30 protein-coding genes (1 of these 30 only partly in view) are annotated in these 40,728 nt (G+C 50.5%); 19 read left to right on the plus strand and 11 right to left on the minus strand.

Features of this window, described 5'->3' with window-relative positions; translation table 11 throughout:
• The 5 genes from BM231_RS16785 to BM231_RS16805 form a co-directional block, all read right to left on the minus strand.
• A protein-coding gene (locus tag BM231_RS16785) for a molybdopterin molybdotransferase MoeA (protein WP_093521116.1) crosses the window boundary here: on the minus strand, positions 1-572 show its 5' portion. It extends 643 nt beyond the left edge of the window; 572 of the gene's 1,215 nt are visible here — the first part of the coding sequence; the start codon lies at positions 570-572; its stop codon lies off the left edge, out of view.
• A complete protein-coding gene (gene moaC / locus BM231_RS16790) occupies positions 569-1,072 on the minus strand; it encodes a cyclic pyranopterin monophosphate synthase MoaC (protein ID WP_057465509.1) in 504 nt (167 codons plus the stop codon). The genes BM231_RS16785 and moaC overlap by 4 nt, the downstream gene beginning before the upstream one ends.
• Positions 1,073-1,129: 57 nt before the next feature.
• A complete protein-coding gene (gene trpC / locus BM231_RS16795; protein WP_093521118.1) occupies positions 1,130-1,921 on the minus strand; it encodes an indole-3-glycerol phosphate synthase TrpC in 792 nt (263 codons plus the stop codon).
• Between the two features lie 13 nt (positions 1,922-1,934).
• Positions 1,935-2,972 carry an anthranilate phosphoribosyltransferase gene (trpD, locus tag BM231_RS16800; RefSeq protein WP_093521120.1) on the minus strand — a complete coding sequence of 346 codons (1,038 nt, stop codon included), beginning with the start codon at positions 2,970-2,972 and terminating at the stop codon, positions 1,935-1,937.
• A gap of 145 nt (positions 2,973-3,117) precedes the next feature.
• Positions 3,118-5,004, minus strand: a complete 1,887-nt coding sequence (locus tag BM231_RS16805; RefSeq protein WP_093521122.1) for a SurA N-terminal domain-containing protein — start codon at positions 5,002-5,004, stop codon at positions 3,118-3,120.
• 245 nt (positions 5,005-5,249) lie between these two features.
• On the opposite strand from BM231_RS16805, the gene tpiA reads away from it, so the two are divergent.
• From tpiA to BM231_RS16825, 4 genes are all read left to right on the plus strand, one after another.
• Positions 5,250-5,999, plus strand: coding sequence for a triose-phosphate isomerase (tpiA, locus tag BM231_RS16810; protein WP_063311454.1), 750 nt, complete (start codon positions 5,250-5,252; stop codon positions 5,997-5,999).
• Positions 6,000-6,121: 122 nt separating this feature from the next.
• Positions 6,122-6,487, plus strand: a complete 366-nt coding sequence (gene secG, locus BM231_RS16815; protein WP_063297349.1) for a preprotein translocase subunit SecG — start codon at positions 6,122-6,124, stop codon at positions 6,485-6,487.
• 178 nt (positions 6,488-6,665) lie between these two features.
• A complete protein-coding gene (locus BM231_RS16820) occupies positions 6,666-8,294 on the plus strand; it encodes a CTP synthase (protein ID WP_063311453.1) in 1,629 nt (542 codons plus the stop codon).
• Positions 8,295-8,317: 23 nt separating this feature from the next.
• The gene (locus tag BM231_RS16825) at positions 8,318-9,172 is read left to right on the plus strand and encodes a VOC family protein (RefSeq protein ID WP_208860441.1); all 855 of its coding nucleotides are present in this window, start codon (positions 8,318-8,320) and stop codon (positions 9,170-9,172) included.
• Between the two features lie 60 nt (positions 9,173-9,232).
• On the opposite strand, the gene BM231_RS16830 is transcribed toward BM231_RS16825, so the two are convergent.
• Positions 9,233-13,660, minus strand: coding sequence for a type I secretion protein (locus tag BM231_RS16830; protein ID WP_159437971.1), 4,428 nt, complete (start codon positions 13,658-13,660; stop codon positions 9,233-9,235).
• Positions 13,661-13,965: 305 nt separating this feature from the next.
• Here BM231_RS16830 and BM231_RS16835 point away from each other — a divergent pair, with 305 nt between their 5' ends.
• A complete protein-coding gene (locus BM231_RS16835; RefSeq protein WP_063311452.1) occupies positions 13,966-15,393 on the plus strand; it encodes a TolC family outer membrane protein in 1,428 nt (475 codons plus the stop codon).
• A gap of 11 nt (positions 15,394-15,404) precedes the next feature.
• Entirely contained in the window at positions 15,405-15,803 is a 399-nt protein-coding gene (locus tag BM231_RS16840; RefSeq protein ID WP_093521124.1) for a hypothetical protein, read from the plus strand.
• A 9-nt stretch (positions 15,804-15,812) separates the two neighbouring features.
• On the opposite strand, the gene BM231_RS16845 is transcribed toward BM231_RS16840, so the two are convergent.
• Positions 15,813-18,152, minus strand: a complete 2,340-nt coding sequence (locus tag BM231_RS16845; protein WP_093521126.1) for a type I secretion system permease/ATPase — start codon at positions 18,150-18,152, stop codon at positions 15,813-15,815.
• Between the two features lie 132 nt (positions 18,153-18,284).
• On the opposite strand from BM231_RS16845, the gene BM231_RS16850 reads away from it, so the two are divergent.
• Positions 18,285-19,667, plus strand: coding sequence for an HlyD family type I secretion periplasmic adaptor subunit (locus BM231_RS16850; protein ID WP_208860442.1), 1,383 nt, complete (start codon positions 18,285-18,287; stop codon positions 19,665-19,667).
• A 51-nt stretch (positions 19,668-19,718) separates the two neighbouring features.
• The gene (locus BM231_RS16855) at positions 19,719-20,510 is read left to right on the plus strand and encodes a transglutaminase-like cysteine peptidase (protein ID WP_208860443.1); all 792 of its coding nucleotides are present in this window, start codon (positions 19,719-19,721) and stop codon (positions 20,508-20,510) included.
• 21 nt (positions 20,511-20,531) lie between these two features.
• On the opposite strand, the gene lhpI is transcribed toward BM231_RS16855, so the two are convergent.
• Complete coding sequence (lhpI, locus tag BM231_RS16860) at positions 20,532-21,488, minus strand: bifunctional Delta(1)-pyrroline-2-carboxylate/Delta(1)-piperideine-2-carboxylate reductase (RefSeq protein WP_093521132.1); 957 nt, start codon at positions 21,486-21,488, stop codon at positions 20,532-20,534.
• A 156-nt stretch (positions 21,489-21,644) separates the two neighbouring features.
• The gene (locus BM231_RS16865; protein ID WP_093521134.1) at positions 21,645-22,793 is read right to left on the minus strand and encodes an iron-containing alcohol dehydrogenase; all 1,149 of its coding nucleotides are present in this window, start codon (positions 22,791-22,793) and stop codon (positions 21,645-21,647) included.
• A gap of 495 nt (positions 22,794-23,288) precedes the next feature.
• Between BM231_RS16865 and BM231_RS16870 the strand changes: the two genes are divergently transcribed.
• The 6 genes from BM231_RS16870 to BM231_RS16895 all read left to right on the plus strand — a co-directional run bounded on the left by BM231_RS16870 (position 23,289) and on the right by BM231_RS16895 (position 32,948).
• Positions 23,289-25,322: a hypothetical protein gene (locus BM231_RS16870; RefSeq protein ID WP_093521136.1), complete on the plus strand. Its 2,034-nt coding sequence runs from the start codon at positions 23,289-23,291 to the stop codon at positions 25,320-25,322.
• A gap of 142 nt (positions 25,323-25,464) precedes the next feature.
• Positions 25,465-28,875: a multiheme c-type cytochrome gene (locus BM231_RS16875; RefSeq protein ID WP_093521138.1), complete on the plus strand. Its 3,411-nt coding sequence runs from the start codon at positions 25,465-25,467 to the stop codon at positions 28,873-28,875.
• A complete protein-coding gene (locus BM231_RS16880) occupies positions 28,875-29,693 on the plus strand; it encodes an FTR1 family iron permease (RefSeq protein WP_093521140.1) in 819 nt (272 codons plus the stop codon). The genes BM231_RS16875 and BM231_RS16880 overlap by 1 nt, the downstream gene beginning before the upstream one ends.
• A complete protein-coding gene (locus BM231_RS16885; protein WP_093521142.1) occupies positions 29,677-31,068 on the plus strand; it encodes an FAD-dependent oxidoreductase in 1,392 nt (463 codons plus the stop codon). Before BM231_RS16880 ends, BM231_RS16885 begins: the two co-directional genes overlap by 17 nt.
• Positions 31,069-31,078: 10 nt before the next feature.
• Complete coding sequence (locus BM231_RS16890) at positions 31,079-31,636, plus strand: hypothetical protein (protein ID WP_093521144.1); 558 nt, start codon at positions 31,079-31,081, stop codon at positions 31,634-31,636.
• 1 nt (position 31,637) lies between these two features.
• Positions 31,638-32,948: a hypothetical protein gene (locus tag BM231_RS16895; RefSeq protein WP_093521146.1), complete on the plus strand. Its 1,311-nt coding sequence runs from the start codon at positions 31,638-31,640 to the stop codon at positions 32,946-32,948.
• A gap of 393 nt (positions 32,949-33,341) precedes the next feature.
• Here the strand turns inward: BM231_RS16895 and BM231_RS16900 are convergent, their stop codons facing one another.
• On the minus strand, positions 33,342-33,548 hold the full coding sequence (locus BM231_RS16900) for a hypothetical protein (protein ID WP_093521148.1): 207 nt from the start codon (positions 33,546-33,548) through the stop codon (positions 33,342-33,344).
• Between BM231_RS16900 and BM231_RS16905 the strand changes: the two genes are divergently transcribed.
• The 5 genes from BM231_RS16905 to BM231_RS16925 all read left to right on the plus strand — a co-directional run bounded on the left by BM231_RS16905 (position 33,547) and on the right by BM231_RS16925 (position 39,592).
• On the plus strand, positions 33,547-33,807 hold the full coding sequence (locus tag BM231_RS16905; RefSeq protein WP_057462081.1) for a DUF4212 domain-containing protein: 261 nt from the start codon (positions 33,547-33,549) through the stop codon (positions 33,805-33,807). The two genes, BM231_RS16900 and BM231_RS16905, sit on opposite strands and share 2 nt — an antisense overlap.
• 14 nt (positions 33,808-33,821) lie before the next feature.
• The gene (locus BM231_RS16910; protein WP_093521150.1) at positions 33,822-35,609 is read left to right on the plus strand and encodes a sodium:solute symporter family protein; all 1,788 of its coding nucleotides are present in this window, start codon (positions 33,822-33,824) and stop codon (positions 35,607-35,609) included.
• A 105-nt stretch (positions 35,610-35,714) separates the two neighbouring features.
• Positions 35,715-37,544, plus strand: a complete 1,830-nt coding sequence (locus tag BM231_RS16915) for a DUF294 nucleotidyltransferase-like domain-containing protein (RefSeq protein WP_093521152.1) — start codon at positions 35,715-35,717, stop codon at positions 37,542-37,544.
• Between the two features lie 114 nt (positions 37,545-37,658).
• Positions 37,659-38,180 carry a hypothetical protein gene (locus BM231_RS16920; protein ID WP_093521154.1) on the plus strand — a complete coding sequence of 174 codons (522 nt, stop codon included), beginning with the start codon at positions 37,659-37,661 and terminating at the stop codon, positions 38,178-38,180.
• A complete protein-coding gene (locus tag BM231_RS16925) occupies positions 38,180-39,592 on the plus strand; it encodes a 3'-5' exonuclease (RefSeq protein WP_093521156.1) in 1,413 nt (470 codons plus the stop codon). Before BM231_RS16920 ends, BM231_RS16925 begins: the two co-directional genes overlap by 1 nt.
• 809 nt (positions 39,593-40,401) lie before the next feature.
• On the opposite strand, the gene BM231_RS16930 is transcribed toward BM231_RS16925, so the two are convergent.
• Positions 40,402-40,728 (minus strand): IS3 family transposase (locus BM231_RS16930; protein WP_139226360.1); only part of this gene is annotated, 327 nt, incomplete at its 5' end.

Raw genomic sequence — 40,728 nt, forward strand, 5'->3', positions numbered from 1 at the left:
ACCTGACCCGGCTCGACGAGTTCGTCACCATTTGCGAGGATCGCAACAACTGGCTTTTTGCGTACCGGGAGGGATGCGTGGTTCATGGCGCCTGCAAGAGACAGTTCGCGGAAGCCGAGTGGGGCGCCTGCCTTCAGGAGGACCTGACCTTCTTTGAAGTCGAGGCCAGCCGGACGAATGAACTTACCAACAGAAACAGCTTCTTCGCAAAACAGGTTATCCCCGTCACGGCGGGCGTTTTCCTGCATCAAGATCGCGTCAGCGCCATCAGGGACAGGTGCTCCTGTAAAAATACGCAGCGCTTCTCCGGCTTGCAGCGTGCCATCAAAGTTATGCCCGGCAGCGACTTCGCCTATGACACTCAGAGCTGCCTCTGGCTCGACCGTATCAGCGGCTTTGACAGCATATCCATCCATTGCTGAGGCGGAAAATGGAGGCTGCGTTCGTGTTGCGGCAACGTCTTCTGCGAGAATGCGTTCTCCGGTCTCAAGTAATGGAAGCTGCTCAGTTCCGGTCGGTTTCACATCTTTCAGGAGGCGATCCAGCGCGTCTTCAATGCTGATCAAACTCATTGGGAGTTATCCTCCTCAGCCAGATAGTGTCCGGACTTGCCACCTTTCTTCTCCAACAGGCGGATTTCACCGATCTCCATAGAACGGTCAACGGCTTTTGCCATGTCGTAAATTGTTAGGCAGGCAACAGAGGCAGCAGTGAGTGCTTCCATCTCGATACCGGTCTGGCCGGATACTTTTGCGAAGACTTCGATCTCAATTCCTGGAAGTTCAGGATTGGGTGTGAAGTCCACTTGAACCTTGGAAAGGGCCAGAGGGTGGCACAGAGGGATCAGCTCGTGAGTCCTCTTAGCCGCCATGATGCCGGCAATGCGCGCAGTCGCGAGCACGTCGCCTTTCTTGGCGTTGCCTGAAAGGATCATGTCCAGAGTTTCTGGCTGCATTTTTACCTGACCGCCTGCGCGGGCAATGCGTGAGGTAACCTCTTTCTCCGAAATGTCGACCATATGAGCCGCACCGCTGTCATCGAGGTGAGTGAGTTTTGGAGAAAGTTCTGACATTTTCTTGCCTCTGGACACAGTTTGTTCAGGTGTCTGCTTTTGCCAAGCAGTTGATTTTTAGCGTTTAAGTAAAGCTTTGGTCGCGGTTTCTACATCGTCCTGACGCATCAGGCTTTCACCGATGAGGAAGGTGGAGATACCGGATTTTTCCATTCGGGTGAGGTCCTGCGGAGTGAACAAGCCGCTCTCGCCAACGATGATCCGATCTTGTGGGATCAGTGGTGCGAGGCGTTCACTGGTTTCCAGAGAAGTCTCGAATGTTTTTAGATTACGGTTGTTGATGCCGACTAGCGGAGAAGAGAGCTTCAGCGCGCGTTCCAGCTCCGCTTCGTCGTGCACCTCAATAAGTGCATCCATGCCCAGTTCAAACGCGGTGTCTTCCAGCTCTTTGGCCAGTTGGTCGTCAACAGCTGCCATAATGATCAGAATGCAGTCGGCTCCCCATGCTCGTGCTTCATGAACCTGATAGGTGTCATAGAGGAAGTCCTTGCGTAGAACAGGCAGGGAGACTTCAGCGCGGGCTGCTACAAGGTACTCTGGTTTACCTTGAAAAGATGGAGTGTCCGTCAATACGGACAAGCATGCCGCGCCACCATTTTCGTACGCTTTGGCGAGTGCGGGCGGGTTAAAGTCAGCGCGGATCAGTCCTTTGGATGGACTTGCCTTTTTAACCTCAGCAATCAGAGCGTACTCGCCGTTTGCGTGTTTGGCTTTTAAGGCAGCAGCAAAGCCGCGTGTCGGTGTTGCTGCTTTAATCGCCTCATTCAGATCAGCCAATGAAGTCTGCGCTTTGGCAGCGGCAATTTCTTCACGTTTGTAAGCTTCGATTTTCTTAAGGATATCTGACATGGGATCCGTGGTTTTAGAGTTTCATATTGGCAGCTGTCGCAGCGTCGGAGGCTTCAACGAGTTTGTCCAGTCGGGAAAGGGCCGTGCCTTGGTCAATCGCCTGCGCCGCCATCTGGACACCCTCTGTCAGGGTGGAGACCTTATCTGCGACGATAAGGGAGGCAGCTGAGTTGAACAGGACGATATCTCTGTAAGCGTTTTTTGCCCCTTGCAGCACTTCGCGTAGTGCTTGAGCGTTTTCTTTCGGATCGCCACCTTTCAGATCTTCTGTCTTTGCAAGCGGCAAGCCTGCATCTTCAGGAGACACTGTGAAGGTGTTGATGTTTCCGTTCTTCAGTTCGGCAACAAAACTGGTTCCGGTGGTGGTGATTTCGTCCATTCCATCGGAGCCGTTGACGATCCAGGCTTTTTCGGTGCCCAGCTCGTTTAGTGTGTTCGCAAGTGGTTCGACCCACTGTTGTGCGAATACGCCGGTCATCTGGCGTTTAGCGCCTGCCGGGTTGGCGAGAGGTCCGAGCAGGTTGAAAATTGTTCGGGTGCCTAGCTCAATGCGCGCAGGGCCGACATGGCGCATGGCCTTGTGGTGGTTTGGCGCAAACATGAAGCCGATACCGGCTTCGTGGATGCAATGGCTGATGCCGTTTGCATCCAGATCCAGATTGACGCCAAGCTCAGCAAGTGCTTCTGCAGAGCCGGATTTAGAGGAGAGAGAGCGATTGCCGTGTTTTGCGATGGTCACGCCGCAGCCTGCCACAACAATAGCTGTGCAGGTTGAGATGTTATAGGAGCCGGATGCGTCGCCACCAGTGCCGACAATGTCGATGGCATGATCTGGTGCATTCACCGGGATCATTTTGGCGCGCATGGTTTCTACAGCTGCGGAGATTTCGTCGATGGTTTCGCCGCGCAAGCGCAGGGCCATGAGGAAGCCGCCGATCTGCGCGGGAGTTGCAGCACCTGACATAATGATCTCGAAGGCCTCACGGGCCTGAGATCGGTCCAACGTGTTTCCGTCAGCGACAATTCCAATGAGATTTTTCAAATTGCTCACGGCGAAAACCCCTTCAATCTCTCAGGTAATTCCTTAGCATACACAAAGGCTAACTATTAGATAGCTTTAGGAGAGCTGTCTAGGAGATAAACAAAAGCCCGCCACACTTATAGGTGTGGCGGGCTTGTTTTCGACAAGGATTTGTCTACTGGCGATCCAGTCCGGTCAATTGGTTGAAGACTGCCTGATTTACTCGGACACCTTCTGTTTGCTCCAGCTGAGAGATGAACTGGTTGAGCAAGGAGCTTTCCAGTGCGCCTGTCAACTGAGTGTCAATGCGCTGCACGTTTTCAGATTCTGTCATGAAGGCCGGTGTCGTCGTGTCGGTGAGGACAAGAAGAATGCGGTCTTCGTTGTTGCCAGGAACCTGAGAGGCGGTGCCTTTTGGTCCGGAAAATGCTGCAGTCACGGCCGAGCCGGAGAGTTCTGCGATGCCGCCGTTGCGGGTGAACGGTGCAGATGTGGCTGTTGCCAGACCTTCGGCAGCTGCGACTTCGGAAAGTGTCTTTCCTGCTTCGACTTCTGCGATCAGAGCTTGGGCTTTTTCTTCCAGCAGTTCTGCTGTGCGGTTGGCGGTCCAGTCAGCCGTCACGGCTTCTTTTACTTCAGAGAGTTCTCTGTCGCGGGAAGGGGTGACCTTGCTCACTTCGTACCACAGATGGCCGGTGCGGCCGATTTCCAGCGGATCATTTTCAACGCCAACGTCGGTAGAGAACGCCGCAGTTGTCAGTGCGCTTGCTTGTGGAAGGTCAACAGTTTCACCTGCTTCGTTTTTGCCGGAAGCGTCAAATGAAGGTGTGTTGATCAAAGCCAGATCGAAACGCTCAGCGATTTCCTCAAAGGTGCTGCCGCCTGCGCGTGCGTCTTCGACTTCGTTGAAGAGGTCTTCTACTTCATCGGCTGCGTTTGCCTGAGCAACGATACCGCGTAGTTCGTCTTTAACGTCTTCCAGTGGCTGTACCGCAGCTGCTTTGACTTCTTTGGCAAAGAGAACTGCGTTGGTGAACTGGCCTTCAACGACGTTGCTTGCCTGGCCTTCTTTGAGAGCAAAGGCTGCATCTGCAATTTTTTGGTCAAGGAAGCCGGATTTGTTCATGAGACCGAGATCGACGTCTTTTTCTGTCAGATCACGTTCATTCATCAGGTCTTCAAAGGTTTTGCCGGACTCCATCTCAACAACAGCAGCTTCTGCTTCTTGCTTGGTTGGGAAGGAGATCTGGAAGATGCGGCGTTGTTCCTGAGACTGATAACGGTTCTTGGTGCGCTCATATTCCTGAGCGAGTTCCGCTTCTGTCACATTTTCCGGTTTCGCGATCTTGTCTGCTGTCAGCTCGATCAAGGTAGCACTGCGGTATTCAGGCGCTTTGTAATTGCCTTTGTTTTCTTCAAAGAACGTCGCGAGCTCTTCGTCGGTTGGGGCAGGAACGTTTGTCAGCGAGCTTTGCGGCAGGACGAGATACTCAACAGTGCGCTCTTCCATTGCGTATTTGTCGAAGGCTTCGAGCATTGTCTTTGGGACAACGATGCCGCCAATGACTGCTTCTGCAAGCTGTTGACGCTCTGCGACGAACTGCTGCTGCATCACGAATTCGTCTTCGCTTATGCCCAGATTATAAAGTACCTGGCTCAGGCGGTTACGATCGTAGCCGTTTACACCCTGAAATGCAGGTGTTTCCTGAATGGTTTTGACAATAGCTTCATCAGATACACCGATGCGCAGCTGAGATGCTTCATAATCAAGCGCAGCTTCGGCGATGAGGCGGCCCAGAACCTGAGCGGGTACGCCAAATGCAGCGGCCTGTTCCTGAGTGACAGGCTGGCCGACGCGGCGTGACAGCTGGTCGAGCTCGCGTGAATAAGCTCGTTGGAAATCCTGAGCCGAAATTTCTTTGTCGCCAACTGAGGCAACTGGTGTGGAGCCGATTCCAGTAAAGACGTCAGCGATCCCCCAAACTGCAAAGCTGAGGACCAGAAGGCCGATCAGCAGTTTTGCAAACCAGGAACCTACGCTATTACGCAGCGCGTCGAGCATAATTTTATCCGTTCTCTTGTTGAAGGCGAGGGACAGTCTCCCCGCGCACACATGCAAGGCCGCCGGATAATAGTGTTCCTTTCGCTCTGGGGCAAGTTTACACGCCATAAAGGCTGTGAGATTCGACAGGAGATACGAAGTTCATCGTACTAGCGGTAATCCGCTATGGGACTTAAGTGTTTTTTCTGCTAGTGAGCACACATTCCATTTGGGAATTTGGAATTCATATTTGGGGAACGGATCATATGACTAATCGGCCACTTGTTGCTGGTAACTGGAAAATGAATGGTACCAAGGCTTCAGCTGCAGAGCTGGAAGCTATGGGCGCGGGATACGACTCAGCACTTGCCGAAAATGTAGAGCTTCTGATTTGTCCACCTGCATTGCTGGTTGCGCAGCTGGCTTCCCAAGACAAAATCGCAATTGGTGCACAAAACTGCCACGCTAAAGAAAGCGGTGCACATACCGGCGACATTTCTGCAGAAATGATCCGCGATGCTGGCGGCAAGTTTGTGATTGTTGGTCATTCTGAGCGCCGTGAAGATCATGGCGAATCTGATGCAGACGTTTGTGAAAAGGCTGAAGCTGCTTACCGCGCTGACCTTATTGCTATTGTTTGTGTTGGTGAAGTTGAGAGCGAGCGCCGCGCGGGTACAACGCTTGACGTGGTTACTAAGCAGGTTCTGGGTTCTGTACCAGCAGGCGCAACTGCCGAGAATACTGTAATTGCTTATGAGCCTGTTTGGGCGATTGGCACTGGATTGACACCGACTCCAGCAGACGTTGCTGAGGTTCACGCTTCTATTCGTGCGACTCTCATCAAGCAATTTGGTGGTGATGTTGGCGGCAAAATGCGCGTGCTTTATGGTGGCTCTGTTAAGCCTACTAATGCGAAAGAGCTGCTTGCGGTTGAAAACGTTGATGGTGCTCTGGTTGGCGGTGCAAGCCTGAAAGCCACAGATTTCCTTGGAATTGCCGAGGCTTATCGCGGCTAATAATAGCCGGTTTTTTATAATATTCTTAGCAGTCCACCAATTTGCTGCGCCTTTAGGGTAGAAAGGCGCAGCAAATTCGGTTAGAAGGCCGACTAACGAATTCATTAAACCTACGGATACCTATGGAAACCGTTCTGATTGTTATCCACCTGATGGTCGTCGTGGCGCTGGTAGCACTGGTTCTACTGCAGCGCTCTGAAGGCGGCGCATTGGGTATTGGCGGCGGTGGCGGCGGTGGTGTGATGAGCAGCCGCGGCACAGCGAATGTGCTGACTCGCGGGACTGCGATTCTAGCTGTCTGCTTCTTTGCAACTTCACTCGCTCTTTCTCTGTTGGCACGCTATGACGAGCGTCCTGGCTCTTTGCTTGATCAGGTTCCTGCCGGATCAGCAACACAGGGTACAGAAGAGGGCGCTGGCAATGGTCTTCTTGACCAGCTTCAGCAGCAAAGTCAGCCATCTGGCCCGCAGGTCCCACCTGCTCAGTAATCTGCTGTAAAGCAGAAACAGTTGAAATATACGTCTGACGGCACCGCACACTTGTGCAGTGTCCGTCATTCGTGCGTTCAGACATAACTCAATTATCCAGGGTATTGGATTATCAGGCACCCACCTCGGCGTGCTTCCCTTCTGATAAGTTCCGCCCTTTCAAACGTGGTAGCGATCCATGGCACGGTACATATTCATCACCGGTGGTGTTGTTTCTTCTCTTGGGAAGGGACTTGCCTCCGCAGCTCTTGGTGCGGCTTTACAGGCGCGCGGATATAAGGTTCGACTTCGTAAGCTTGATCCTTATTTGAACGTTGATCCGGGTACCATGAGCCCTTACCAGCATGGTGAGTGTTATGTGACCGATGATGGCGCAGAGACCGATCTGGATCTTGGCCACTACGAGCGTTTCACAGGTCGTCCAGCCAACAAGCAGGACAACATTACCACTGGTCGCATTTATCAGGATATTATCGCGAAGGAGCGCCGTGGTGATTACCTTGGCGGTACCGTGCAGGTGATTCCTCATGTGACTGATGCGATCAAGAACTTCGTGTTGGATGGCAACGAAGGCTACGACTTCGTGCTTTGTGAGATTGGCGGTACCGTTGGTGATATTGAAGGTCTGCCGTTTTTCGAAGCTATTCGTCAGCTGGGCAATGATTTGCCACGCGGACAGGCTGTTTACATCCACCTGACACTGCTGCCTTACATTGCAAGTGCTGGTGAAATGAAAACCAAGCCGACACAGCACTCTGTTAAAGAGCTGCGTTCTATCGGTATTCAGCCAGACATTCTTATGGTGCGTTGTGATCGTCAGATCCCAGAGAATGAACGCCGTAAGCTTTCCCAGTTCTGTAATGTGCGCGAAGAAGCTGTTATTCCGGCATATGATGCAAAGAGCATTTATGAAGTACCGCTTGCCTACCACAAGGAAGGTCTTGATGAGCAGGTTCTGGATGCATTTGGCATCACGGGTGCTCCGGCTCCAGATCTTTCCCGTTGGGAAAGCATTGTAAACTCTCTGTTCAATCCAGAGGGTGAAGTCACCATTGCGATCGTTGGCAAGTACACCGTTCTCAAAGACGCTTATAAGTCTTTGATTGAGGCGCTTGTGCATGGCGGAATCTCAAATGGCGTGAAGGTCAATCTTGAGTGGATTGAATCTGAAACATTTGAGAAGGAAGACCCAAGCGAGTTCCTTGCTAATGTGAACGGTATTCTTGTTCCTGGTGGTTTTGGTGAGCGCGGCTCTGAAGGCAAGATTGCTGCAGCACACTATGCGCGTGTGAACAACATTCCTTACTTCGGTATTTGTTTTGGTATGCAGATGGCTGTTGTTGAAGCTGCGCGTAACCTTGCAGGTATTGCTGATGCGAGCTCTACCGAGTTTGGTCCAGCTAAAGAGCCAGTTGTTGGTTTGATGACTGAATGGACACGCGGTAACGAGAAAGAACAGCGTCAGGCAGAAGGTGATCTGGGCGGTACCATGCGTCTTGGTGCTTATGATGCAGTTCTGAAAGCTGACAGTAAGATTGCTGCGATCTACGATTCCACAGAGATCTCCGAGCGTCACCGTCACCGTTATGAAGTGAACATTGGCTACCGTGAGAAGCTTGAAGAAGCTGGTCTGATTTTCGCCGGTACGTCTCCAGATGGTGTTCTGCCTGAAACGGTAGAGATCGATGACCATCCTTGGTTCATTGGTGTTCAGTACCATCCAGAACTAAAATCACGCCCGTTTGAACCGCATCCGCTGTTCTCCTCCTTTGTAGGTGCTGCGCGCGATAATAGCCGTCTGGTTTAATCGGACGTTTTGGGGGAAACACTTTGACCAAGGGAATTGACCACATTGTTCTTGCTGTAAACTCTTTGCGGGATGCAGCAGGGCTCTGGGAACAGCTCGGATTTAAGGTGACGCCAACTGCGCGTCATTCTTGGGGTACTGAGAACCGCCTCGTTCAGCTGAATGGCAGTTTTCTTGAGGTTTTGGCGATTGGCGAAAATGCTGAACTGACAGAACCAAGTGAAGGTGTTTTCTCTTTTGGCGCGTTCAATCGTGATTTCCTGCTGAAGGGAGAAGGTGCTTCCATGTTCGTGATGGACAGCACGAGCGCGGCGGACGACCGTGAAGCATACACTGCTGCCGGACTTCCCGAGTATGCGCCATTCTCCTTTGAGCGGATCGCTGTTTCTCCTGAGGGCGAAGAACGTCAGGTTGCTTTTGATTTGACGTTCACGGCAGATCCCCTCAGTGGAGAGCTTGGCTTTTTTACTTGCCATAACAAGTTTCCAGAAAACTTCTGGAAGGCAGAGTATCAATCCCACCCGAACACTGTGCGCGATCTGAGCGAGGTCATCTTTGTTGCTGACGACCCTGCTGATCATCATGAATTCCTGAAGGCGTTTATTGGTGAGCGTACTGCACGGCTCTCCAGCCTTGGTGTTGAAATTGAAACGTCGCGCGGGACAGTCAAAGTTCTTTCTCCAAGCGCCTATGAGAGCCTTTATGGGGTTAAAGCCCCAACCCGTCGGGAAGGCCTTAAACTAGCAGCCCTTGGTTTTTCTGCTGAAAACCTGGAGAGCTTTGGAGCGTATGCTGAAGCGCTTGGTGGTCGCAAAAACGGCGATTTCTGGGTGATTGAGCCAGAACGAATGGCCGGTGTTGCCGTGATCTGCAGCTGATCCTGTTTAAACCCCGAGGCTATCGCTTTCGGGGTTTTTCTTTGTGCTGAGCCTGATTAATTAGGCTGTGACAATGAGTGGTGCCTGATTTTCATCCATGATGAGCTCCAATTGAGCTGGAGGCGACGAAAACTCCATGACCTGTACCATGTGGTGGTTCGTTCCAGCTCCATCCTGATCAAAACTCAGAACGCCTCCTGATAGTTGGAAGTAGTCTCCCACATTTTGCTGTGTGACTTGCTCGGATCCAATCAACTCTGTCACATCCAGCCGATCGGCGTCATCTCCAGATGAATCGTAGTCAGTGATGAGATCTGCAATTGTGAGATTGGAGAGATCGAGCACAAATGTATCGCTGTCGGCTCCACCTTCAAGTGTGTCCCTGCCGCCCATTCCTGCAATCTTGTCTCGCCCTTCCATGCCGGAGATGTGATCGTCACCGTCTAGGCCTTTGATCAGCTCGCTGGTTTGCGTCCCCGTCAACACATCATCCCCGGATGTGCCAAGTATAGGCGGTGCTGCCTGCTTGATGGAAATGAGATGGCTATCCGTATCTGTATCGCCATCCTCATCTTCAACTGAAATGAAAAACTGCAGTGTCTGGTTTTGGGGAAAGTCCAGCCCCGTGTTGGCTGTGAACTCCCATGTGCCATCTGAATGGATGGTAAGTTCACCTTGCTGCGTGTACAACGTGGTTTGTGTGTTAGGAGCCAGATTGACGATGTGTTGGTCGTTTACGTCCGTGTAGACAGTCACTTGCGCGTAACCATCAGCACCAGAGTTGAGTGAGAAGGTATCGCTGATTGTCTCTCCCTCAGTTACGACGTTCTGTGTGTCTGAGATGTCGATGTCTGGATTGTCATCTTTGATTGAGATGTTAGTGATGCCCAGAGCAGTGCTGCCATCTGTATCCGTTGCGACAATCGGGACACCTAATATTGTGAAATCGCTGGTTCCGTTGGTCACATGCGGAAAATCTGCAAGCAGTGTGGCATTTACTTGAACTGAACCCGTGAATCCAGCTGCAATGGATGAGCCTGTCAGGGCCAACTGAATTGTGTTTTGGCCATTAATTGAGCCTGTGAGTGTCTGTTTATCGGCTGAAAGTGCCCAGTTGATGGAGGTAACAACAGCGCCGCTGTCATCACGGACCTCGATACTGGATGTGTCCCCAATCGTGAAGCTTATGATATTATCAGAACCAGCTGTGAAACTCAGCGTATCGCTTTGTGTTTCTGCTGTGCTTGCTGGGTTTGATCCAATTACATCTCCTGTCGGCTCATTGTTACCGACCTGATCTCCCAAAGCACTCTCATCAAGACTTAAGGCGATAATGTCGCCACCGAACGGATTTGTCCCATCGGTGATCTTGATAGTCTGTGTGTCTGACGTGGTGTCTCCATCAGCATCCGTTGCGGTGATGGTGAAGCTTTGTTCTTGTGGATCGTCGTTGTCCAGATTGGTAGCAGCTTCAAAGGAGTAAGTGCCGTCTGGATTGACGGTGAGCGTACCCTTAGGCATGTCAAAGATGGCAGGGGCGTTACCAGATAAAGAGACGGTCTGGTTGATCTCACCAGAAACGGAAACGGTGACGTCTGTAACTCCATCAGCACCGGGATTGAGTGACCATGTGCCGTTGAGTGTGTCGCCTTCTGCGACTGAGGCTGGTGTTTCTGCAATGTCCAGCTGTGGTGCGTCGTCGATGATGTTGATCTGAATGTCGGCGGTGACTGTGTCTCCGTCATGGTCTGAGGCGTTTATGGTGATGCCGTTGATCTTGACGGGATTATCGCTCGCATCATGGGGAAATGCATCTGTCAGCGTTGCTGTGACCTGTACTGAGCCTTGTTGACCTGCCGGGATATCTGAAGCATCCAGCTCCAATATGATTGCAGGCGTGCCGTTGATTGAGCCGATAAGCTGGCCATTTGAGACTGTCCAGCTGACATTGAGGGTTGCGTCTCCATTGGTGATCGTGATGCCAGAAGGATCTCCAAAAGCAAACGTAGACAAATCATCAGAACCCGCCGTGAAGGTGAGTGTACTGGAGACATCAGTCTCGGCAGAGCTGGTTGGATCAGAGCCGGTGATGTTGCCTGCTGCCAGATCAGTTTGATCCTGCGTTGTATCGAGTGCTGCTTCGTTGACGGTGAGGATCAGATCTACTGCTTCACCGGGCAGATTGTCTGGTGGTGTTGGTGAGGCTCCATCGGTGATTGTGATGGTCTGGGTGTCAGTTGTGGTATCGCCGTCAAAATCCGTAGCGGTGATGGTGAAGGTTTGCTCCTGTGGATTGTCGTTGTCCAGATTGGTTGCAGCTTCAATGGAGTAAGTGCCGTCTGGATTGACGGTGAGTGTCCCCTTGGGCAGCGTGAACGTGGCAGGGGTGTTACCGGAAAGGGAGATGGTCTGGTCGACTTCACCAGAAACGGAAACTGTAACGTGTGTGACACCATCAGCCCCAGAGGTGAGCGTCCACGTACCGTTGAGTGTGTTGCCTTCTGCGACTGAGGTTGGCGTGTCTGCGATGTCTAGTTGTGGTGCGTCGTCGATGATGTTGATCTGAATGTCAGCGGTGATCGTGTCTCCGTCATGATCTGAGGCGTCTATGGTGATGCCGTTGATGTTGATAGGATCTCCGCTCACATCATGAGGAAAGGCATTTGTCAGCGTGGCCGTGACTTGTGCTGAGCCTTGTTGACCTGCTGGGATGGCTGAAGCATCCAATGCCAATATGATTGCAGGCGTGCCGTTGATTGAGCCGATAAGCTGGCCATTTGAGACTGTCCAGCTGACATTGAGGGTTGCGTCTCCATTGGTGATCGTGATGCCAGATGGATCACCAAATACGAATGTGGTGAGGTCATCAGAACCCGCCGTGAAGGTGAGAGTACTGGAGACATCTGTCTCGGCAGTGCTGGTTGGATCAGAGCCGGTGATATTAGCCGCTGCCAGATCATTTTGATCCTGCGTTGTATCAAGGGCTGCTTCATTGACCGTGAGGATCAGGCCCACTGCTTCACCAGGCAGGTTGTCTGGTGGTGTTGGTGATATGCCATCGGTGATGGTTATGGTCTGTGTGTCTGACGTGGTGTCTCCATCAGCATCTATTGCGGTGATGGTGAAGCTTTGTTCTTGTGGGTCGTCATTGTCCAGATTGGTAGCAGCTTCAAAGGAGTAAGTGCCGTCTGGATTGACGGTGAGCGTACCCTTGGGCAGCGTGAACGTGGCAGGGGTGTTACCGGAGAGGGAGATGGTCTGGTTGGCTTCTCCGGGTATTGAGATAGTGACATGAGTGACGCCATCAGCACCTGAGGCAAGGGACCAGGTGCCGTTGAGTGTGTTGCCCTCTGCGACGGTGGCTGGTGCGTCCGCAATGTCAATCAGAGGAATGTCATCGACGATATTGATGGTGATGTCACCAGTTGCCTGATTGCCTTCTTCATTGGTCACGCGGACTTTCAGGAGGTCTTGCGGTGTGCTGTTGCTATGATCTCCTGAGGTGTTGAGTGTGTATGCCCAGCTGTAGGTTCCATCTGGATTAATTGTGATTGTGTAGGTGCCGTGGGGCGTAATGATCTGACCGCCACTGGTGACATCTATCCAGACATTTTGAATGGGATCGCAAACTTCGAGCGTCTGGAGCGGGGAGGAACCGCTTTGGATGTTCATTGGCCCAGCAGTTTGAGTGGCGGCCTGTCCTGCTGCAGTGCCAGACGCGAGGCCGGACTCGTACACATCATCAGTGTTGCCTGCGAAAAAGGCCGGTGTCACTCGCGGATTGGATAGGTCTGGCGTGGATGTGGTTTGCTGGTTAGGTTCGAATGTGCCATCTCCAAATTCACGTTCGAGAACCTCTTCATTGCGCTCTGAGGGCAATAGGAGCGGTGTGATTGAGAAAGCCGGCTGGACGACGATTGAGATTGGCTCGAAGTCATTTCCGCTGCCAATGAGTTCATCGTTGGCAGGTAACGGAGACTGAGGCTCATTGTTGCCGCTTGAGGGCTCAGAAGCGTTTGATGCACTTGATGAAGTCTCTGGACCAGCACTTGGTTCTGCGTTTCGCGCAGCTGCAAATGCTGTTTGAATTTCCTGCGCGGTGAGGAGTTGATTTTCAATTTCAATGGAAGGTGGATTGCTGCTGTGATCCTCAATGATCAGGCGTGTGCCATCTGCCAGAGTGATTTCGGTGGTGCCATTGGCGGTCTGGATATCTGCAAGTTCCAAACCTGATGGCAACAGCAGAATTTCTCTAACAGGATCCCATTCAACCTCATTGAGAAGCAGGTTCATGCCACGTGGTTGACCATCTAACAGCGTTTCTGACGTTGTTTCAATGTTATCCGGGAGTTGGATAATAAGCTGGCTGATGTTTGGTGCTGTTGAACTGGCCTCTTGTTGAGATCCATTTTCCAAGTCTGGGGCCTGTTCAGGCGTTGTTTGATTGGTTGGAAGCGCTTGAGGTTCACCGGTACTGGTATTCGGCATGCAAGGCTCCCTTTGCAAACTGGAACAGGACGTTAGCGCGCTTTTTCTGAATGAGAAGACAACGTCTCGCTGAAATTGTGCTGCCGAATTCTAAATCAAATGGGGTTCAAGTTTATATATACATTATACAATACGCATAACTGACAATATTAAAGGTGTTGCCTTCTGAATTGAAGTTGCTATTACTTTTTGAGTTATTGGTATTTATTACACTTAATTGCGTGAGGAATGACATTATATTAAAATAAAGTAAATTAAAGCTTCAATTGCCCGGTTGTCTCAAGTATTGCGTAGAGGGCGTGTGTATGAAGTTGTTTGCGCCACTTATTCTTGGCGTTGCTGCCGTAGGCTTGTTGAGCGGAGCAGGCCATGCGATGTCTCTCAGAGACGCAGTGAATCTTACCGTCTATAGCAATCCCGAAATTGGTGAAGCGGTTTTTGACCGCAACGCGATTGGCTTTGAGCTGAAACAAGCCAAAGGCGAATGGCTGCCGCGTCTCGATCTTGAATTTCGCGGAGGGGCGGAATGGGCAGATCGCAGTTTTACACGTCAGAGGGATCAGTTCTTTTATGGTCCTTATGAGGTGAGAGCGACGGGTCGGCAAAAGCTTTTTGACGGGTTTGCGACGACCTATGAGATTGAGCGTCAGAGAGCTCGTCTGGATGCGACCTCTTTCAGAGTCTGGGAGCGTTCAGAGTTCATCGGTCTAAGTGCAGTGCGCGCCTATGTGGAAGTTTCCCGCCTTTTTGAAGTGAAGCAGTCTGCCCAACGTAATATTGCCTATCATTCCAAAGTTGCCTCCGATATGCGGGCGGGGTTGTCCCGCGGGGTTGTTTCCGTAGCGGATGTGCAGCAGGCAAGTGAGCGGGTGTTTGCTGCAAGGCTTGCATTGCAGGAGGTTGTTGAAGAACTTGAACTTGCAGAAGCCACGTTCATTGAGGTGGTGGGCAAGCCAGTAGGACGCATGGGAGGAGTTCCCAGTGTCTCGCGGCGTATTCCTGGCACGCTTCCGGATGTTTTGAATGTGGCGCGGCGGAACAATCCTTTGATTGCGTTACGCAAAGCTGATGTTGATGCAGCGAATGCGCAGATCAAGATTGCGGAGGCAGATTATTATCCCAGGTTGGATCTGGAGCTTTCTTCGCGCGTTGGCGAGAACCTGAACGGATTTCCCGGCGTCAATAATCAGGCCACAGCGCTGGTTGTAATGCGTTGGAACCTCTTTAATGGCAATATTACGAAGAACAGGCGTGCGGAGCAGGTTGAGCGGGCTGGTGAGGCACGGATGAGAACTGCGCGTGCTTTTCGTGAAGTTGAGCGGGAAACGCGCGCTTCCTGGATCAGGCGGATAGAGCTCTCCAAGCAACTTGCAATCATCAAAAAACAGCTTTCAGCGTCACAGCAACTTCTCATTTCATATGAAGGCCAGTTCACTGTTGGGCAGCGAACTCTGCTGGATGTTCTGGATACACAAAACACCGTTTTCTTTACAGAGGTTTCCGAGATATCTGCTCGCTATGCGCAAACCTTTGCCAACTACCGACTACTGGCTGCAATGGGTGGCTTGCTAGAGTCATTTGATGTTCAACCTCCTGCCCAAGCCGATGCGGGCTATCGTAAAGTTCGGGATGATGAGGAAACTGAGGGTTGGTTACCGGGCAAAGTATTGCCGGGTGTTTCAGCTCAATGGGCGCGTGGGACACCTGTTGCCATGCCTAAACCGAAACAGTAAGGGAGGGTATTATGGGCAAACTTAAGTTTGCGACGGGCATGAGCGGTCCAGCACTTCTCATTTGGGGAGCTGCCATGTCTCTTTCGGTTTGGGCAGGGGATGCGGTCAGTGCGGATCTTGCTGTTGCGACCTCCGACTATTATCGCGGTGGCGTGTGCTATAACTTCAATCTGAAACATCCTGAGGAACTGCACAGTGAGATTTCTGTTCGGGTGCGTGATTATTTTGAGGAGGCAAACACCGTTGTTGTCTCCGCGCAGCAAAGCTCAATCGTGCAATTGCGGTTTGATTGGGCGCTGGAAACAAGAGACTGGTGTGGCGTTGCTATTGGCTACATGAAAGACGCGGTCTGGGATGATGAAGCTGTCAATCGCTGCCTCTGTTTTCGCGAATACATGAGAGAGTACTAAGTTCTCAGGTCATCCAGTTCCTTTTGAAAGGATATGGGTGACTTTTTCTTTTGGGCCATCAGCGAGAATACGGCCCTTATCCAGAATGATCAGCCTATCGACCAGAGAAAGTGGTGCCGTGCGATGTGTGGCAATAATCAAGGTCTGCTGTGAGGTGACTGCTGATGAGAGGGAACTGATGAACTGTTGTTCGGTTTGGCCATCCATCATGCCCGTGGGTTCATCCAGATAAAGTAGTTTGGGTGTGCCCATGAATGCTCTGGCGAGGATGAGCTTTTGTCTTTGTCCAGAAGAGAGATCACGACCACCTTCCTCAATCAATCTGGCAAACCCATGTGGATGGGCATCGATAAACTCCAATGCTCCGGCATTCTCGCTCGCTTTGACCAGTTCTGCGTCAGAGGCCTCAGGGCACCCTAACTTGATGTTGTCCCTGATAGAACCGGAGAAAAGGCTGGCATCCTGTCCGATGTAACTTATGGATCTTCTCAATTCTGTGGGCGCAAATTGCTGATGGTCCAGATTGTCGATGGCATAACTTCCTGCCTCTGGCGAATAGAGGCCGCTCAATACTCGGCCCAGAGTGGATTTGCCTGAGCCGACAGGCCCGAGTATAGCGATCCGCTCTCCTGCCGAAATGGATAGATTCAGGTTTCTCAATGTCGGCTCTGTGGCCTGCGGATAGGTGAAGCTCATGTTCTTCAGAGAAATCCGAGCGTGATCGATGGCTTTGCTTAGATGTCTGGAGGCCCACGGTGTTTCTCGTGGTAACTGATTGATGGCATCCAGTCTTTTGTAGGCGGCTTTGACCTGCTGAAACCGTGCGAGAAAACTGGAAAGTGTTGCGAGTGGGGCAACGGCTCGTCCTCCCAAGATCACACAGGCCACAATTCCACCCATGGAAATAAGCTTTTCTGAGAACAGATATGCACCTGTGACCAGAAGAGCGATTGTGGTGAGTTGCTGCAGAAAGCCAGTCAAATTCAAAGCCCAGGTAGAAAGTGATCTGACTTTGTTTTGCGCTGAAGCTGCCGCGGCTGTGGCGCTCTCCCATTTGCCCAGAAGCTGTCCTTCTGCACGTTGGAGTTTGATTGTTTCCAAGCCGTAGAGACACTCTACCAGTAATGCATTGCGTACTGTGGCATCAGTAACGGTCGCCTCTACAGCTTTCTTGAGCGGAAACTGCATTAGCAGTCCAATAAAGACTACGCTCATAATGGCAATAAGGAGCGGATAAACCATTGGACCGCCAATATACCAGATCAAGCCAAGGAACATGCCAAGGAAGGCAAGGTCTGTGATGGCAGCGATGGTTGCTGATGTCATGAACTCGCGAATGGTCTCGAACTCGCGCATTTCATTGATGAAGCCAGCAGTGCTAGCGGGGCGATGAACCATTTTCAAGTGCATCGCCTGATCAAATAGTCTGGAGGAAATAATCAAATCAGCTCGTTTGCCTGCAAAGTAGATTAAGGAGGCGCGTAGTGACTTCAATAAAAGGTCAAAGAGCAACGCACCTGCTACGCCAAAGGTAAGAACCCAGAGTGTCGGGAAGGCCGAGTTGGGTAACACACGGTCATAAACGTTCATGGTGAAGAGCGGTGATGCCAGTGCGAGCAGGTTGATGAAGGCTGCTGCAAGTGCAACGAAGGCGTAGTCTCGTGCAACAGCTTGGATCCCACCGAAGAACCAATGGGAACGGTCTTCCTTTGTTGTTTGTTCCTGTGAGCCCTCTGGTTTGTAAAACGGTTTTGCAACGATGATTTCTCCACTGCAGAGCGCCTGGAGCTCATCCAGCTTCGCCAATACGGCTCCGCCATCTGCATGTGGGAGGGCGACTGCATAGGATTTCTCATCATACTTCTCTAGAATGACCAATGCTCCACCGGATTCGAGGAGCAGAACGGCAGGAAACAAAAGAGAGGAAAGAGCAGTTATTTTCTGGTGAAAAGCCTTGGTCGAAAAGCCTGCGCGTTTGAGGGCCTTTTGTAATAAATCTGCGGTGAGCTTACCATTTTCTAGCGGTAGGCCTGCAATGAGGTTCTCTGAGTTTGCTGGCATGTTATGTTGAACCAGCAAAATTTCGAGACATCCCCGTAACGGGTCGATGTCAATTAAGTCCGCAGGGCGGATATCTGATGTGGTGCCCTTAACAGGTGTTGTGCTTTCAGGTTTCTGTTTTGCTTTTTGGTTTTCTTCTGACGTTGCAACCGAAACCGTGGCTTCGACAACTGTGTCACTCTCTTTGTGTGAGGAAGGGACTTCAGTCGTCGTTGTGTCTTCCTTTTTTACGGAAGGCGGTATCTTTTCTTTTCTTGTTTTCGGCTTGGCCGTTTTTGTCAGTTCCAACCTGCAATTCTCCGCAATAGATCCCTGTAGTATTCAGAAAAACCAAGGAGGGTTACCTTTGGTAAGGATAGCTTGATTCCGGTTGGTCGCGTGCCTCTGGAACTTGTTGGGGAGTTTCTAGGGGGATTATCTTTGCGCCTATTACATCTGATGGAACGGGTCACAAAGTGGATGAAGTTTGGCTCTGAAACTACACGACTTCCACGTGGTGCTGCTCAGGTGTCAATTGGCTTGGAAAATGCTGTGTTTGCGCGCACACGCTTGTTGGTCCTGATGATCGGAATACTCTTGGTTTCGTTCATCCTTTGGGCTGGTTGGGCGCAATTGGAAGAAGTTACCCGTGGAGATGGGCGTGTCATTCCATCTGCAAAGATACAGGTCATTCAAAGTCTTGAAGGAGGGATCGTCAAAGAGGTGCTCGTAAAGACGGGCGATCTTGTCAGTAAAGGCGATATTCTGATCCGTTTGGATGATACGGGGTTTTCTTCCAATCTAGGTGAGCTGGTAGCAAAGCAACTGGCATTGGAAATTGCTCGTGAACGTTTAGAGTTCCAATCCGTTTGGCCTGAGCGTGGGGAGGAGCTGGCATATAGTGATCACTATCATGAGAATGCTGAGCAGATTGTTGCCTCTGAGCTGTCTCTTTTTCAAGCCAATCTGGAAGGATTGAAGGGCCAAGTCGCAATCAATCGTTCGCGTGTTGCGCAGCGTATGGCGGAACTTGAAGCCTCAGAAAACCAGAGACGGAAGGTTCTTGATTTACTGCGCCTTGCAAATGAAGAACGAGAGTTGAAAGCGCCGCTTGCCGAAAAGCAGATTATTCCCCGCACAGACATGCTCAAGCTTCAGCGTGAAATTGGCGACCTTGAAGGGCAGGTCAACACGCTTCAGGTCACGGAGGGGCGATTGCAGGCGGCTGTTGAGGAAGCCGAACAGGAGATTGAAGGTGTTTACACCAAGTTCCGACAGACAGCTCGCGCTGAGCTGAGCGAAGTGCAAGCGCAACTGGACATTATTGCGGAAGCTTCCAAGGGGGCCGGTGACAAGGTTGATCGCGCAGACATTCGCGCACCCATGGACGGCATCGTCAACACGATTGATGTGAGTACAATTGGCGGCGTGGCTTCGCCTTCTCAGCAGCTTATGACCATTGTGCCCGTTGAGGATGTTTTGCTCGTTGAGGCCAAGGTCAAACCTCAGGATATTGCTTTTATTCATCAAGGGCAACAAGCGCTTGTTAAGCTCAGCGCTTACGATTTTTCCATTTATGGCGGCTTGGACGGGCAAGTTGAAGGAATTTCTGCAGACACTGTTTACGATGAAAGTACTCGCGAGCAATTTTACTCCGTAATTATCAAAACCAAACAAACAGAGTTAGAAAGTCGCAACAAGAGTCTTCCCATCCTTCCGGGGATGGTCGCCTCCGTCGATATACTCACTGGAGAAAAGAGTGTGCTTTCTTACATTCTTAAGCCAGTCAATCGTGCACGTGAGGAGGCGCTAAGAGAACGGTAATGCGTAATGGCTCTTCCGGAATACCGGGGCAAACACCGTAGGAAACGCGGTTTGTTGCGACGAAGCTTTGTAGGGATGGTGGTCAAAGCAGCATTTCTGACTGGTATTGTGTCCAGTATGTCCAGTGCGCAAGCCCATAATCTGCGGTTTAGCTATAAAAACAAAGTGCGCCGCCGTCGTCTGTTCTCTCTGGTGAGGTTTACGGCTCCAAACGCCACAAAGAAGCAGGAAAGCTTTGGGTTGTTTGGGTCGGTTGAAATTAATGGCGGCAATAGCAGGGCTTTCAGGAAATGGCAGGTTGTCCTGCCTGAATGTGACCAACAATTGGCCTCCTTAAAGGAATGCTTTGCTGGAAATCTGCGGTGTGCAGGTTCCGTGGACTATTGGTCACGCATTATCCGCGGTGTTGGACACAGCAAGTCACTGCGACAGCTTTCGCTGCTCAATTCTTATATCAATGAAAGTGCTGGATATGATCCTCAGGCGATTGCCGCTGGGCAAGCGGACGTCTGGCGTGCACCTTTGCAGTTTCTGGGCTTTCAAGGTGATTGTGAGGACTATGCGATTGCCAAATATTTCAGTCTGTTAGCGCTGGGCTATGAAGAACCAGATCTGCGGTTTGTTGTGGTGAAGGATAGCAGGCGGAAGGTCATACACGCTGTGACAACGGTTCAATTTCGGGGTGCGTGCTATGTGCTGGATAGTTTGAGGCCAGTTGCGACCAGGGAAATCGATCTGCTTCATTATCAGCCATTGGTGTCCATGCAGCGGGATTTGCACTTTACACACTTCAGAACGGCAGAGATGCGGCAACGGTTTTGGGCTCAGCACAGAAATGGATAACCGTGCTGAGCATAGATTTGTCTACGTGTTTAGCAATTCTTTTGAGTTCTCATAGGCGAGGACTGCTCCTGCCAAGTCCTCCAATGCAGCACCGACCGATTTGAAGAAGGTGATTTCATTTTCACTTGCTCTGCCGTTGTTGTCGCCTCTGGTGAGGTCATAAAGATCAGCCTGAACATCTTCAGGTTTCAACGTACCGTTTGCTAGTGGGATGGTCAGGTCTCCAGCTTCCTTCATTGCGCCTGCACGCGTGTCGACAAAAATACGCGAGCGGGAGATGGCAGCGTCATCTGCTTCGCGCATTTTAGGGGTGAACCCGCCCACAAGATCAAGATGACATCCATCGGACAGCCATTCACCCTGTATCAGGGGAGCATTGGACAGTGTTGCAACGGAAACGATATCAGCTTGCTCAACAGCTTTTGGAAGAGATTGCTCTGCGACAACCTTAACGCCAAGTTTTGTGCTCAGGTCCTGCGCATTATCCTTTGCCTTTTCGTAGTTACGACCCCAGAGGGTTACTGTTTCAATCTGTCTTGTTGAACAATGCGCCTCAATGAGGTTTGCTGAGAGACGGCCCGTGCCGACCATTGTCAGGCTCGTTGCGTTTTTGCGAGCAAGGTAGTCTGCAGCAAGTGCTGAGGCTGCTGCAGTTCGGCGGGCCGTAAGTTCGCCGCCATCAACCAACGCAAGTGGTGCGCCTGTTTTACCATCAGAAAGCAGATAAGTGGCGGAGACTGCAGGAAGCCCAACATCTGCATTACTCGGAAACACACTGGCGAGCTTTACGCCAAAATAGGCGCCTGACTGCCATGCGGGCATGAGTAACAAAGTGGCGTCTGCTTTATCCGGCACACCCATGGTATGATGGTGCCGAACAGGCATCTCGCAGCCCTCTTTGAACATTGTTCTCAAGGCCTCGACCAATGGTCGGAAGGGCAGGGCGTTTTTGGTTTGGGTGTCGGACAACTGCAACATACCCGTTTCTCCCTCATAATCTGCGAAAGGATGCTCTGATATCTCACAGGGATAGCGGGAGGTGGATGAGTTTGTCACTTGAGATTTCACAGGAAACAGGTTGTATGCACAAAAAAGCCCGCCGGTTGAGTGGCGGGCTGATTGGTTCTTTGTGGCTCAGCGAGCTGAGTACACGATGTCTTTGATCACGCCTGGTGTGATTTTTCCATGCTCGCCGATTGCTTGCAAAAAGTCGCGGCTTTCGATGATGTGCATGAGCGTGTCGATGTCGTTTTGATCCGTGATATTGGCATCGGACAGACGAATTGGCATGGCCAGTTGCTGGTAAAACTCTTCAATCGCATCAACTGTCTTTTCAGCCAGATCTTCAGAGGGAGGTAGAGCGAACACTGTGGTCCCCATTTGCTCCAGTTTTGCGCGCTTCAGTTCAATCTGGCTGCGCAAGAGGCTTGGCTGAATGATGGAGAGTGTTTGGGCGTGGTCAATACCGAAACATGCGGTCAGCTCATGTCCAATCTGGTGTGTCGCCCAATCTTGCGGCACACCGCATGAGATAAGGCCATTCAAGCCTTGGTTTGCTGCGTACATTAGATTGGCACGCCATTCATCAGTATCGCGTTCCGGATAACTCTTGCCCAGTTGAACGAGGGTTCTTAGCAATGCTTCTGCATATCCATCCTGTACCAATGCACCGGTCGGGAAGGTCAAGTATTGCTCGCAGACGTGGACGAACGCATCGACCAAACCATTCTTGAGTTGGCGCTCTGGCAAGGTTTTCATGGTGTCAGGATCGAGAACCGAGAACACAGGGAAAACAAGCGGAGATCCGAAAGCGAGTTTTTCGCCTGTGGACTGGCGCGTGATGACTGAGTTGCCGTTGGATTCTGACCCTGTTGCTGGCAAAGTCAGCACAGATGCAAGTGGTGTTGCCTTTTGAATGCGATGTTTGCCACTTGGAATATCCCAGTGGTCGCCGTCATAGTGCGCAGCAGCTGCCACAAACTTACAACCGTCAACAACAGACCCACCCCCAACTGCGAGAATGAAGTTTAGATTCTGTTCTTTAACAAGCTCGACTGCTTTTTCGAGTGTTTCGAAGTGCGGGTTGGCTTCGATTCCAGAAAATTCAACCACGGCGAAACCTTTCAGCGCGCTTAACACTTGCTCGTAAACACCGTTGGCTTTGATCGATCCACCACCATAGGCTAGTAGAATACGACTTCCAGTTGGGACCTGATCCCGAATTTCCGATATTTTTCCTTGACCAAACAGAAGTTTAGTTGGGTTTTGATAATTAAATTTCATTTTATTGCCCGGACAATTGAATTGTGCACACCGAACTTAATGCACTTTTCCCGGGTTTGAAGAGCCGAAGTGAAACTAATTCACTTAAATGAACTAATGAGTGACGAAAGTGGTTGAGAGTTCTCACAGATCGGCTTCTTGTCCCAAAATCAACTCGTGGCCCCGCATCATTTATAGGCAGCGCTCTTTGGGGCTTAACGAACTGTTTTGTCGTTGGGAATGGTGAAATACACAGTTGGCTGGGATATGTAGTGTAGTCATAAACCCATATAACATATTGATTTTTTGAATGATTATAAAACATGAATATTTAAATCATATTTGACTTTTGTCATTTGCGAAAGATGTTCAGTTTCTTATTTCTCGGATTGCAAATCATTCTCAATTGCGAATAGCGACCAGTTTTGCCCTGGTGATCTATGCGTGTTGGAGGGGGATAGGGGAGGTTTGCTTATGTTAGGCCATCCCCCAAAAAAAGAGATTCCGAGTTTAAGCATGTTGAACAAAACGGCACTTTTATCATTCGCATCGGCAGTGGCAATCAGCTCCGCAGCTCTTGCTGGTTCCCCTGAAGTTAAAGTCGAGGTTTTAGACAAGATCTTTGATCCAGCAGGTGGATTTCTGGCCTACACTGAATTTGAGCTTTCTGGCGAGCCTTTAGCGGAAGGTTTGGGATTGGATCTGGATGTTCTGGACCCAAACCTAGTCAACCAGCCAACCGCCTTCGATTATGCAGCAGGCATCGAGAGTTATGAGTACTCCGAGGAAGCCATGTATGCGGTCAACTATCAGTCCAAGATGGGGCCGCATATCGTAAATGGTCCGCTTAATAAAATGCGTGGTGGTTCGCTTGAAAGCCTTGGTAAGCGTGTCATTGAGTTGGCTGGGTCTGTTGCTTTCCCAGTGGAAGAAGTTCCACTCAACATGTATCCTATCACCTTCCCATATATATCAGCACTGCCTGAAATTGGTCAGGCAATTGACAGTTCTGTCGTCTCCAGCGATGAAGCTGATATACTGACTGCCCTCGGAAGTTCCAAAACGGTGAAGATCGATATTCCGGCTTACTTCCGTGATTACGCATCGCTCTCCTGGAAAGAAGAAGGCATGGACAAGTCCTTCAATCCGGGTGCAGCAGCAGGCATCATGCTCAAGGATGTTATGTGGGCGCAGGATTTCCTCGGTGGTATGCACACGATTGCTGAGGATCTGGAAGTCGAAGCCGAAACCTCTGTTATGGATCAAGATGGCGTGCATGCCCTTGGAGTGTCTACGGCGGATGGTTTCAACGGCGTTATTCTGACTGAGATGATCAATGATCGTCTGATTACACTGCGTGATCAGTTCGGTTATGACGGAAAGATGCTTGGTGCGAAATTGACAGCGTCTTACGATCCGGCACAAGGTCCAATTTGGTTTCCGCATAAAGTATCGGTGACCGAAAAAACAGAAAACTCTGTGAAAGCTATCGGGTCTCTAAAAGTCATCAATGGGGCATCCACACTGCGTGACACATGGCTGATGTTGTGGCCACTTTCTGAAATTTATGCGTATAGCGACCAACGTGTCGTGAACTCAAACCAGAACCCGGCTTTCACCGCCGTGTTTGACGGCGCGCCATTTGCTGCAGCTGCTGATCTGAACAAAGACAGTGATCCGATGAATGACATTGTTTCAGATGATGTCTTCTCTGCTGCAAGCGTGCTGACAAACGCTACTTTTAAGAACCTTGATGCACTGCACTTCAACAAAGATGCGGGCACTCTGGTTGATCGTTATGATGGCAAGCAAGGCACCAAAGTTACCACTTATGATGCAGCCTATGCTCTTCAGGCATTAAACATTTTCCAACGCTCTCAGGATGCGCTGGCAGTTGGTTATGCCTCTGCTGATGCGGGTGAAAGTCTGGAAACTGCACGCGGCAAGCGGGCGCTTGAGCTGATTAAAGCGCAAGCAGACTTTATTCTGAAGAACTTGATTGCTGAGAACGGTCTTGCGGTCGATGGGTTTGAAATTGGTAAGGGGGCAAACGCGGAGCAAAGCCTTGGTACGCAGTTCGCTGTTGTCCATGGATTGACCTCGGCATTCCTTGCAACAAAGGATGAGAGCTACAAAGAAGCTGCGCGCAAGCTGTTCCTGACTATTGAAGCGAAGATGTATGACAAAGCTATTGGCACCTACGCCGCTGTGCCAGGTCAACCAACTGAGCACACACCATATACCGCTGCTGCAATCAGTGCTGGACTGCGCAGTGCGATGCTTATTCTGCGCAACAGTGAAGGTGAGAATGAACCTTTGTTGGATCTGGCAAGCCTGACACAACGATATGAAAGCTGGTTCCGCACTGTCATTAATGGCCGCAATGTAAATGAAGGCATGCAGCTTGCTGAATGGCTGGGCGATAGTGGTGAGAATGTTGTTGCTGGCAGTGAAGATTTCGACACAGATGCAGATGGCGTGCCACAGATCACGCAAGCAGGCACAGCTATGGTGATGGCCGGTAAGGTCAAAGTGTTTGCTGCAAAATAAGTAGTTTGCCGCAACTTGAAACAGCCGGGGTGTAAAACATCCCGGCTTCTTCTGCTTGTTAACCTAAGTCAAATGCGAGGCATTCGCATTTAGCTATAGAGACAACAATCATAATAATCTGACGAAGAATCGATCCACACTCATGGATGATGCAAGCAAGAATAGCGTACCAATCAATGGACCTAAGCCAGCACAACCCAGCGCAATAGAAATGTTCTGGAAGCGTCTTGGTTACAAGAGCAAGCATGCTGAGTTTGTGCTTTACTTCCTCACGATCAGCGGATTGATGCTGTGGGATGTTGTCGGGCTTCCCTGGCAACTCATCCAACCTTCGCTTGCCATACACTTCGTCGTATCACTAGTTCTTTTTCCCTTGTTCGTTCTTCCATTCTGGCTTTCTCATCGTGATCTGATCAAGAAGAACGGTCGTCCGTTCCTGCGCAGAACGGGTCAGATGATTGAGATTGCGCTGGTACTGCTGGTTCTCAGTGGCATTTATCTCGCGTTTTTTGGCAATCGCGGCAATGTAATGGGGCAGCTGGCATACTGGCTTCATCTGGTTCCAGCATTACCGGTTTCGGTATTGGTATTCCACCATGCCAAACGCTATTCGATGGTTAAAGTTGCAGCCTGGATCTTCCCATTTCTTCTGGCACTGGTGGCACTCATAGTGCCAGCCTATGCTGCCGTTGAAAGTGGCTCCCTTGTTCTCAATGATGAGGGCACAAAACTTATCTCAGCAAACTTTGATGCAGGTAGCGTCACGATTGTTGACCGCGGCTCAAACAAAGTGCTGCAAGAGATCAAGATTGGTGGTGAGGTACGCCGCATCGCATTGGATAAAAACCAGAATATCCTAGGCGTAACGGACTACACGGGTGACCGTGTAGTTTTCATTGATCTGAACACAAACGAAGTTCTGTCCGAGTTCAAGACCGACTATCGCCCGTTTGGCATCATCTATGATAAGACCAATAACCTGTTCTGGGTCTCGTTGTTTGAAGCGCACAAGATCATTGCGATTGATCCGAAACGAGGCATTACTCAGGACATCGACAGCGAAGAAACACCGCGTGGTCTTGCTTTGCTTAGTGATGGTCGTCTGATTGTAACACATGCCATGGTTGGTAAAGTATCCATTTGGGATACCACAGGCGCTAAGCTTAAACTTCTGAAAACGATTAGTTTGGCTGAAACACAAGATAGCGATGAAGCTGTTTCTCAAGGTGTTCCGCGCATCCTGGATGATATTGCGGTGAGCCCGGATGAGAGCGAGGCCTGGTTGCCGCACGTTCTTTGGAACTTTGATCATCCTTTCCAGTTTCAATCCACCGTGTTCCCAAGTGTCTCGCTGCTGAGCCTCGAAAAGGGGCGAGAAGAAGAAGTTACAGAGCGCCGCAAGCATCTTTTCAAGCAAATCAACATTATCGACACCAATAACCGCACGCGCATTGTCTCGAACCCACATGATGCCGAATTCTCCGAGGATGGCAAAAAGGTTTATGTGACATTGGCTGGCAGTGAAGATTTGATGGTCTTCGATCTGACCCGTAGAACCTCCCTGATCAGCAAAAAGAAGCGCAGAGCACGTCGGAAAGGCAAGCTAAATCAGGGCGGTGCGAAGGCCATGCAGATTTTCCGTCATATCCCGGGCAATAACCCACGTGGGCTTGTTGTCTCTGGTCATGATATCTTCGTGCAAAACGCGATGACGCTTGATCTGGTGAAGCTGAAGAGAGGTGGGGACGGCCCGTTTGCACGCGTCACTCAGGGCGCGCAAGCTCCAGTTCTACTGGTGCAGAAGGATCCGGTTGAAGCCAAGCTACGTCGTGGCAAGACCCTCTTCAACAGCGGCAATACTGATGATGCAAAGCTGACGCCAACCACTGGTGATTTCTGGATGAGTTGTCAGAGTTGCCATGTGGATGGTTTCAACTTCACCAACGGCTATCTTTATCGCTCTACGCCAACTAAGAAGTTCGACCGTGCTACGATCGGCCACGACAATCTGAACAACATGATATCCGGTAACTTCATTGGTGATTACTTGCGCATCATGCAAAAGACGCAAGGTGGTATGGGCCATGATGACCGCGATGGGGCTTTGCAGATCAATCCAGATGAACCGACAGAGCCGGTCAAGCGCGATATGGAGGCATTGCAAGCTTTCATCACGTCACGTGGAAACTTACCCCTGAATGCGAGTTGGATACGCCTTGATGATGATCGGAAGGTCCTACATGAGAAGGATTGGGTGAACTCAGCCGCATGTGCGTCCTGCCATTCTGACATGTTTGAGCAATGGGCAGATTCAAACCATCGCCTGATGGGAGAATCCAACCCATACTTTATGGTCGTGAAATCCGTTGCCGAACAGACCGAAGGCAAAGAGTTTGGCAAATGGTGTCTCGGCTGTCATGAGCCACAAGAACAGTTCACCGAGCCTAAGGCAGTTCCGCAAGAAGCGCATATGTTTGAGAAGGGTGGCGCAAGTCTCTTTGAGGCTCTTGAAAAAGGAGTGCCGGATTCAGATGAAGGCACGGGCTGTTTGTTCTGCCACCGCATCACGCGCATTGAAGCGGCCATGGGTAAGACGGCAGGTACCAATGCCAGCTTTACCGTCAACGTGAAAGACAGAGAACAGTATATCTTTGAAGACAACGACAATGCGCTGCTGCACTGGGTGGGGAACCGACAGATCAACGCTAAGCCTGATGTGCATGCAAAGTCGTATTCTCAGCTGTTTTACAAAGATTCAGCTCTGTGTAGCACTTGCCACAATGAGGTAGCTCCAGGCACAGGCAGTGTGATAGTGAATACTTATGGTGAGTGGGAGAAATCCTCCTATAACAATCCTGCGGATCCTTCCAAGAACCGTACTTGTATTAGTTGCCACATGATGGCTGACGTGCAGAAAATCGGCGAAAATGTTCCGGGTATCTCCACCGATGGTGGCAAGGTGAAAGACAATGTGGTGACACATCAGTTCACTGGCGCCAATCACCATCTTGTCGGCCTGCGCAACAAAAAACTCTCAGATATGAGCATCGAGCTTTTGCGCACTGCTGCTGAGTTGGAAAGCTACATCGACAGAGACGGTAAACTGATCGTTCGTGTCAAAAACGTTGGGGCAGGGCACGCCTTACCAACTGGCGTTGCAGACTTCCGCCAACTTTGGCTGGATGTGACCGTAAAAGACGCAAATGGCACAGTTATTTTGGAAGATGGCAAGATGAACGCAAAGGGTGTTGTGCCAACTGACGCACGCATGTTCCAAAAGGTCTTTGGCGATAAAGACGGTAAGCCAGTGGGTCTGCTGTTCTGGCGTTATGAGAAAATGCTGAAAGACACCAAAATCCCGGCAGATGGTTATCGGGATGAGGCCTTTGCGATGCCAGAAAATGCTGCATATCCGCTCAGTGTGGATGTGAAGATGATGTTCCGGATCTATCCGCAATGGGTGACCGATGCGGTGCGCCAATCCTACCCAGATCTACCCAATCCGGAAGCTGTCGTTATGGCTGAACTTACTCAAACACTGGAGCGGCCATAATGTTTGCCAGTTTTCTGATCACATTCCGCGAAGGGCTGGAAGCCTTCCTGCTGGTTGGTATCATTCTGTCTTACATGCACAAACTTGGCGTAAGGCACTTCAACAAATACGTCTATCTGGGTGTGGTGCTTGGGTTGATCGTATCATTGGCTTTGGCCTTCATTTTCCAGGTGGTGATTGATCAGTTTTCCAACGAGCAATATCAACACCTGCTGATGATCTTCATCTTGCTCTTTGCCACGTTGGTGTTGAGCTACATGGCGATCTGGATGCACAAGCAAGCTAAGGCGCAGGTCGACCATGTCAAAAGAAAGCTGGAGTTCCACATCTCCTCGGGCAACCTGTGGGGCATGGTGTTCCTTGCGTTCATTGCTGTGCTGCGTGAAGGGTTTGAGACCGTACTGTTTTTCTCAGCGCTCATGTACTCAGGGCAGGGCGTTACACTGGAAAACGGCCTGATCGGCGCAACGAACGGCCTTGTTGCATCCATCTTACTGGTCTGGATCATGATGCGGGGCACCCGTGAAGTCCCAATTGCTCCGTTCTTCAAATACACCAGCCTGCTCATCATCATTATTGCCGCTGGATTGTTTTCCTCTGCCATCAACATGCTGCAAGCAATTGATGTTGTGCCGATCATGGTGGAGCAGATTTTTAACATCTCGTTTGTTCTGGATGATCAGGGCACCTTCGGCACTTTCATGCGGGCACTGTTCGGCTATAACGCATCTCCAACGCTGATCCAGTTTACAAGCTGGGCACTTTACCTTGGACTATTCCTGAGTTTCTGGAGCCGTGGCTATGCTAAAAAAGCCTGATCATGTTTTGGTGTTAGGGGCGGGTCCAGCTGGCCTGACGGCTGCTATCCGTTTGCTAGAAGCCGGCATTCAGGTCACCGTGCTTGAAAAAGCTTCAAAAGAGGGTGGCCAAAGCGGCACAACAACTTTTGAAGGGCGCCACGGAACCTATCGTTTTGACTATGGCGGGCACCGTTTCATCACGCACAATGCGCAGTTGTTACAGTTGGTTGAAGAGCTGGTTGGCGATGATCTGCTGACCAGCCAACGCAAGAGCGTTATACGCTTTCAAGGACGTACCTACGATTATCCTTTGGCGATGGGCAATATCCTTAAAACCGCCCCGGCCTCTCTTCTGGTTGGAGTATTGAAAGATCTCGCGGTTCTTCCGTTCTCACGACCTTGCGATGATAACTTTGCGACATGGATCACTAGCCGGTTCGGAAAGACGCTCTACAAAAATTTCTTTGAAGGGTACACAGGTAAACTTTGGGGCATTGATCCGGCCAATCTTTCTTCAGATTGGGCTGGGCAGCGCATAAGCCTACTGGATCTGAAAGATGTCGCGAAACGCCTTCTACCAATAGGTAACGATACCCCGCGCACCTATGCCAGAAATTATCGTTACCCCAAATATGGATTTGGCGTAATCTTTGAGCGTATGGCTCATAAGGTCGAAGCTCTTGGTGGCAAAATCATCTATGATGCGCCTGTAGAAGGCTTTGACTATACGATGAGCTGCATTGGTGCAGTGAAAGCAGGAGGTACCTCCTATCCTGCAGATGCAGTGCTCTCCACCCTCTCGCTACCTTACATGGTAGACCTTACAGGCGGCGAGAGCAGGCTAGCCTTCAGAGGCCTGCGGTTTTTCAATATGCCGCTTGAAATGGACAATCTCTCAGACTACACATGGCAATATCTGTCTGATCCAGACATCATGGCGACACGCTTACAGGAGCCCAAACGACGTTCACCGTTCATGGCTCCAAAGGGGCACACCTCGGCTATGTTGGAAATCCCATGTGATCCAGAGAGCAAGCTGTGGGAGATGGATAACGAGCAGATGTTTGCCAAAGCATGTGGTGTCTTGAATAAGCTTGGTATCGACAGCTCAGCAGCGACGGGCGAATACTTCTCCACTTACCAGCGGCAAGCCTATCCGCTGATGACAGTGGAGTATGAGAAGAACCGCGCAAATGCCATCGCTCATCTCAATCAGTTTGACAATCTGATCCAATGTGGGCGGCAAGGTTCTTTCCGTTACATTTTCACAGATACTTCCATGGAGATGGGCCAGATGGCTGCGAAAGCCCTGATTGATGAAGTGGATCAACGTTCAACCATCTATGAACACCGCAGTGAAAGAACAGTTATTGAAACGGAAAGCGTGGCTTAGGAGACTGATCGTGGTGAGAGTACTTTATGCAATACTGATGTCTTTGTTTGTAGCAGGTCAGGCTCATGCCTATTCTTATGCAGCCGCTGGCAAAGAGCCTCTGATTGATGCGCGGGAAGCCATTTTTAAAGCAGTAAACGCCGGGGACTTTGAAGCGGCAAAACAAGCTGCGAGCGAGATCTCGGAGGAATTAACATATCTAACAGCTGACTATGACCACGGGCTCTCCGGGGCGTTTGAAAAGGCTTTAGCCTCTCAAGATACAGCTACAATCGCTGCTGCGATTAATCGAGCATTAGTTGCGGAAATTGCCCGTCGCTTACAAGCTGGCGCCGAGAACCTGAAAGATTATCAGACTGCCAAAGTTCTTGTTGTGAAATCAAAACGTTTCTTCGATGCAATGGCCGGGGATTTACCCGGTGAGCAACGTCAAGCCGCAGATGAAAGCCTTCGCAAAGCACTCGAAGCAATTGGAAATCCGGGTGTCTTTGGGGTTGGAAAGCGAGATGCCGATCCTGCTGCTTATAGCGCTGCTGTTGAAGATGTTCTGAAGGCGTTGGCAAACTAAGATGTTGCGATTTGGCTGGGGGACAGCCCTCTTTTGCTATGCGGTTTTATCCATCTGGTTGCTCCGCCATACACCAAGCATCCCCAGCGATGATGCGTACTTCTTTGTTAATGGCACACTCCGCTTCAGCGTGCTTGAGTTTAGGCCTCACTTTCCGGGGTACCCGGGATTTATTTTACTGAGCAAACTACTTGTTTTGATGGGTTTGAGCGCTAAGCAAGCGGTCTTTTATCTAAGTTTGTTTTCGGCACTATTCTTACCACCGCTTGCAGCTTGGACGGCAAAAGCGTGGGGTGCATCTCATACAAGTACATTGCTCGCCTTCTTTGCAGTTTTGACACAGCCGTTCCTTCCACTCGTTGGTCTGAGCATGATGAGCGATGCAACTGGCATCGCATTCTTTCTTATAGCCCTAGCTTTTATGGGTAGAGGCAAACACACCAGAGCAGGGTGCTTTGCGGGTTTTGCTCTGGCGTGCAGGCCATCGTTTATTGCTCCAATTGCTCTGGCTTTGCTCTTTGAGTGGTATTTAAAAAAAGACGCCCGCCTAAAACTCCTTATCGCAGGCACCGGAACACTACTCGTGTTCTTCGGAGGCGTATTCCTTCTGGAAGGCAAGGCCTATTTGATTGAAGCCCTACGGTTCACCGAAGGCCATTTCTCCGTCTGGGGTAACACATCCTTTGAGCAAACTCTTGAAAGAGATAGCTGGCTGGATGCCCTTGCAAAAGAACCCGTCGCATTTGCAAGCTTGATCTTACTCACCCTAATGACTGCCCTTGCTGTCCCAACCCGCCCCAAACTCACACCATTGCTCATAGCAGCAACAACAGCCGTACTCTGGACACTCCTTGCCCAGAACCCAGAAAACCTCCGCCATGTGCTCCTTCCAGCTATTTTGCTGGTGATTTGGTTGGTGAGTTTGAGCCAAAGGCCCATCACCCTTTCCCTGCTAACTATTTCAATCCTACAGCTTGGCTTATGGTCACAATTGTTATCTCAAACGCCTACAATATCACCACTTGCGCAAGCTACACATTATCTCAGCACACAATCTTTTAGCTTGTTGGTAACAAACCGCGGTGTCTACTATTTACGAGAGCAGCTATCTCAATATCGTATTCTGGATATGTATTACGCTGACAATGTGGAGGCTCAGGTATCTGCTTTAGGTGAATATCAGATCTGGAAATTGTCTACTTCAGCTTCAGAAAATAGGTGGTGTGGGAATCAAAACATGTTCGAAGGACGAGTTTTCGGTGAAAGAAAATTGTATATTTTGGGGCTTTGCTCAAGGAGAGGGAGTGATTGACGGTCATGTAGGACACTCAATGGTCATCGGATGATGTCATGGTTCCATAATTTTATAGTTATTTGTAGTCCAGACAGAGTAATTAAATACATTCCTTAGATACAAATTTGCCCTACAAAGGTCGTCATCCTGCAAGTAGTTTCAAAGTCTTTGGTTGTAATACATAAGTATTCTCTACGTAAGTAGGCGTGTACAAGTTGGGTGGGGGGGCACAAACTGGGTGTTGAAGGTGGCTGTGTGGGAGTAGTAAGAGGATCTTGTGATAGCTCAGTTCCGACTTTGGGGAGCTGACGCAACGCTCTCTTGATGAAGTGGGGCGGGTTTAAGAGAGCAAGTGGCTAGCTGTGTAAGCCTGCGAGCTCGAAACTCCAAGCAAAGGGAAAGCTTAGTTCCTCAAAAGTAGTGACGTTTTTGATGGGATTCTACGTCACCTGAGCGGCTTTTCTTGATGGAGTTTGTTAGACCAAACGAGATCCACAGATACTCTCCAAGCCAGCTGACCAGTGGGAGGTACTGGTCATCAACAGCAAATCCAGTTTGAGATTTGGGGGCATATGCCGTCCGGTTGAATTTCAACCGGCCCAAACGGGAGGAGAGCATGTCAGATAACTCATCCAACAACGCGTATTGGGCTGCCAATATGCGTATCATCAAAATAAGCCTCGTTATATGGGCTCTGGTCTCGTTCGGGTTTGGCATTTTGCTGCGCCCGCTGCTGAGCGGTATTCGTGTTGGCGGCACTGATCTGGGGTTTTGGTTCGCACAACAGGGCTCCATTCTGGTCTTCCTGGCGATCATCTTTTTCTACGCCTGGCGTATGAACCGTCTCGACCGTGAACACGGTGTTGAAGAAGAATAGGGGCTTTTCAGATCATGGATCAGTTTACTATCAATTTGCTATTTGTAGGCAGCTCCTTTGCGCTCTACATCGGCATCGCGATCTGGGCCCGTGCGGGTTCCACATCTGAATTTTACGCTGCAGGTCGCGGGGTCCATCCAGTCACCAACGGTATGGCGACTGCGGCTGACTGGATGTCTGCGGCATCCTTCATTTCCATGGCTGGCCTTATTGCCTTTACCGGCTATGACAACTCATCTTTCCTGATGGGCTGGACAGGCGGCTATGTGCTTCTGGCGCTGCTTCTTGCTCCGTATCTGCGTAAGTTCGGCAAGTTCACCGTCTCTGAGTTTATTGGTGATCGTTTCTATAGCCAGACCGCTCGTATCGTTGCTGTGGTTTGCTTGATTGTGGCGTCAACCACCTATGTGATCGGTCAGATGACGGGTGTTGGTGTTGCGTTTGGCCGCTTTCTGGAAGTTGACAACACAACAGGCCTGTTGATCGGCGCTTGTGTTGTGTTTGCTTACGCTGTGTTCGGCGGCATGAAGGGCGTTACCTATACGCAGGTCGCTCAGTATGTGGTGCTGATTACCGCTTACACCATCCCAGCTGTTTTCATCTCGCTGCAACTGACAGGAAATCCAATTCCAGGTCTTGGTCTGTTCGGCAATGACGTTGCAAGTGGCGAGCCGCTTCTGACTAAGCTGGATCAAGTGGTAACTGAGCTTGGCTTCAACTCATACACATCGAACAATGCTGACACCTTCAACATGGTGCTGTTCACGCTGTCCCTGATGATTGGTACTGCGGGTCTGCCTCATGTGATCATGCGCTTCTTCACAGTACCAAAAGTGGCTGATGCTCGTTGGTCCGCAGGTTGGGCGCTGGTGTTCATTGCACTGCTTTACATCACGGCTCCGGCAGTTGGCGCGATGGCACGTCTCAACATCACCGATATGATGTGGCCGAACGGCGGCGTTAACGGTGGTGCAGTAGAAGTTCAGCAGATTCAGAACGATCCGAAGTATGATTGGATGCATACATGGCAGAAGACAGGTCTTCTGGCTTGGGAAGACAAAAATGATGATGGCAAAATCCAGTACTACAACGACAAGAATGCCGATATGCAGGCACTTGCCGGTGAAAAAGGCTGGGTTGGAAATGAGCTGACAAAGTTCAACCGTGACATCCTCGTGTTGGCGAACCCGGAAATCGCAAACCTTCCTGGGTGGGTGATTGGCCTAGTGGCGGCAGGCGGTCTGGCAGCAGCGCTGTCAACGGCTGCAGGTCTCTTGCTCGCAATTTCCTCTGCGGTCAGTCATGACTTGATCAAGGGGGCCATTAAGCCATCAATCTCAGAAAAGAGTGAGTTGATGTCTGCCCGAGTGGCCATGGCGGTTGCGATTATTGTGGCGACCTATCTGGGGCTTAATCCTCCTGGCTTTGCGGCACAAACGGTGGCACTGGCCTTCGGTCTTGCAGCAGCATCCATCTTCCCTGCGCTGATGATGGGGATTTTCTCAACCCGCATCAACAACACTGGCGCTGTTGCTGGCATGTTGTCTGGTCTGGTTGTGACGCTTGTTTACATCTTCCTGCACAAGGGTTGGTTCTTCATTCCAGGGACTGCCAGCTTCTCTGATGCTGATCCGCTGCTTGGAACGATCAAATCCACATCGTTCGGTGCGATTGGTGCGGCTGTGAACTTTGCCGTTGCCTACTTTGTTGCAGGCATGACGAAGGAAACACCTCAGGTGATCAAGGACCTTGTTGAGAGCGTTCGTATCCCTCGTGGGGCCGGTGCAGCTCAGGACCATTGATAACTGACGCGGGTTGCTGAACCTTAGTCACCCGCTGTCTTTCGATCCTGTCCTGCCCGGCCTATGCTGGGCAGGACTTTATTTCTTCTAGCTGAAGGCGGAACCATGCCTCTTACATCAGAGCAAGTCCTGCAGTTTCTGAAATCCGTGCATCCCTATGATGCTCTTCCAGAGACGGATCAAGAGGCATTGTCTCATCAGGTAACTGTTTGGGAGCGTGTGCACGGCGCTGGTATCTATGAGTTGGGAGACCAACTGCCGGGGCTCTTCCTCATCTACGATGGCGGCGTTGAAATCCGTGATAAGAATGATGCCGTTATCAGCCGTCTCGGCATCCGCAACTCGTTTGGAGAGCGTGGACTGTTTTTGGATGGACGCGCGGTCACATCCGCAAAAGCTGGTGAACCAACCGTTCTTTTGGTGCTCCCGCCAGCACTACTGACAGAGTTGATTGCAGCGCATCAGCCCGTCGCTCGGTTCTTTGATCGAACACAAAAGCCGCGGACCCGCGAAAATGACTTAGCCGCCATTCCAATTGAATCGTTCATGGCGCCCAACCCGGTGACCTGCCGACCTGACGATACAGTACAACATGCAGCTCAGCAGATGAGGGATGCTCGCGTTTCTTCGCTTTGCGTGACAGATGCAAAAGGCGGGCTGATTGGGATCATCACGGTGCGAGATCTCTCCTTCAAGGTTTTGGCCTCTGCTTTATCAGTTGAGACACCGGTTGAAGCCGTCATGACAGCTAATCCCATAGTGCTTGCCCCATCAGCCATTGGGTCAGATCTTTTGCACTTAATGATGGAACGCCGTATTGGGCATGTCCCAATCGTGGAGGGTGAGCGTCTCGTTGGCATGGTGACGCAGACGGATCTGACGCGGTTTCAGGCCATCAGTTCAGCAGAATTGGTCAGCGAAGTTGCTAAGGCCAAGGATGCCTATGACATAGCAAGGGTAACGGCCCGGATTCCAAACCTGCTGGTGCAACTGGTGGCTGGTGGCAGTCGGCACGAAATTGTGACGCGATTGATCTCTGATATTGCGGATGCTGCAACGCGTCGCCTGCTGATGCTGGCAGAAGAAAAGCTTGGCCCTCCGCCGGTTCCCTACCTCTGGCTTGCCTGCGGTTCGCAGGGACGCCGCGAACAGACTGGTGTCAGCGATCAGGACAATTGCCTGTTTTTGGATGATCGCGTCACTGACGAACAGCGGCTTGGGTACTTTGCGGATCTCGCTAAGTTTGTATGTGATGGACTGAACACCAGCGGTTACATCTACTGCCCCGGTGACATGATGGCGACCAACTCTCGCTGGTGTCAGCCATTGTCTGTTTGGAAAACATATTTCGAAGGATGGATCAACAAACCGGATCCTGAGGCGCAGATGCTCAGCTCGGTTATGTTTGATCTCAGGCCGATTGGCGGTGAGGCCTCTCTCTTTGAAGACCTGCAAGCACAAACACTGGAAGCCTCGAGCAGAAATTCAATTTTTGTCGCACACATGATCAGCAACTCGCTGAAACATACGCCTCCACTAAGCTTATTGCGTGGGTTGGCGACGATCCGTTCGGGTGAGCACAAAAACACATTAGATATGAAACACAATGGTGTGGTTCCGGTGGTTGATTTGGCACGCATCTATGCATTGCAAGGACAAATCGGTGCCGTGAATACTCGTGCCCGGCTGGAAGAGGCCCGTGAAACAGGGCAGCTGAGCAAATCCGGCGCAGGAGATCTTCTGGATGCCTATGACCTGATTGCTGAGACGCGAATTCAACATCAGGCCGATCTGGTCAAACAAGGGTCTCACCCGGATAACTTTCTACAACCATCAGGCTTGTCAGATTTTGAGCGATCTCACGTCCGTGATGCGTTTGTTGTGGTCAAAACCATGCAGTCAGCCATCGGGCATGGCCGTGGAATGCTGAGTTAGAGCAAATTCCAGAGCGCGATACGTGAATGTTAAAGAACGTAACGTGCTCTGCACCAATAATAAAACAAGGCTGGGGCGAAACAAAAGCGACCACAGCCACTTGGGAGGAATAACATGTTTCTTGAATTGATCGGGACCTTCATTGCAGGCGTTGCTGGAGCTGGTCTTGTGATGTTGATCAATCATGTTCTTGGCGGGCGCCTGCCGCGCTGGTTTGCGCCAGTTGCTGCCGGTGCAGCCATGCTGCTGGCAACAATCTCGAGCGAATATAGCTGGTTTTCACGCACCAAAGAAACACTGCCTGAGGGCTTAATTATTGCTGAAACTGTAGAAAGCAAAGCCTTCTATCGTCCGTGGACCTATCTGTATCCCTTTACGGAAAGATTTGTTGCCATTGATACGGCCACGATCCAGACACACCCAGAACAGCCGGGTCTGAAGCTGGCACAGGCTTATTTCTTTGGCCGCTGGTCACCAATAAACAAACTTCCTGTACTCACTGATTGCACCTCCAGCCGACGAGCAGCGCTGGCTGACGGCATCACTTTTGAGAAGGGGGGAAGCGTCTCTGGGGCTCAGTGGGTTTCGGTGCCGGAGAATGACAGGATCACCTCAACAATATGTGGAGCGGGATAATGTTGACAGGTCTCAGTTTGCGATTTCGGATTTTCCTCTTGTTCGCGGGTGTCGCCGCAGCAAGCTGTGCCGTCGTCGGAGCTGCGCTTTACTTCGGATACACCCGTATTACGGACACAACACCGGCCTCGGGTTTCTTGTTGGCTGGTATACTATCCACCTTCGGTCTTCTCGCGATCTCGGTCAGCATCTGGCTGTTGTTTGACGAAAATGTTGCCAAACCAGTTCAACGGCTCTCCGCTGCCATTCGTACAACAGCCCATGCAAACGTTGATGCCTCAATTGATCTGGAAGAGGCCAAATATCTCGGTGACCTCGCCCCTGCGGCCCATGCAGTTGCCTGGCGCTTAACCAATGACAGTGCAGACACAGAAGAGTTGGTTTCTGATGCAACGGCGCAGCTCGCGAGTGAGCGCGAACAGCTCGCCTTGCTCTTAACTGAGATCCCCGTTGCCATCGTACTCGTAAGTCCTGCACACAAAATTATGCTTTATGACGGGCAAGCTGCAGACATTCTCGGGCAGGTTCATGTCCCACGTTTGAGTGCAACGATCTTTGACTATTTTATCGAAGAAGAGTTGCGTGCTGCCTATGACCAGCTGATCGAACTCAGAACAGAAATTGCTGTTGATGTGAAAGGTGCCCGTGGCAACCTCAATTTTCAATTGCGCCTTAAAAAGCTTAGAGGCATGTCGGGCTATATGATCCTGATTGACGATGCGACCGCACGGATCGCACCAGAGGCTCCGCGACCACTGATTTATGACTTTGAGGCCGCCCAGCACCATTTTGAAAAGGAAATTGAGGAGCGTTCACTACGTGATCTGAATTTCGTTGTTTTTGATACGGAAACAACTGGCCTGATGCCGAACAAGGACGACATTGTCCAGATTGGTGCCGTGCGGGTCGTCAACGGACGTATCATTCCCGGTGAAACAGTGGACCAACTCGTCAATCCGGGCAGACCCATTCCGGCTGCCTCAACCGGAGTTCACCGGATCACGGATGACATGGTTGCGGATGCTCCCGACCCGATCACTGCAATTTCAGAGTTTCATGCCTTTGCCAAAGACTCTGTCATCGTCGCTCACAACGCACCATTCGACATGGCATTTCTACACCGATACGGTCATCTGTCCGGCCACGCCTGGGACCATCCTATCCTTGATACCGTGCTCTTATCAGCTGTCGTTTTCGGCGCAGATCAGGTGCACACTCTCGACGCCCTTTGCACGCGCCTCGGCATAGAAATCCCCGCAGCCCTGCGCCACACAGCCCTCGGCGACGCCCAAGCCACCGCCCAAGCCCTCTGTAAACTCCTCCCCCTCCTATCCTCCCACGGCTTCAACACCTTCGGAGACGTCATTGAGCAGACGAGGAAACATGGCCGGTTGTTGAAGGATATGAACTAAGATGGTAAGAAGAGTGATACTTAATTTAGCTTGAAGCAGTGTTGGTACAACCAAACTAAGAGTAGATTAGCATTTTTTCTAGGCTTCAAAGTCAACTGGTTTTGAGTTGCAGATGATGACGAATAGTCATGTGTCCTTTATTGCTCAGTATTGCACCTTAGAAAAACACTCTCGCCGAATGATGCTTGCAGAAGAGAGGAGCTTGCCCTGATAAATTTTGCAATGCTTGCTGCATGTATTCGTACCGAAATCTGCGATGGAGAAAACTCCCAATTTGACCTTTTATCGACCTACACAAAGGAAAACTAGAAATTTCTTACTATGCTGAAAACAGCCCAAAATGCCGGTTTATGAGTGGCAGATAGATCGCACTTGTGCTTGGCCTGTAAAGCTAGGAGTTTTGTTTCGTCAGAATAAGAGTTGCACCGACTTAGACGAGTTCTGCTTGAAACGATATAATAGAGTTTCCATGATGTGCCAAGGTCAAAGGAGCCTGAAAAAAGCACTGTACTAAGACAAGCAATAATCGAAGGGTTGATTTGGTTCTGTTGTTTTTCTCTTGTTCAAGATTTATTTTAAGGAAAGTTGTGTTGTATCATGTGTAACCAGTTTCATTCGATTTGGTTATTGCAGATGTATTATTACATAATCGAAATTAAGTAATTCAGGATTTCCTTATTGAACTTAATATTGTCCTGTAGTTTTGGTCTTCGTCTCTATATTTGGGTGGAAACAGATTTTGGGGATCAATTTGGATTTAAAAAAATAAAAATTGTTGCTGTACTTATGTATAGTTGAGGTGGAGTGGCCTATGAAAAGTGGAGAGCCTTTTGCTCAATATTTCTTTTCTGTCTCTCAAACACGATTGGTGATTGATAACCTAACGCCGGGTGTCGCCGGGTTGGATTGTAAAAGCCCTCTATGTAAACGCCAAGTGCCTTTTCTGCCTCCTGACGGGTTTGAAAAGCAGTTCGCCACAACATTTCGGCCTTGATGGTCTTGAACACGGTCTCCACCATGGAATTGTCGAAGCAGTTTCCTTTTCCGCTCATAGAAGGAGTGATATTGTGCCTCGATAAAAGCCGCTGATAAGCATCGGAGCAGTACTGGCTACCCCTGTCTGAATGATGTATGAG

Source organism: Pseudovibrio ascidiaceicola (assembly GCF_900114245.1).
Lineage (GTDB): Bacteria > Pseudomonadota > Alphaproteobacteria > Rhizobiales > Stappiaceae > Pseudovibrio > Pseudovibrio ascidiaceicola.

Coding starts and splice junctions, on each gene's coding strand:
- moaC (WP_057465509.1), bottom strand. CDS start 1,072: ATGTCAGAACTTTCTCCAAAACTCACTCACCTCGATGACAGCGGTGCG.
- trpC (WP_093521118.1), bottom strand. CDS start 1,921: ATGTCAGATATCCTTAAGAAAATCGAAGCTTACAAACGTGAAGAAATT.
- BM231_RS16805 (WP_093521122.1), bottom strand. CDS start 5,004: ATGCTCGACGCGCTGCGTAATAGCGTAGGTTCCTGGTTTGCAAAACTG.
- tpiA (WP_063311454.1), top strand. CDS start 5,250: ATGACTAATCGGCCACTTGTTGCTGGTAACTGGAAAATGAATGGTACC.
- secG (WP_063297349.1), top strand. CDS start 6,122: ATGGAAACCGTTCTGATTGTTATCCACCTGATGGTCGTCGTGGCGCTG.
- BM231_RS16820 (WP_063311453.1), top strand. CDS start 6,666: ATGGCACGGTACATATTCATCACCGGTGGTGTTGTTTCTTCTCTTGGG.
- BM231_RS16830 (WP_159437971.1), bottom strand. CDS start 13,660: ATGCCGAATACCAGTACCGGTGAACCTCAAGCGCTTCCAACCAATCAA.
- BM231_RS16835 (WP_063311452.1), top strand. CDS start 13,966: ATGAAGTTGTTTGCGCCACTTATTCTTGGCGTTGCTGCCGTAGGCTTG.
- BM231_RS16840 (WP_093521124.1), top strand. CDS start 15,405: ATGGGCAAACTTAAGTTTGCGACGGGCATGAGCGGTCCAGCACTTCTC.
- lhpI (WP_093521132.1), bottom strand. CDS start 21,488: ATGTTGCAGTTGTCCGACACCCAAACCAAAAACGCCCTGCCCTTCCGA.
- BM231_RS16865 (WP_093521134.1), bottom strand. CDS start 22,793: ATGAAATTTAATTATCAAAACCCAACTAAACTTCTGTTTGGTCAAGGA.
- BM231_RS16870 (WP_093521136.1), top strand. CDS start 23,289: ATGTTGAACAAAACGGCACTTTTATCATTCGCATCGGCAGTGGCAATC.
- BM231_RS16875 (WP_093521138.1), top strand. CDS start 25,465: ATGGATGATGCAAGCAAGAATAGCGTACCAATCAATGGACCTAAGCCA.
- BM231_RS16880 (WP_093521140.1), top strand. CDS start 28,875: ATGTTTGCCAGTTTTCTGATCACATTCCGCGAAGGGCTGGAAGCCTTC.
- BM231_RS16885 (WP_093521142.1), top strand. CDS start 29,677: ATGCTAAAAAAGCCTGATCATGTTTTGGTGTTAGGGGCGGGTCCAGCT.
- BM231_RS16895 (WP_093521146.1), top strand. CDS start 31,638: ATGTTGCGATTTGGCTGGGGGACAGCCCTCTTTTGCTATGCGGTTTTA.
- BM231_RS16905 (WP_057462081.1), top strand. CDS start 33,547: ATGTCAGATAACTCATCCAACAACGCGTATTGGGCTGCCAATATGCGT.
- BM231_RS16900 (WP_093521148.1), bottom strand. CDS start 33,548: ATGCTCTCCTCCCGTTTGGGCCGGTTGAAATTCAACCGGACGGCATAT.
- BM231_RS16910 (WP_093521150.1), top strand. CDS start 33,822: ATGGATCAGTTTACTATCAATTTGCTATTTGTAGGCAGCTCCTTTGCG.
- BM231_RS16915 (WP_093521152.1), top strand. CDS start 35,715: ATGCCTCTTACATCAGAGCAAGTCCTGCAGTTTCTGAAATCCGTGCAT.
- BM231_RS16920 (WP_093521154.1), top strand. CDS start 37,659: ATGTTTCTTGAATTGATCGGGACCTTCATTGCAGGCGTTGCTGGAGCT.
- BM231_RS16925 (WP_093521156.1), top strand. CDS start 38,180: ATGTTGACAGGTCTCAGTTTGCGATTTCGGATTTTCCTCTTGTTCGCG.